The organism is Klebsiella sp. 141161, assembly GCF_050600815.1.
In the GTDB taxonomy this organism is placed as follows: Bacteria; Pseudomonadota; Gammaproteobacteria; order Enterobacterales; family Enterobacteriaceae; genus Klebsiella; species Klebsiella aerogenes.
The window spans coordinates 345239-402189 of sequence record NZ_JAQIRN010000005.1 but is presented as its reverse complement, the minus strand read 5'-3'; the positions used below and the strand labels follow the sequence as shown (position 1 = coordinate 402189).

Below are 56951 nucleotides of genomic sequence, written 5' to 3'. Positions count from 1 at the left end.
AATAGAGTTGGTCGGCTGGAATAGTCATACAACGGTGCTGTAAAAGGCTGTCGGCATCTTTGCCAAGCAACTGCGTAATATCAGTCATAGCTATCTCCCGTAAGTGCTGGCCGCAGCCAGCATGTTTTATCCCAACCCAAAAATTATGGGCAGGTTAAGCCTGGTACCGAGTTAGCATATTTTCCAGCCGGGAGCGCGTTTTTTCAGTAGATTCTGCTGTCTCGTTTCACTGCCATTTACCACCAGGCGTGGAAATGATGCACCGGGCCGATACCGTGCCCCACTTCCAGCGAATCGGCCTGCGCCAGCGCCGCCGACAGCCAGCCCTTCGCTTCGGCGACCGTTTGTCCCCAATCGGCATAGCGCGGACGCAGCGCCGCCAGCGCGGCAGATAACGTACAGCCGGTACCGTGGGTGTTTTTGGTCAGCACGCGCGGCGCGGTAAAGCGCTGTTCCCCTTCACGGGTGAACAACCAGTCCGGGCTTTCGGCGTCGTCCAGATGTCCGCCTTTCATTAATACCGCCCCGCAGCCTAACGCCAATAGCGCTCTGCCTTGCTCCAACATCTCGCGCTCGCTTTGCGCGTGCGGCGCATCGAGCAGCGCCGCGGCCTCCGGCAAATTCGGGGTGATCAGTGAAACGTGGGGCAGCAGGCGCTGACGCAGCGTCGCAATGGCTGAATGGGATAACAGCGGATCGCCGCTTTTCGCCAGCATCACGGTATCCAGCACCACGTTGGCAATCTGGTAGCGAGCAAGACGCTCCGCCACCGCTTCAACGATATCGGTTTCCGCCAGCATGCCGATTTTCGTGGTATCGATTCGCACGTCGCTAAACACCGAATCCAGCTGCGCCGCCACGAAGTCAGGTTCGATACGATACACCGACTGCACGCCGCGAGTATTCTGCGCCACCAGCGCGGTGATGACCGAGCAGCCGTAAGCGCCGAGCGCGGAAAATGTTTTGAGGTCGGCCTGGATCCCGGCGCCGCCGCTGGGGTCGGTGCCGGCGATGGTTAAGGCGTTAATCCGCTTCATGCCGACACCCCCGCGTATAACGCGTCGAGGAATGCCGGGATAAAACTGCCGGGGCCGCCGTGTCGCGCCGCTTCACCTCCCGCCATTTTCAGCAGGCCGCAGGCGGCAGCCACGTTTTGCAGCCGATCGCCGGGCATCGCGGCGCTTGCCGCCACAACTGCGGATAACGCGCAGCCGGTCCCGACCACCCGCGTCATCAAGACATCACCGCCGCTCACGGTAAGCGTGCGCTCGCCGTCGCTGATGTAATCCACCTCGCCCGTCACCGCGACCACGGTATTAAGCTTACGGGCCAGCGCCTGGGCGGCGGGTAACGCGGCGGCCGCGCTGTCGGTGGTATCAACGCCGCGCCCGCCGCCGCTGCTCCCCGCCAGCGCCATGATTTCCGAGGCGTTGCCGCGAATCGCCGCAGGCCGCAGTTCCAGTAGCTCATGGCAAAAATCGGTACGCAGCGTCAGCGCGCCGACGGCAACCGGATCCAGCGTCCAGGGTTTTCCAGCCTGCCGGGCGCTCTGCGCCGCCGCGCGCATCGCGTTGGCGCGCTCAACGGTTAAGGTCCCGACGTTAATCAATAGCGCATCGGCGATGGCGGCAAACTGCGCGGCTTCCGTAGGGTCAATCACCATCGCCGGCGAAGCGCCGATAGCCAGCAGCACGTTGGCGGTGAAAGTCTGAACCACATCATTGGTCATACAGTGAACGAGCGGCGAAGAGGTGCGGAAAAGCTGTTGTAGGTGCGCGATATGCGCCGGGTTTAGCGGTTGATGCATGGTTTGCTCCCGCCAGATGAGGAAGCAGCGCAGACCATGCGGTCTCTGACTTCCCTACGCTGGCATTATCCAGATCAGGTGGTACGGGTATTTCTCAGCCTTCACAAAGAAGGGCACCCCGAGTCATTTGGTACAAAAAATGGCGACTAACGTTCCGTTAATCTCTAATCAGGATAGTAATGCCAGCGGTAAGGCTTGTAAACGGCAAAAGCGGTATGTCTCCCGGCGATATGTCCCTTAATCGTACAGCCATCTCCCGGCTTTGGCAGACTGGATAAACATATCAATGGTGAACTCTGGAACATCTACTGGTTCAGGCTTTTTAAATGGATTCCATGAAAAATTGACTTCGGGATAGTATGTTTCAAGATGGAAATTCGACATGTCGACGTTGAACTCTTTTGCATAGTCTTCAACTAACTCTTCAACGTCATCTTGATCTAACTGGACATCAAAATGAATGCTCGAGTCTGCCGTGTATGTAGCGTATTTCTTGTTCCTGAGGATATAGGTCCCACTACGAATAGTGAACAACTTGATGACGCGTTTTTCGATATCTTCTACCATAGCTTATCGTTGCCCCGCGCGATGGTATTGTATTCAATAATCGTGTTGTAAATGATCTGCGATACATCAGCCACAATGATCACTTCACCCATGAGGGGAATAGTCCGTCCCACCCACGTTCCAATTTTCCTCACCATCCTCCTTTTTACAGTCCATGGAGTATAACCGCCAATCCATGTAGGCATTTTTAACCCAAATGGGAACATTCTATTGCCAAATACTCGTCTGGCACCTTTCGATAGTCTGGATGTTCCAGGAATTGCCGATCCGGGTTTAGCCCGTGTCGCCTGATCATTTATACCCGCATACAGTGCATATACAGAGGCAACATCTTTGATACCAAATTGATCAGCAGTATTGAAGACAAAGACCATGAAAAATAGTTCTGAGGCGGTAAGGTTTGAACGCCCCGCAAAAAAGTATGTTCCATTTATTTCCTCAACAGTATCCACTTCATAATCCCTTATGATCCTTGTAGAAAGCGCCATCATAAGGGCTGATTTGCATACCGTCATTACGCGTCGTTGTATCATCCTTGTACGTTTGCCACAGAGACGCCTCTTTTTCCTGCGCCATGTAAGCGATTACACAAAATTTTAGCTATCCGTGCGGAGGTTGATTTAGATCACAATTCACTTAATAACCATACGACATAGTTACTACGCGTTACGAACTAAGCGGACACAGTAACCGCAGCAGTCGCCGCTGCCGTTAGTTTGTTGCATAACATGTTAAAAATAATTTCGACACTAAGGTCGTTAATGATGAAAGTGAAACACGTTTCTATGCTGCTGCTGGTACTCAGCGCAGCCATCGCGACCGGTTGCAGTTCACCGGCGCAGCGTATGGCCGAGTGCGAAGCACAGGGGATCAGTAAAGATGCCTGTTATATTGCGGAACAAAACAAACAGGCTGCGGTGAACGCCGCAGCGGAGAAACAGGCGCTGGAAAATGCGCAGGCTTTATATCCCGTGCAGAAAGCGCAGTCCAGCAAAAAAGTGAAGATCTTCAATGGCATGAAGCTGGTCACAAACTCAACCGGTCTGACAGTTGATGGCAAACCCGCAGCCTTAGACGAAAGCAATGCTGACGCGAAAACCTATTCGCAGGGTTTATACGTTTTTATTGTCTACCAATCCGGAAAAATTGCCGTCATGCAGGACGGTAAATTTTTAGGCTACGCCAAATAGCGTCTCTTCCTTGTTAATTTAAAAGCGGCCTAAGGGCTGCTTTTTCCCCTTCCCCGCAGTAGCCGACACGTCAAACGCCGCGCTAAATAAGCGGCATTAATCCCATTGGATAAATCTCATTTTACCTACGAGAGAGTAGTTTTTTAACTAATGTATTTTTTTTGTAATCATTAACTTGCTCAATGTAAACAATTGGTTATAGTTCAAAGAAGCGTTACAAGTTGTAACACCATGTCAGATCGGAATTAACGAGTGAATCGCCATTAAGGTAAGAGGATTCCAATGAAATTGACCCCTATAGTGAAAGGATTAGCCATTGCCGGCTTGCTATCATCGATTAGCTTGTCAGCATGGGCGGAAGTCGCGGCAAAAGAAGCGACCGCCGCCACCAAACAAGCCAACGACGCCCTCTATAACCAACTCCCCTTCTCCGACAACACCGATTTTACCAATGCTCATAAAGGTTTTATTGCCGCACTACCGACCGAAGTGATTAAAGGCGAACAGGGTAATGTCGTGTGGGACCCGCAGCAGTACTCTTTCATTAAAGAAGGTGAAAAAGCCCCGGATACCGTCAACCCGAGCCTGTGGCGCCAGTCGCAGCTGATTAACATCAGCGGTCTGTTTGAGGTGACCGACGGCGTCTACCAGATCCGAAATCTGGACCTTTCCAACATGACCATCATCGAAGGTAAAGAAGGCATTACCGTCGTTGACCCGCTGGTATCAGCGGAAACCGCAAAAGTGGGCATGGATCTGTATTACAAAAACCGCGGTAAGAAACCGGTTGTCGCCGTTATCTACACCCACAGCCACGTTGACCACTACGGCGGCGTGCGCGGCGTGGTTGATGAAGCGGATGTGAAATCCGGCAAAGTAAAAATTTACGCACCGTCCGGCTTTATGGAAGCGGCCGTGGCAGAAAACATCATGGCTGGTAATGTCATGAGCCGCCGCGCCAGCTACATGTACGGCAACCTGCTGAAACCATCGGCCACCGGACAGGTGGGCGCCGGCCTTGGCACCACCACCTCGGCGGGTACCGTGACCCTGGTTGCCCCAACCAATATCATTGAAAAAGACGGGCAGAAAGAAGTCATTGACGGTCTGACCTATGACTTCATGCTGGCGCCAGGTTCGGAAGCGCCGTCGGAAATGCTGTGGTTCATCGAAGAGAAAAAACTGATTGAATCCGCGGAAGACGTGACACACACCCTGCACAATACCTATTCGCTACGCGGCGCGAAAATCCGCGAACCGCTACCGTGGTCGAAGTACATCAACGAAGCGATCGTACGCTGGGGCGACAAGGCCGAGATTATTATGGCTCAGCACCACTGGCCGACCTGGGGCAACGAAAACGTAGTCAACCTGCTGAAGAGCCAGCGTGACCTGTATCGTTACATTAACGACCAGACTCTGCGTATGGCTAACGAAGGGCTGACTCGCGATGAAATCGCCGCTAAATTCAAACTACCGGATAGCCTTGCCAACACCTGGGCTAACCGCGGTTATTACGGCTCTGTTAGCCACGACGTGAAAGCCACCTACGTGCTGTATCTCGGCTGGTTCGACGGCAACCCGGCCACCCTCGACGAACTGCCGCCGGAAGAAGCGGCGAAGAAATTCGTCGATTACATGGGCGGCGCCGATGCCATTATGAAGAAAGCGAAAGAGGATTACGACCAGGGTAACTACCGCTGGGTAGCCCAGGTCGTCAGCAAAATCGTCTTCGCCGATCCGAAAAACCAGGATGCGCGTAATCTGGAAGCTGATGCCCTTGAACAGTTAGGCTACCAGGCGGAATCCGGCCCGTGGCGTAACTTCTACCTCACCGGCGCGCAGGAACTGCGTAACGGCGTGGTGAAAGGGCCAACCCCGAACACCGCCAGCCCGGATACCGTGCGCGCGATGACCCCGGAAATGTTCTTCGACTATCTGGCGGTGCATATCAATGGCGAGAAAGCGGGTAACGCGAAATCGGTCTTTAATATCGATCTCGGCAGCGACGGCGGCAAGTATAAGCTGGAGCTGGAAAACGGCGTACTGAACCATACCGCCAACGCGGAAGCGAAAGATGCCGATACCACTGTTGCCCTCAACCGCGCCACCCTGAATAAGATCATCCTCAAAGAGGAGACGCTGAAGCAGGCCGTCGATAACGGCGACGCGAAAATCACCGGTAACGCCGATAAGCTCAATGAAATGCTGGGCTATATGGACAAGTTCGAATTCTGGTTCGACATCGTTACGCCATAATACCCTGCTCCCGCGGCGCTCGGTCGCGGGAGTTTTCCCTCTTTGCTAGTAAGCTTCCGGCAATGGTCGGTCGATGGAAACCAGTTTGCCGCGCTTCATCGTGATATAGCCCCCGGCTTTCAGATCCGCCAGCACCCGAAAAACATGCGTGCGCGACAGATTAGTGCGCTTAATAATAAACAGCGCCAGGCCTTCGTTTTCCCCCTGATGGGTACTCTGGCGATAGAGATAGCGAAACAGCATCGGTCTGATAGTCTGGTAGCTGGTCATCTGCCGGCGTTCGTTATGAAGATCGATAGTAAAAATCGACATATAGGTAAGAATGGTCGCCAGCTCCTGCACGCGTTCAGGACCGCCGTGTAAAAAGATTTGGTCAAAGATCTCATAAGTGACTTTAACCAGCTTCACCGCCGCGCTGCCGATATATTCAAACTTCGCCAGCGGGCAATATCTTTCCATAAGCCCAATCGGCATATACTCAATGGAATTACCAATATGAAGGCCGTTCTCCGGCATTAATATTGATAGCGAACCTTCAGCGCAAAAATAAATATATCCAGGCTGAATTGCTAATTTTTTATTTGCCGCAACCGTCAGGGTCTCCCCTTGTGCCATTATTTGCGGAAAAAAGGCATCAATGTTGAGTTGTTGATAATAGCTATGGATATCCTGAAAATTCACGCTATGCCCCTTGCTGCGCCGTCTGCCGTGGTATCGAGTATAGCAGCGAAGTGATGGCGGATTCGAGATGATTATTTTCTCACTAATGACCAGTCCCATATGGGACTATCAACGCAAAGTATTCGCTTTAAAATGGCCAGTAATTAGTCCGCATTTGAATTATCCGCTGATATTAAACATTGATAGCGGAACAAATAATCTAAGAGGCCATGCAATGAAATTAAATCAGATCGCTAAACATCTGGCTCTGGCCGGTGTTTTAACTTCGCTGTCGCTTTCCGCCTTCGCAGCTGCTCAGCAGCAGGACGCCACTCCGGCAACTCAGCAGGCAAATAACGCGCTGTACAATAAACTGCCGTTTGCCGATAAAACTGATTTCGATAACGCGCATAAAGGCTTTATCGCCGCGCTACCGCAGACCATGATTAAAGGCGAGCAAGGCAACGTTATCTGGGACCCGGCAAAATATGACTTCGTCAAAGAAGGTGAAAAAGCCCCGGATACCGTTAACCCAAGCCTGTGGCGCCAGTCGCAGCTGATTAATATCGGCGGCCTGTTCAAAGTCACCGACGGGGTTTATCAGATCCGTAATCTCGATCTCTCCAACATGACCATCATCGAAGGTGAAAAAGGGATCACCGTTATCGACCCGCTGCTGAGCGCCGAGCCGGCGAAAGAAGCGATGGATCTCTACTACGCCAACCGTGGTAAAAAGCCGGTTGTCGCCGTCCTGTTCACCCACAGCCATGTTGACCACTACGGCGGCATTCGTGGCGTGGTTGATGAAGCCGACGTGAAGGCCGGCAAAGTAAAAATCTACGCCCCGGCAGGATTCATGGAAGAAGCGGTTTCCGAGAACATTATGGCCGGTACCGCGATGAGCCGTCGCGCCAGCTATATGTACGGCAACCTGCTGAAGCCTGACGCCAAAGGCCAGGTCGGCGCCGGTCTTGGCACCACCACCTCGGCGGGTACCGTGACGCTGCTCCAGCCGACCAACTACATCACCAAAACCGGCCAGCAGGAAGTGATTGATGGCCTGACCTACGACTTCATGATGGCGCCGGGTTCCGAAGCGCCGTCGGAAATGCTGTGGTATGTCAAAGAGAAGAAAATGATTGAAGCGGCAGAGGATGTTACCCATACCCTGCACAACACTTACTCGCTACGCGGCGCGAAGATCCGCGATCCGCTGGCGTGGTCAAAATATATTAACGCCGCGATCGACCGCTGGGGCAACGATGCTGAAGTCATTATCGCTCAGCACCACTGGCCAACCTGGGGTAATGACAACATCATCAAGCTGATGAAAGGTCAGCGCGACATGTATCGCTACATCAACGACCAGACCCTGCGTATGGCCAACGAGGGCCTGACCCGCGATGAAATCGCCGCTAACTTCAAGCTACCGGAATCGCTGGAAAAACAGTGGTCGAGCCGCGGTTATTACGGCTCCGTCAGCCACGACGTGAAAGCGACCTACGTTTACTACCTCGGCTGGTTCGATGGCAACCCGGCAACCCTCGACGAGCTGCCGCCGCAACAGGCTGCGAAGAAGTTCGTTGAATACATGGGCGGCGCCGATACCATCATGCAGAAAGCCAAAGCCGACTATCAGCAGGGGAATTACCGCTGGGTCGCGCAGGTGACCAGTAAAATCGTCTTCGCCGACCCGCAGAATGCCGATGCGCGTAACCTCGAAGCGGATGCCCTGGAGCAGTTAGGTTACCAGGCGGAAGCCGGTACCTGGCGCAACTTCTACCTGACCGGCGCGCAGGAACTGCGTAACGGCGTACAGAAACTCCCGACGCCTAACACCGCCAGCCCGGATACCGTGCGCGCGATGACCCCAGAAATGTTCTTCGACTACCTGGGCGTACATATCAACGGCCAGAAAGCCGGCGCGGCAAAAGCGGTCTTCAACATCGATCTCGGTAAAGACGGCGGTAAGTACAAGCTGGAACTGGAAAATGGCGTACTTAACCACACCGCGAATGCGGTAGCGGACGATGCCGACGCCAGCATTACCCTGAATCGCGATACCCTGAACAAGATCATTTTGAAACAGGAAACGCTGAAGCAGGCTGAAGATAAGGGCGACGTCAAGATTAGCGGCAATGGCGCTAAGCTCGATGAAATGCTGAGCTACATGGACAAATTTGAATTCTGGTTCAACATTGTCACCCCGTAAGCGATAATCGCTGAATCTCCCTCGCGCCCTGGTAGGCCGCGGGGGATTTTTTTATCCATTCGCCTCGCATGTTCTGATTTGCGTTCCCCTCGCCGCAGGCCCAAAATGAGTTCAGGACTGTTTTATTGCGCGGAGGTATATATGACCGTTTATCACCATGCGCTGGTACTGATTAATAGCAGCCTTGATGGTGTTCCGTTGCTACAACACGCCGCCAGGATGGCGCAGGAAAACGGGATGCGGATTACCATCGCCCACATCAGCACCGACTACCGGGCGCTTAATTACGTATCCGACAGCCTGCAGAATGATGAAGTATCGCAAGAGGTCATTCAGGCCAAAGCCCTGCTCAACGAGCTAGCGACGACCGTCGCCCTGCCGGTACAGACGCTATCGCTGGTGACAACCCGCCGTTTTGCTGATGTCGAAGAGTGCGTACGACAACGCCATATCGATTTAATTATCGCCGGACACCATAACCGGCTGCTGGGGATGCTGTCCTCGCACTCGCTGGAGTACATCAACCATTTGACAGTGGACGTACTCATAAAACACCTACCCTAGCGCAATGCGGACTGTAACAGAGAAAAACACTCTTCGATTGATGGCGGTAGCGCCTGCGGCCCACGCATCAGAGCCACCGTCCGCGTCAGCGCCGGCTGCTGCAGTTGCGCCACCTTTAACGCCGGATCGTGCAGATAGGTCGTATACAGCGCCGGGAGAATAGCCACCGCCAGCCGCGAACGCACCAGTCCATAAAGGGTTTCGATATAGTCTACCTGGTAACGCGTCGTTAAGGTCAAACGCTGGCTTTCCACCAGCGCCGACACCAGCCGCTGGATATTCCCCTTTGAAAAAACGGCAATATCACGGCCCACCAACTGTTTCCACGGTAAATTTGGCTGCGCAGCCAGCGGATCGTCGCTGTGCAGCACCGCCACGAAAGGATCCTCGCGCAGCGGATAAACCAGTAGCTCAACTGGTAGCGAACTGTCGATCGCGCCGATACCAAAATCAATCTCACCGCTTTGCAGCGCCTGCATTAACGCATCGTTGGTCTGGTCATGAAATTCGATGCGCAGACGCGGAAAGGCCTGCGCCAGGGTCTGCGGTAGCAGCGGAAACAGCAGCGAGCTCACCGACGGTACCAGCCCGATACGCACCGTGCCATCGCCGCCTGCTTCCACGATCTGTTGCATATCAAAAAAAGATGCCTGGGCCACGCTCAGTATCCGCTGGGCATGGGGTAAAATCGCCGCCCCCAGTTCCGTCAGAGTGACCGCCGAGGCGGTACGATTGACCAGCTTGCCGCCGATCACGGTTTCAATCTGCCGCAGCGCGCTGCTGAGCGCCGGTTGGCTAATCGCCAGCCGATTGGCGGTATCGGTAAAATGGCGCAACTGAGCCAGGGTCACAAAATACTGCAGTTGCTTCAGCGAGAGCGCGGGCAGACGTTGCCAGGGTTCGTTCATTGTCAGGTTCGCTACCGGTGGTCATACAGAATAACCCGAGCTTATCGGGCGATAAATTTATTCATCTGGGCAAACGTTTGCTGTGCCCCTAGAGTATCCGCATTATCCTTGTGGTGGAGTTGTTATGTCCAGCAATGCAGAAGCACGTCGTCGCGCCGTACAGGCCGCGCGCGGCGAATCCCCGTTTGATCTGTTGCTTATCGATACGCAGATCGTCGATATGGCCACTGGCGAAATCCGCGACGCTGACGTCGGTATCGTTGGTGAAATGATTGCCAGCGTACATCCGCGCGGCAGCCGCGCCGACGCCCATGAAGTGCGCTCGCTGCAAGGCGGCTATCTGTCGCCCGGCTTGATGGACACCCACGTACATCTTGAAAGTTCGCATCTGCCGCCCGAGCGTTATGCCGAAATCGTCCTGACGCAGGGTACCACCGCGGTGTTCTGGGATCCGCATGAGCTGGCCAACGTGCTCGGCGTCGATGGCGTGCGCTACGCGGTTGATGCCAGCCGCCACCTGCCGCTACAGGTGATGGTGGCCGCGCCATCCAGCGTCCCCTCTACGCCAGGTCTCGAAATGTCCGGCGCTGATTTCGCCGGCGCTGAAATGGAAACCATGCTCGGCTGGCCGGAAGTTCGCGGCGTGGCGGAAGTGATGGATATGCATGGCGTGCTGAACGGTAGCGAACGGATGCAGGAGATTGTCCAGGCCGGGCTTAACAGCGGCAAACTGATTGAGGGCCATGCCCGTGGGCTCAGCGGCGCCGATTTACAGGCATATCTCGCCGCCGGCGTCACCTCCGATCACGAACTGACTTCAGCGGCCGATGCGCTGGAAAAACTGCGCGCCGGGTTGACTATCGAAATTCGCGGCTCGCACCCCTACCTATTGCCCGAGATCGTTACGGCGTTAAAAACGCTGCCGCATCTCTCCTCGCAAATCACCGTCTGCACCGATGACGTACCGCCGGATATGCTGCTGGAGAAAGGCGGCATTATCGCCCTGCTCAACCTGTTGATTGAACACGGTTTGCCAACGGTCGATGTGCTACGTTTCGCCACCCTTAATGCCGCTATTCGCCTGCAGCGCAACGATCTTGGGCTAATTGCCGCGGGACGACGCGCGGATCTGGTGGTGTTTGATTCGCTGGAGAAACTCGAGGCTCAGGAGGTCTATGTCGGCGGCAAACTTATCGCTCATAACGGTCACCTGCTAACACCGCTTGCCGCCGCGCCCGGCGTGACGCCGCCGCGTGATACTTTGCAGTTAGCGCCCCTCGCCGCTGAAGACTTTATTCTGCGAATTAAGGGCATTCGCCATGGCGTCGCCCGCCTGCGCCACATCAGCGGCGCGCGCTTCACGAAATGGGGGGAAGTGGAAGTACAGATCCGCGACGGAGAAGTACAACTGCCCGCGGGCTTTAGCCTGATTTGGGTTAAGCACCGCCACGGCCGCCATCAGGCAACGCCGCAAATCGCCCTGCTTGAAGGTTGGGGGGAGCTGCGCGGCGCCATTGCCACCAGCTACTCGCATGACTCACATAACCTGGTCGTGCTCGGGCGCGATGCTCATGATATGGCCTTAGCGGCAAATCAGCTGATCGCTTCCGGCGGCGGAATGGCGCTGGCGCAACAGGGCGAGATCCTGGCCCATGTGGCGATGCCGATTGCCGGTATGCTCTCCGATCTTCCCGCCGCCGAGCTGGCGCGGCAGTTCCGCGAGCTGCGAGATTTAAGCAGTAAAGTCGCCGACTGGGAGCCGCCATACCGGGTATTTAAGGCGATTGAAGGCACCTGCCTCGCCTGTAATGCCGGGCCGCATCTAACCGATTTGGGTCTCACCGACGGCGGCAGTCGCCAGATAGTTGACCCGTTGATAGCCTGCCGGGAGACTCCGGCGCCAACTCATCACAACAATAATCCTCAGGGAGCCTGAGCATGGCCGATAACACACTTCATACTTCTGCCCGTAGCCACTGGCTGGAGCGCCGCTTTGCGCTTCGCGCACGGGGCGGTTCGCTACGCACCGAATGCCTGGCCGGGATCACCGGCTTTCTCGCCGCCGCCTATTTACTGGTGGTCATTCCAGGACTGCTGGCGATTGGCGGAATGGATAAAGGCGCCGCCACCACGGGCACCATCCTGGTCTTTGTCGCCGGTTCGTTATTAATGGCGTTTTATGCCAACCTGCCGTTTATCGTCGGTCCGGGCATTGGCGGCTCGGTACTGGTGGGGGTGACGCTGGCGGGCAGCGAAGGTATTGGCTGGCAGATTGGCCTCGGGATTGCCTGCTGGTCGGGGATCCTCTTCTTCCTGTTGACCCAATTCGGCCTGCGCGAAGTGGTCACCCGCTCGGTACCGCAGTCAATTAAGCTGGGGCTCACGGCTTCGATCGGGTTATTCGTTGCCGTTCTTGGCTTTCGCAATGCCGGGCTGGTGTTGGCGAATGCCAAAACCAACGCCCTGATGCTCGGTGATTTTCTTGCCCCCGGCGCGCTGGTGGCGCTGTGCGGCCTGTTTCTGGCGATAGCGCTACAGGCGCGTAAAGTACCAGGCGCGATACTGTGGGCCATTCTGTTCGCCACCCTGGTGGGTATTCCGTTCGGCGTGACAAAGCTACCTGGCAGCTTTATTGACGTTCCGCACTCGCTGGCTCCGGTGTTCGGGCAAATCGATCTGTTGGGGGCATTAAATATCGCCTTCCTGCCGTTCCTGTTCGTCTTTTTTGCGTCCGAGTTTTTCTCGACCATGGGTACGACCCTGGCGGTCGGCGGCGAGGCGGGCTTGCTGGATGAAGAAGGCAACATGCCGCAGATTAATCGCCCGTTTATGGTCGATTCGATTGCCGCCGCGCTGGGCCCGTGGGTCGGTATTCCGGCGGCCACGGCGCTGATTGAATCATCCGCGGCGGCGGAAGCCGGCGGCAAGACCGGCCTTACTGCGCTGGCGGCGGCGGTGATGTTCCTGTTGATGCTGCTGTTTACGCCGGTGGCGCTCATGATCCCTAAAGAGGCCACCGCGCCGGCGTTAATTCTGATTGGCCTGAATATGTTCAGCGGCCTGCGCAAAGTCGATCTGGGAAACTTCACCGACGGTCTGCCGGTGTTAATGATGGTGATGATTACGCTCATCGCCAACAGCTTCGGCACCGGTATCGCCGGCGGGCTGCTGTTTTACATTGTCATCAAAGCGATCGCCGGCAAGTGGCGTGAAATTCCGATTGGCCTGTGGGTGCTGGCGATCCCGCTAATCTATTACTTCGCGACCTTAGTTAAGCACTAAGCGCTTCACAATGTGATTTCACCTCTTGATATAACAAACGCACCGCGGCAGAGAGCTGCTTGCGGTGCGGACAAATCATATTCAGCGGCGTTAAATCGCCCTGATAGTCCGGCAGCAGCCGCACCAGACGCCCTTCTCGCAGATCGTCGCTGACATCGAGAAACGATTTATAAGCGATTCCCTCACCGGCTACCGCCAGCCGACGGATCACCTCCGCATCATCACTCATAATCGCGCCGTTCATCTCCACGGTATGCACTTCATTACCTGAAATCAGCGGCCAGCGATCAAAAGGTCGGCCACGTAATACGTACAACAGCGCGCTGTGCCGGGATAATTCCTCGAGGCTACTGATTTGACCGTGGCGGGCAATCCACTGCGGTGAAGCAACCAACACCCGACGGTTTTCCGGCGCGACGGGCAGCGAGATAAACGAAGCGTCTTCGTGGTAGCCGTAGCGAAAAGCGACATCCACCGGATCTTTAAACACGTCGGTCAGATGATCGGAAAAGTGCAGCCGCAGGCGCAGCGCCGGATGACGTTCGCGAAAAGCGCAAAATACCTTGAGCAGCAGGTTACGCCCTAGATCGGATGGCACGGCGATTTGCAGCGTGCCGCGTACTTCATCCCCTGGCGTCTGAATTTTCTGTAGCCCGGCCTGAAGGGTATCGAGCATCTGGGTGGCATAGGGGAGCCAGGTTTCGCCCTCCGGGGTCAGGCGCAGGCTACGGGTCGAACGAGCAAAAAGGCGAATATTAAGCGTCGTTTCCAGGCGTTTGATCGCTGCGCTTACCTGCGCAGGCTGCTGCCCCGCTTCTCGTGCCGCCTCGCTAAAACTACCTAACGCCGCCGCGCGGACAAATAAGGTCAGATCTTCCAGCCTGAACATGCCAATTCTCCAAAGCTTCAGAATGCTCCCAAAATAGCGATTTACCGCGCAACAACGCAAGCGGCACAAGACTTCAGCCGTGTTTTGCTTACACTTTTTAAAAAACCAGTGCTTGCCATTTCAGCAGCGCTTCAGGAATGATACGAGGCTGCTATTTTGAGTCCAGGTAATATTGAGGAAAATATGCGTAAAACAAAAATGATGCTTCTGGGCGTACTTCTTGCCAGCGCCAGCGCAAGCTGGGCGGCGCCGGCCTCCGGGATTGAACAGTATGCGATGAAAGAATTCACCGCTGATTTTACCCAATTTCATATTGGCGATACCGTGCCGGCGATGTACCTCACTCCTGAGTACAACATCAAGCAGTGGCAACAGCGTAACCTGCCTGCGCCGGATGCCGGCAGCCACTGGACCTACATGGGCGGCAACTACGTCCTGATCACCGACACCGAAGGCAAGATCCTGAAGGTGTATGACGGCGAGATTTTCTATCATCGCTAAGTCATCGACGCAGCCGCAACTGCGCATTCGCCCCGGTCACGACAGCGACTATCCTCGCCTGCGCCAGCTATTCCTTGACGCGCGTATGGCCTCGTGGACATGGCTTAACAGCGATCAATGGCGGCTGGAAGATTTTGATGCGGTGGTACAAGACGAGCAGCTATGGGTCGCCGAATGCGGCGATACGCTGGCAGGATTCGCCTCGGTGTGGGTTATCGACAACTTCCTGCATAACCTGTTCGTGGATCCGCAGTGGCAGGGAAAAGGCGTCGGTAGTCTGCTGCTGGAACAGGTTCAGCGCTCATTTAAGCACAGCGGTACGCTGAAATGTCTGTCGCGAAATGAAAACGCCCTGCGCTTCTACCAGCATCACGGCTGGAAACTCGAAGCCCAGGGCGCGTCTCCTGACGGAGATTATTGGCTGATGCGTTACACCCAGCCTTAAACGGCGCGGAAGGCTATTTCGCTCGGGATAACTTCGCCCTGCCAGTACATCTGCGCCGCCACGCGTCCCGCCAGCTGGCGGTAGATATCGGTAAACTCGCTTTCCGGACGAGCAATGACCGTCGGCGTGCCTTTATCCAGATCTTCACGCAGCGTGATATGTAATGGTAACTGGCCTAGCAACTGAGTGTGGTACTTCGCCGCCAGCTTCTCGGCGCCGCCGGTGCCGAAGATAGGTTCGTGGTGCCCGCAGTTGCTGCAAATATGCATGCTCATGTTTTCCACGATGCCTACGACCGGCACTTCTACTTTCTCAAACATCACGATGCCTTTTTTGGCGTCGATCAGCGCAATGTCCTGCGGCGTCGTCACCACCACCGCGCCGGTTACCGGAATGTTCTGCGCCAGGGTCAGCTGGATGTCTCCGGTTCCCGGCGGCATGTCCAGTACCAGGTAATCCAGATCCGGCCACAGCGTCTCCTGCAGCATCTGCATCAGCGCCTTACTGGCCATCGGGCCGCGCCACACCATGGCGTTGTCGTCGGTTACCAGATACCCAATGGAGTTAGTCGCCAGGCCATACTTCATGATCGGCGCCATATGGGTGCCGTCCGGGGATGTCGGGCGGCTGTCTTCCGCGCCAAGCATGGTCGGAATCGACGGGCCATAGATGTCGGCATCGAGGATACCCACTTTGGCCCCTTCCGCCGCCAGCGCCAGCGCGAGGTTCACGGCGGTAGAGGATTTGCCCACCCCGCCTTTACCGGAACTCACGGCGATGATGTTTTTCACGCCATTAATGCCCGGCTGGTTTTTCACCCGTTTCAGGGTGGCGATACTGTGAGAGAGCTTCCAGTCGATGGCTTTCGCGCCGGTGATACGCAGCAGCTCGGCGCTGCATTGCTCCTTCAACGCCTCAAACGCGCGGGTCCAGACGAACGGCATTTGGATCTCGATATGCACGGTATCGTCAAGCCAGGCGACATGGTGCAGCGCCTTTAGCGTGGTGAGGTTATGTTTCAGGGTTGGGTGCTGGAAATTAGCCAGAGTCCCGGCGACCATCGCACGTAGACGTTCGGGGGATTTGGCCTGGGATTGCGAACTCATCCCGACTCCTTTGTTATTGTGAGTTGATTCTTGTCCGTTAAGTTTACCTGAAAGGGAATAATTCCCCCACAATAAGCTTTGGGCTTACCAAATTATTGCCTTTCAGGTAACATCAAAAGCCCTTTTTACAACAGAAGATGTAATGCCCACTATGACTCAAGTCGCGAAAAAAATTCTGGTAACGTGCGCGCTGCCGTACGCCAACGGCTCTATCCACCTCGGCCACATGCTGGAGCACATCCAGGCTGATGTCTGGGTCCGTTACCAGCGAATGCGCGGCCACGAAGTCAACTTCATCTGCGCCGACGACGCCCACGGCACCCCGATTATGCTGAAAGCGCAGCAGCTTGGCATCACCCCGGAGCAGATGATTGGCGAGATGAGTCAGGAGCATCAGACCGATTTTGCCGGTTTCGATATCAGCTACGACAACTACCACTCGACGCACAGCGACGAGAACCGCGAGCTGTCGGAGCTTATCTATACCCGTCTGAAAGAAAACGGCTTTATTAAAAACCGCACCATCTCTCAGCTCTACGACCCGGAAAAAGGCATGTTCCTGCCGGACCGTTTCGTCAAAGGTACCTGTCCGAAGTGTAAATCCCCGGACCAGTACGGCGATAACTGCGAAGTCTGCGGCGCGACCTACAGCCCGACGGAGCTTATCGACCCGAAATCCGTGGTGTCCGGCGCGACGCCGGTGATGCGTGAATCTGAGCACTTCTTCTTCGACCTGCCGTCCTTTAGCGAAATGCTGCAGGCGTGGACCCGCAGCGGCGCGCTGCAGGAGCAGGTGGCGAACAAAATGCAGGAGTGGTTCGAATCCGGTCTGCAACAGTGGGATATTTCCCGTGATGCGCCGTACTTTGGTTTTGAAATTCCGAATGCGCCGGGCAAATACTTCTACGTCTGGCTGGATGCGCCGATCGGTTACATGGGTTCCTTTAAGAATCTGTGCGATAAACGCGGCGACACGACCAGCTTCGATGAATACTGGAAGAAAGATTCCAGCGCCGAGCTGTATCACTTCATCGGTAAAGACATTGTTTACTTCCACAGCCTGTTCTGGCCGGCCATGCTGGAAGGCAGCAACTTTCGTAAGCCGACCAATCTGTTCGTTCACGGCTATGTCACGGTAAACGGCGCCAAGATGTCCAAATCTCGCGGCACCTTTATCAAAGCCAGCACCTGGCTGAACCATTTTGATGCCGACAGTCTGCGCTATTACTACACCGCTAAGCTCTCTTCGCGCATCGATGATATCGACCTGAACCTGGAAGACTTTATCCAGCGCGTTAACGCCGATATCGTTAATAAAGTGGTCAACCTGGCCTCACGTAACGCCGGCTTTATCAATAAACGCTTTGACGGCATGCTCTCCGCTGAGCTGGCTGACCCGGCGCTGTATAAAACCTTCACCGATGCGGCTGCCGCTATCGGCGAAGCGTGGGAAAGCCGCGAGTTCGGTAAAGCAATCCGCGAAATTATGGCGCTGGCCGATGTCGCTAACCGCTATGTCGACGAGCAGGCGCCGTGGGTGGTGGCAAAACAGGAAGGCCGCGACGCCGACCTGCAGGCAATCTGCACCATGGGGCTGAACATGTTCCGCGTGCTGATGACCTGGCTGAAGCCGGTTCTGCCGGGGCTGAGCGCGCGCGCTGAAGCGTTCCTCAACACCGAACTGAGCTGGGACGCCATCCAGCAGCCGCTGCTGGCGCACAAGGTTAACGCCTTTAAGGCACTGTACAATCGCATTGAAATGAAACAGGTCGAAGCGCTGGTGGAAGCCTCTAAAGAAGAAGTTAAAGCCGCCGCCGCGCCGGTCACCGGTCCGCTGGCCGATGATCCGATCCAGGAAACTATCTCCTTTGACGATTTCGCCAAAGTGGATATGCGTATCGCGCTGATTGAAAACGCCGAGTTCGTCGACGGTTCCGATAAGCTGCTGCGCCTGACGCTGGATCTTGGTGGCGAGAAGCGTAACGTCTTCTCCGGCATCCGCTCCGCCTACCCGGATCCGCAGGCGCTGATTGGCCGCCTGACGGTGATGGTCGCTAACCTGGCGCCGCGTAAAATGCGTTTCGGCATCTCCGAAGGGATGGTGATGGCCGCCGGCCCCGGCGGGAAAGATATCTTCCTGTTAAGCCCTGACAGCGGCGCACAGCCGGGTCAGCAGGTTAAATAAACCTCGCAAAAGCGCTGCTCCGGCAGCGCTTTTTTTATTCCCTTCACGCCTTCTGTTGCGACAATGCGTAATCGCCATAATAATCATTACTGTCTGTTCCTCTCTGGACGCGCAATACCACTCAACATAGGGAATCGTGATGAAATTTAACCGCAAGATGGCTGGCGTGCTGGCCGTATCCGTTCTGCTGGCGGCGCTCGCCGGCTGCGATAATAAAAAAGAAGAGAGTAAAACCTTTGCGCTGAATACTAACGGCGTCGAACTCAGCTTTACCTACCACTATGACGGCGACAAAGTACTGCGTCAGGATGCCGACAACACCATTCCCTATAAATCGATCGGCGCCGAAAATAAAGAACAGGCGCGGGCCATTATTGAGCCGATTAGCAGCGTGTATCGTAATCTACAGGGCGTTGAGCAGACCATCGACTATAAAGATTCCTACGCGCTTGAGCATCTGACCGTGGATTTCAGCAAAGCGAAAATCAGCGAGCTGTGCAAACTGCCGGGCTCGATGTTCACCGACTGCTCACAGCAGTTTGTTTCGCTATCCGTGTCAACTAAGCTGCTGGAATCGCAGGGTTTTAAAGAAGTGAAGAAGTAAAGAGAGACAGGGCCCGGGCGCAGACCCGGGTCACTTCTGGCGCTTAGCCTTTGGCGTGCTCGCGCTCGGTAAGACCGCGCAGGAAATAGCGCAAAAACTGATCGCCGCATTCGCGGTAGTTTTTGTGGTCCGGCGCGCGCATCATGGCGGTAATTTCCGGCATCGACACGCGGAATTTTTGCTGAGTCAGGATCGCCAGAATGTCGTCAGTCTTCAGCGAAAAGGCGATACGCAATTTTTTCAGTACGATATTGTTATTCACCCGGCGCTCAACCGCCAGCGGCGGCGCCGACTCGTCTTTGCCGCGCTTGTCGTAAATCAGACCGTTGAGGAAATTCGACAGTACGACATCCGGGCAGCGCGCAAACCCTTCTTCGTCTTCTTTTTTCAGCCAGGGTACCAGTTGTTCCGCACTCACCGGCGCATCCGCCAGCGTAAAGATGCGTACCAGACCGTTATTATTCGTTTTCAGGGTGTAGCGCAGGCTACGTAAAATATCGTTACTGATCATAATGCCTTCATGATGAAAAATGCTGGCGCTAAGTCTACCATGATTCCGCTTTTTTACAGACCAATCGCCTCTTTCAGGCTTTTCAGATAGCGGCGGCTGACCGGCACCGTTTGTCCGGCGCGCATTAACAATTCCGCCTGCCCATTCTCCTCAAGGCGGATCTCCTTCAAATGCGCCATGTTAACGAGATATTGACGGTGGCAGCGCAGCAGCGGCGTACGGCTTTCCAGCGTACGCAAAGTCAGTTCGGTAAAGCCTTCTTTACCTTCACTATCGGTGACGTAAATCCCGCTCATTCGGCTGCTCACAAAAGCCACATCCTCCATTTGCAGTAGCCAGATGCGGCTGTGGCCGGTACAGGGAATATACTTCAGCGCCTGCTGGGCATCATCCAATAGTGATACATCCTGCAGGCTGCGCTCGTGGCGCAGGCGACTCAGGGTTTTCTCCAGCCGGGCGTTTTCGATAGGCTTGAGCAGATAATCGAAGGCGTGCTCTTCAAAGGCCTTCACCGCATACTCATCGAAGGCCGTTAAAAAGACGATATAGGGGCGATGTTCTGGATCGAGCATACCAACCATCTCCAGCCCACTGATACGCGGCATTTGAATATCCAGAAACAGCACGTCCGGGCGCAGCTTATGCACTGCGCCAATCGCCTCGACGGCGTTGCCGCATCCGCCGACGATATCAATATCGCTTTGCGCCTCCAGCAGGATGCGCAGATTTTCCCGCGCCAGCGGCTCATCATCGACGATTAAAACTTTTAGCATGCATTCTCCTCCACAGGCAGTCTCAGCGTGATGCGGGTATATTGTTCCGCTTCGCAAGTGACGCTAATTCCGCAGTCGGCGCCGAAGCGCGTGCGCAGTCGTCTGTCCACCAGACTCATCCCAAGCCCGCTGGCATTAGGGTTATCCCGGTAAAGCCCGGCATTGTCTTCCACGTCCAGCTGTAGCCAACGCTCATGCTGACTGGCGCGAATGGTAATTTCGCCTACGCCAAGATGCTGAGAAGTGCCGTGCTTGATTGCGTTTTCAACTATCGGCTGTAACGTAAATGCCGGTAGTTGCAGGTGCTCAAGCGACGCAGGCACCTGCATGCGTATCTGCAAATTATCCTGGAATCGCGCCTTCTCAATTTGCAGATAGGCATTCACATGTTCAATTTCATCCGCCAGGGTGACGATCTCCGTTGGTCGCTTCAGATTTTTGCGAAAGAAGGTCGATAGATACTGCACCAGCTGTCCGGCCTGATCGCTATCGCGGCGGATCACCGCCTTAAGGGTGTTAAGGGCGTTAAACAGAAAGTGCGGGTTGACCTGGGCGTGTAGCAACTTAATTTCCGACTGGGTCAGCAACGCTTTCTGCCGTTCATACTGGCCAGCGAGGATCTGCGCCGACAGCAGTTGCGCTATCCCCTCCCCCAACGTGCGGTTAATCGAGCTGAACAGGCGGTTTTTCGCTTCATACAGCTTGATGGTGCCAATGACCCGTTGATTCTCACCGCGCAGCGGAATGACCAGCGTCGAGCCCAGTTTACAGCCAGGATGAATTGAGCAGCGGTATGGCACCTCGTTGCCGTCGGCATAAACCACTTCGCCGGTATCAATCGCCTTTTGTGTATAGGACGAGGAGATAGGTTTACCTGGTAGATGATGATCGTCGCCGATACCGGTAAACGCCAGCAGCCTGTCACGGTCGGTAATCGCCACGGCGCCGATATCAAGTTCCTGAATCAGCACCTGAGCGACCTTCATACTGTTCTCTTCGTTGAATCCCTGGCGCAGGATCCCCTCGGTGGAGGCTGCCACCTTTAGCGCGGTGGCGGAAAAAGCCGAAGTGTATTTCTCAAACATCGCCCGTTTATCCAGCAGGATACGCATAAACAGCGCGGCGCCGACGGTATTGGTAACCATCATTGGCGCGGCAATACTCTGCACCAGGTGCAGCGCATCCTGGAATGGCCGCGCAATCAGCAGGATTATCAGCATCTGTACCAGTTCAGCGAAAAAGGTTATCGCCCCGGCGGTGAGCGGGCTGAAAACTTTATCCGGACGTCCGCGTTTAATCAGAATGCTGTGCACCAGGCCACCGAGCAGCCCTTCAACAATGGTCGACACCATACAGCTTAGCGCCGTCATTCCGCCCAGCGAATAGCGATGCAGGCCTCCGGTCAACCCCACCAGACCGCCGACCACCGGGCCGCCGAGAAGGCCGCCCATCACTGCGCCAATAGCGCGTGTATTAGCAATAGAGTCTTCGATATGTAGACCGAAATAGGTCCCCATAATGCAAAAAATCGAGAAGGTGACATAGCACAGCAACTTATGCGGCAGACGCACGGTGACCTGCATCAGGGGGATGAACAGCCGCGTTTTACTCATCAGCCAGGCGATGACCAGAAACACGCACATCTGCTGGAGCAGCAGCAATACCAGATCGAACTCGTACATACCCGCCAACCACACAACCTTTGAAAGCGCGTAACATACACTGACCGCTTATAACTTTCTTTGAAGCGATACAAGAAAATGATAAATCATGGTGACGATCACACTTCTCACCGTCTCGTCGTCGCCGTAAAGTGCAAAAAATGAACAATTGATAAACCCCTTCTACAGTTAAATGAGGAGAACACGGCGGGAGGGGAAAATGGCGCTGTATACGATAGGCGAAGTGGCTCAGCTTTGTGATATCAACCCCGTGACGCTGCGAGCCTGGCAGCGACGTTATGAACTTATCAAGCCGCAACGCACCGATGGCGGCCATCGTTTATTCAATGACAGTGAAATCGATCGCATCCGCGAAATTAAGCGCTGGATTGATGCCGGCGTTCAGGTCGGCAAGGTAAAAAATCTGCTGCCCGATCGCGAAGCGGATGTCGAAGACGGCTGGCGCGAACAGCAGGAAATTTTGCTCGGTTTTCTGCAGGAAGGTCATTACCAACGGGTGCGGCTATGGCTCAAAGAGCGCAGCCACAGCTATAGCGCACAGATGCTGGTGCATCATCTGCTTAATCCGCTTCGTCACCGCCTGCTAAGCCCTCAGCCGACTTTACTGGCGCTGCGTAGCCTGCTCGATGGTATCTTAATCAACCACATCGCCCAATGTCTCGCCCACGCCTGGAAGCGCCCCGGTCATCACGCGGTGGTGGTGGGTTGGAATACCGATGACACCACTCAATTGTGGCTGGAAGGGTGGATCGCCTGCGAGCAGGGCTGGCGGGTGGATATTGTCGCGCATTCGCTTAGTCAGATCCGCCCGCAGCTATTTCCCGACAGTACCCTGCTGGTGTGGTGCCCCGCGCCGCCGGGTAGCCCGCAGGCAGCGCAGCTCCGCGAATGGGAACAGCGGGAAAATCTGATCTGGCTAAATAGCAATTAATGTTTCATTAACACCTGCGCTTCACCGTATAATCCCACCGTTAACAAAAGGAGCCTATCATGAAGCCTGCGAAAATCGCGGTCATTACCCTCTTCTTATGCATGGCCATCGGCGGGATCGGCGGCGTCATGCTGGCGGGTTACTCGTTTATTGTTCGCGGTGGTGTCGGCTGATCCACTGGTTCAGCCGTTCAAAAAAGCGGTCGATAATGATCGCGGCGAGCGCCACCAGCAGCGCCCCCTGCAGCACATAAGCGGTATTAAAACCGCTGAGGCCGATAATTATCGGCGTGCCGAGCGTGTTGGCGCCCACCGTTGAGGCAATGGTTGCCGTACCAATATTGACGATGGTCGAGGTGCGGATCCCGGCCAGCATTACCGGCGCCGCCAGCGGCAGCTCCACCTTACACAACCGCTGCCAACCGCTCATCCCCATCCCCTCGGCAATATTCAATACCCCAGGCGATATCGAACTTAATCCAGCCAGCGTTCCCTGCAGCACGGGCAATATTCCGTATAGCGCCAGCGCAATAAGCGCTGGCTGCCAGCCGAACCCCATCACCGGCACCGCGATCGCCAGTACCGCTACCGGCGGAAATGTCTGTCCCATGGCGGCGATGGTTTCCACCAGTGGGCGAAACTCTCGTCCGGCGGGTCGGGTGACGAGAACCCCCGCCCCCACGCCGATAACCGTCGCGGCAATACTGGAGAGCGCCACCAGCCAAAAGTGGGCCAGCGTCAGCGCCAGAAAACTCTCCTGCTGATACACCGGGCGCGGCAGCTCCGGAAACAGCCAGCTAAACAGCGGCGCACTGTGGGGCAATGCCAGCAGCAGCGCGATAAACAGCGCCACCAGCCACAGCAGCGGATCGCGAAGCGCCTTCACGTCGTGCCCCTATCGTGTAGCAGGTCTGCAAAGTGCAACGTACCACACGCTTCGCCCTGTTCATCGACCACCGGCAAAACGTCGCGGCGGTGGGCCACAAATTGCGACAGCGCCTCGCGCAACGTCATAGAGACGTTCAGCGCATCGCCCGTCAGCCGTTCATCCCGGCGCAGGTAATCCCCAACGCCGCGTAGCGAGAGCAACCGAACGCCCAGTTCGCTACGGCCAAAAAAGGTTTCAACAAAAGCGTTTTTCGGCTGCAGCAGCATTTGTAACGGCTCCCCCTGCTGCACCACTTCGCCGCCGTCCATCAGCACCAGATGATCCGCCAGGCGTAGCGCTTCGTCGATATCATGGGTGACGAGCACGATCGTGCGCCCAAACAGACGATGAATGCGCAGCATCTCCTGCTGCAACGCTTCGCGGGTGACCGGATCCAGCGCGCCAAATGGCTCATCCATTAACAGCACCTCCGGGTTGGCCGCCAGCGCCCGCGCCACACCAACGCGCTGCTGCTGGCCGCCGGAAAGCTGATGCGGGTAGCGATCGCGCAGCAGAGGTTCCAGGCCAAGTAACGCCATGAGTTCATCAATCCGCTCGTTAATTTTTCCGCGCGGCCACTTTTGCAGCTGCGGCACGGTGGCGATATTCTGCGCCACCGTCCAGTGTGGAAACAGGCCGATAGACTGAATGGCGTACCCCATACGGCGACGTAGCGTCAGCAGCGGCTGTCGGCGGATATCCTCGCCGGCGAAGCGTATCACTCCGCTATCCTGTTCCACGAGTTGATTAATCATCTTCAGAGTGGTCGATTTTCCGGAGCCGGACGTCCCTATCAACACCGAAAACGCCCCCTCGCGCAGATGCAGGTTGAGATCCTTTACCGCCGACTGCCCGGCAAAGGCTTTATTCACCCCGTCGAACTCAATCATGCGCCTCTCCTTTTAGCAACGCGCCCCATAGCGCAAACACGGCGTCCACTACCACCGCCAGCGCAATCGTCGGAATGACCCCCAGCAGCACCAAATCCAGCGCGCTGCTGAGGAGCCCCTGAAACACCAAAGCGCCGAAGCCGCCCGCGCCTATCAGCGCCGCCACCACCGCCATACCGACGGTCTGCACGCTGACCACCCGCAAGCTGCGCAGCAGAATTGGTAGCGCCAACGGCATTTGGACCTGGCGGAAACGCTGTCCGCCGCTCATTCCCATCGCGGTCGCGCTTTCCAGCGCCTCGCGCGGTACCTGTTGCAGCCCGGTCACCACCCCACGCACCAGCGGCAATAGCGCGTACAGCACCAGCGCGATCAGCGCCGGCGCCAGACCGGTTCCGGAAATGCCAATATCCCCCAGCCACGGAAAATGGCGCGTCAACCCGGCCAACGGCGCAATCAACAAACCGAATAGCGCCACCGAGGGAATAGTTTGAATCACATTAAGGAAGGTGAATACCGGCGCCTGCCAGTGCGGTCGCCGCCAGAGGGCGAAGCCTATCGATAGACCCAATAATAATCCGGGCAGCAACGTCCCGAACAACAACCACAGGTGCTGACGCAGCGCGTCATTAAAGACATCCTCACGGTTAGCATATTCTTTCAGCAAAGAGAGTTGATCGAGCGACCCATGCCACAGCAGCAGGCACGGTAGCAGCCAAAGCTGCGCATTCAGCAACCAACGCCACAGCGCTCGCGGCGTCAAACGGCGAATAATATCGCTGGCAATCAGCAGGCATAGCGCGAGAGCAAGCCATAATCCGCTACCGGGAGAAGTACGCGCCAGCGGGGAGCCCTGTTGCACCAGCTGTAGCGCGATTTCTCCGGCGCCCCACATTAGTAAAGGCAGGAGTAAATCGGCAATAAGCAGACTACCGAGCAACGCCAGACGACCGGGGAGCCAACACATTAGCAATAACAGCAGCCCCCCCGCCAGCTGCGCCGCCGCCAGCCACGGCATCTGCGTCCAAAGCCAACGCGCTTCCCCGGAGAGCAGACGGTTAGGGGCATAAGTGACAAACGGCAGCGCCGCCACGGCCAACAGCAGTAGCGTGAGCAGCAGCGCCACGCGGTTATAACAACGAATAGTCACCAGTCCTTACTTCAGCAGCCCTTTTTGTTGCAGGTAATCGGCGGCCACGCTCTTCGCGTCACGCCCTTCAACGGCAATGCTGGCGTTTAATTTCTGCAATGTTTTTTCATCGAGGCTGGCGAACACCGGCTCCAGCCACTGCGCCATCTGCGGATACGCCTTCAGCACCGCGTCGCGCACAACCGGCGCCGGCGCGTAAATGGGCTGCACGCCTTTTGGATCGCTCAGGGTTTGTAACCCCAGCGCCGCCACCGGCCCATCGGTACCATAGGCCATCGCCGCGTTAACGCCGGAGGTTTGCTGTGCCGCCGCTTTGATCGTCACTGCGGTATCGCCGCCCGCCAGCGACAACAGCTGATTCTGATTAAGCTTAAATCCGTAAGCTTTTTCAAATGCCGGCAGGGCATCGGCGCGCTCAATAAACTCCGCGGAAGCCGCCAGTTTAAAATCGCCGCCCTTCTGCAGATAGGCGCTAAGATCGGCCAAAGAAGTAAGATGATTTTGCTCTGCCACCTCCTGTCGCACCGCGATAGTCCAGGTATTATTGGCGGGAGCCGGGGTCAGCCAGATCAGCTTGTTTTTTTCCGCGTCCAGCTTTTTAACTTTTTCATAGCCCTGTTTGGCGTTTTTCCACGCCGGATCATTTTCATCTTTAAAGAAGAAAGCCCCGTTGCCGGTGTATTCCGGATAGATATCCAGCTCACCGGCGGTAATCGCTCCGCGAACCACCGGCGTGGTGCCAAGCTGAACTTTATTGATCGTTTTCACACCGTGGCTTTCCAGCACCTGCAAAATGATATTGCCGAGCAGCGCCCCTTCTGTATCAATTTTCGAGCCCACCTTCACCGGTTCTGCCGCCAGTGAAGAGCAGCTGATGAGTACCAAGCCTGATACGATTGTCTTAATGTTTATTTTGCTCATCAATTTTCACCACTCCTCATATCTCAGTACTAAAGCTTAGGCGCTAAGCTAAAATTCATCAAAGAAAAGTAGCAAAACAATAAAATCATGAACCTTAAAAAACATTAAAAGAAAATCGTCACTTTACTTCATGCATTAAATGCCGAATATCGAACATTAAATATTGCATCCCTCGTCCAAAATCACGATACTTCAACAATTAAGATTTAACGAAAGATTCCCCTCTAGATAGAGCATGAATCAATGAATTAGAAAATAATAATTCAAATAACGAATTCATGATCACCCCACACCCATTTTAAATGGATAAGTAATGCTTAACTCATGCAGGTGAAACAATTTCCATCAGAACGGATTTATCTAATGAAATTTTTACTGAATGAACATATCGTTTTCGATTTCGACACCAGCACAATATTCACCGAAGAATCTCCTGACGATCCAATACAAATTTCGAACCCTGCCAAGAGACTTCTTTATTTATTACTCTCCCATTCCGGGGAGGTTGTTTGCCGGGAAGTATTATTCAAAAAAGTTTGGGATGACTTTGGTATGGTTTCCAGCAATAACAATCTTAATCAATGTATTAGTAAATTACGCCGAATACTACGCCATTTTAATCAGAGCGAAGAAATTATTATTACCGTCCCGAAAGTGGGATTTATGCTAAACAAGCAAATTGTTGTTGAAGAACTTGTTGAACATACCCCTCCGATTGCCAATACATCAGCAATCATATCCGATTGTCCAACAGTAAAACTATCACAGTATCATAGGCAACATTTTGCGCCGGGGTTGTGGACATGTATCTTCGCCGCATGTTGTGTATCCATATCGCTAATATTATTAATCACATTTCTATTTTTCAATAGCTCACATCACCAGGATGAATTATTAATAGGTTCAGCAAGAACCTGCGCAGTACGGATTGCAGAAAATGCAGCCGATCTGGCGACAATATCTAGTTTTAAAAAAGATGTCCTTCAGAGTCTGCAACAACTTAATTTACACTGTAACCATGATCAATATATTCTGCTGGTTCGTAATGAATCTCTCACGTCCAGAACGTTGGGGGTATCACGTTACTCCCCTCTTTTGTGCGAAAAAATAATATCAAACGAATCAGATATTTGCCTAAAAATACAAATATCAACAATTCTCAAGTAGCGCAATAATATCGCAAGCAAAATAGCCAAATGCTCCACTCGTTAGATGGCCACATAAATATTCACCTACTAAATTAATCAATAAAAATTAATAACCAAATAAAATAAGAAAATGAAAGTTAACCACCAAAATAAAAATATAAATAATAAGAAAGTGATATTTAATATTTACAATAAATTCATTCGACAATATTATTCAATCTACATGAATACCTGCCGCGAGAAACATGAAGGAAAGATCGAAAACATCAACCTTTATCTAGCTCCAGCTCTAGCAATTATTATGAGTCAGGCATCATGCAACAAGGGAATTATATACATTATTTTAATATAGGATAGATTTATATGTTTAAGAAAAATATTTTAGCAATCCTGACAGGTTCTTTGCTGCTTTCCGCAAACGCGATGGCAGCTTCAGATAATACCATTAGTTTCCAGGGCGAAGTGAGTGACGAAACCTGTTCCGTCGCTATCAATGGCAATCAAACTTCACCCGTTGTACTACTGCCTACCGTTAGCAGCACTGAACTGGCCGCCAGTGGCGATACCGCAGGCCAGGCGACTTTTGATATTGGCCTGACTGGCTGTACTGGCAACACCGCTGCAGAGACAAAAATCTCCACCGTATTCGTCGGCAACCAGGTCACCACTAACGGCAACCTTGGTAACACCGGAACCGCAGCAAATGTCGAAGTACAAATTCTGGATACCGCCGGTAAGGCAATTAACCTGACTGACAGCTTCAAAGGGGATGGTGACCTGACGCTGGCAGCAGGCGAAACCGAAGCCAGCGCAACGTATACCGCACAGTACTACGCCAACGGCAAGGCAGCTGCAGGTACTGTAGAAGCCACCATGCAGTACGCCGTGTCTTACCAGTAATCGTTTATATGTGGCCTACTGCGTTTATGTAGGCCACATTTTTAGCCTTCATGGAGCCGTTGAAATGGTAAAGGACTTTATCCGTTATGGCATTCGATATCTCACTGGCGTGGCGCTTATATTACTGCCACTGACCTTTTCATGGGCCAGCGTGACGCTATTAGGTAGCCGTATAATTTATCCTTCAGATGTCACATCCGTGGACGTCCAGTTAAAAAACAACGATACGTTCCCTTATGTTGTACAAACATGGTTTGATAATGGCGATATCGACGCCGACCCACAGGCTGTCGGCACTGTCCCTTTCCTGGCAACGCCGCCCGTTTTTCGTATTCAAGCGAAATCTGGCCAGGTTGTCCGTGTTGTATACAGTAAGACCAAAGCATTACCGCTGGATCGCGAATCGGTTTTTTGGTTTAACGCCCTACAGGTTCCGCCAGCTAACGTTAACGGCGATAAAAAGCAAAATAAAATGCTGGTGATGCTGCGTACGCGTATCAAATTATTTTATCGCCCAGCCAAATTAGGCGCACCAGGAAATCTGGTTAAAAAACTACAAATAAAAACGGTTTTCGACGCAAATAAAGGCACTGGTATTAACGTTATTAATCCACACCCCTGGTACGCCTCTATTAGCAATCTAACGGCGAGCGCCAGCGGCAAAACGTATACACTGAAAACCGATATGGTTGCCCCATTCAGTAACCAAATATTTTGGCTGCCGGAAAATAATAATGCCAAACGGACTACTGGTAGCGTAAATGTCACCCTGGTTAACGATCAGGGCGCAAGGATTAGCGAGCGATATAATGTTACTTATCCCTGAACTCCCCCCGCAAAAACTTGCAGTGCTAGTCGGCTTACTTTGCATTAATCCTGCTTTAGCCGAAGATTTCTATTTTGATCCTAACTTATTCCAGGGTTCGTCCTATGGTCAAAATATAGAGAAATTTAACCAACCGCACACCGCCTCTGGCCTTTATGTGGTGGACATTTTCGTCAATAATACACTAGTGAAATCTGGCGTACCGATTCAGTTCAAAGCCTTAGAGAATGAAAAGGATACTGAACCCTGCCTGCCGCTGGCAATCATGAAAACCGCGCAAGTAAAATCATTACCCGAAAAAGATGATGCATCATGCCGCTCCCTAACTCAGTGGGTGCCGCAGGCTAAGTGGGATTTTGAAGCAGCGATACTTCGTTTATCTCTGACTATTCCAATGACCGAACTCAATCGTGTTCCGCGCGGGTATATCCCACCAACGGAATGGGATAGCGGCGCCCTGGCGCTTTTTTTTCGCCACAATAGTAGCTATACCGTCACCGAGAATACCGACAATAACTCTCGCTATCAGTATTTATGGAGCGGGATTAATGCTGGAACCAATCTTGGATTATGGCAAGTGCGCCATCAGGGAAATATGCGTTATGCCGATAGCGACGAAAGTGGAAACGAATATCACTACGATAGCGTTCGTACCTGGATGCAGCGGCCTATCCAGCAAATCAATAGCGTCATCAGCGTGGGTGATAATTATACCGACTCAAGTCTATTTGGCAGTATTTCCTTTAACGGTGTCAAACTTGCCACTGATGAACGAATGTGGCCTCAGGGAAAACGCGGTTACGCGCCAGAAGTTCGTGGTGTAGCGGCAAGCAGCGCCCGGGTAGTGGTGAAACAGCTGGGTAAAACTATCTACGAAACCAATGTTCCGCCTGGGCCGTTTATCATTGACGATCTGTATAACACCCGTAATCAGGGGGATTTACAAGTCGAAGTGATTGAAGCCAGTGGTAAAACGTCTTCTTTCACCGTTCCCTATTCCGCGGTGCCTGATTCCGTTCGTCCAGGCAATTGGCATTATTCGCTCGCCTTAGGGCGCGTACGCCAATATTACAGCGTTGATAATGACTTTTTCGAGGGAACGCTGCAGCACGGGATCAATAACAATGTCACTATTAATCTCGGTTCCAGAATCGCCGAGGACTACCAGGCCTGGCTGGCCGGTGGAGTCTGGGCCACCTGGCTTGGCGCATTCGGCGTAAATGCCACCCGGTCTAATGCTATCGTGGAAGATAATAATCGCCATCAGGGCTGGCGCGCGGAATTGAGCTATAGCAAAACCTTCGAAACCGGCACCAATCTGGTACTGGCGGCATACCGATATTCAACAGATGGATTCCGCGATCTCCAGGATGTTTTAGGTGTTCGACGCCAGCAAGAAACTGGGACTGATTATTATTCGGATACCTTACAACAGCGTAATCGCCTCTCCGCTACCATTAGTCAGCCGTTAGCAGGCTTCGGTACCTTAAATTTAAGCGCCAGTACGGCGGATTATTATAGTAATCAGTCACGACTCACCGAACTACAGCTTGGTTACAGCAACCAGTGGAAACAAATAAGCTACGGCATCAACGTCGCCCGCCAGCGCAGCACCTGGGATTACGGCCATTACTATTACGGCGTTGACGACGAATCAGACAGCAGTACGCAGGAGAAATATACTGAAACCACCGTTTCGTTTAATGTTTCCATTCCATTGGATTGGGGCGAAAACCGCACTTCGATGGCCATGAACTATAACCAAACGCACGAAAGCCGCTCATCAACCATATCGATGACCGGCACCAGCGGCGATAACAGTAATTTGTCATGGTCGGTGTATGGCGGCTATGAACGCTACCGCAATGGCGATAGCGGGTCATCGTCAACCTTTGGCGGCAATGCCCAGCAAAATACGCGAATTGGCGCCCTACGGGCCAGCTACGATCAGGGCAATAACTATCGCCAGAGCGCGATTGGCGCGTCCGGAACAATTGTTGTGCACCCTGGGGGAATAACCGCAGGGCCATACGCCAGCGATACCTTCGCCCTAATTCACGCTGATGGCGCAGAGGGAGCTGAGGTACAAAACGGCCAGGGCGCAGTTATTGATCGTTTTGGTTATGCCATCTTACCGTCGCTTTCTCCTTACCGCGCCAACACCGTCGCTCTGAATACACAAAAAATGAACAGCAACGCTGAATTAACCGGCGGTAGCCAACGCGTCGTACCCTATGCTGGCGCCATTGCACGCGTTAATTTTGCCACCCTTTCCGGAAAAGCCGTGCTGATCAACGTAAAAACCCGCGATGGCCATCTGCCGCCGATGGGCGCCGACGTGATAAACGGTGAAGGAGCGGTAATTGGGATGGTCGGCCAGGGCGGGCAGATTTACGCCCGTATCGCCACGGCCTCGGGCTCGCTATTGGTGCGCTGGGGAGATAACAACGCCCTCTCCTGTCGGGTGAGCTACCAAATCGATTTAAAAACCAATGACGATCTTCAGTATCTGGATAAGATCTGTGAAAAGGATTAACGCTATGCGTTCGGCTATTCATTTATTATTACTCATTGCCGCGATGGCTACGGCGGGGATATCTTCGGCATCCTGCATCAGGGTGACCAGTTCGTCGTCATTATCCTCAGCCGCAAAAGCGGCAGGTTATACCGCCGCCAGCTGGAGCGGAGCCTGTGACACCTGCACCAGCAACATCGGTCTGCCCTCGGTCATAAGCGTCAACTCCGGGAAAAATTTTCAGCCGGCGGGGACGCTCCTCGCCAGCGCCGTCGGCAACTTCCTGACCGCGTCAACTAATCAGACCTATGGGAGTAATCAAGTCCTGTTTCGCTGTGCGCTGGCAGATGCGGGCAGTTTATACGAAATGTACTCAACCAACGGTGACAGTACCTATGCCGGCAAATATGCGGTATCCGATGTCGACGGCGCTTATTATGACGCGGAAAAAAATGTCGCCGTACGCATCACCAACTTGAGTACAGGGGAGTACTACAGCCGTTACTGGAAGGAGCGGCAGCTTACATCAGATAGCTGGTATCAGGATGATCAATACATTTATATCCCGGCAAGCGCCTTCAGCAACGTGCTATATGAAATGTATAAAACGGATGACACAGCCTACTATGTTTACTCCAACGCTACGAACAAAGACGTCTGGAGCCAACCTCGCGGTTATATTGCGTTCAAAGGACCTGGTTTAGCGACCAATGCGCTCTCTCCTGGAGAAGATCACAACACCCATTATGATGGCTGGTATAGCCTGTGGCCTGGCGGCTGGAGCACCTACAACAATGTCACCTACGTACGCGGCGCGCTTTGCCAGATAAAAGATTATCCCTCAGTGGTCACCTTGCCACCGATTGCGGTTGGCGCACTTGCGGCGGGCGGCAGCAGCCAACGCCCTTTCACCGTCAGCCTGGAGTGCGAGTCTGGAGCGAAGTCGAGCACATCAGCTTCCACCAGCAGTTCAGCCAACGTCGCGATGGTTTTTTTAGTTAACCAACCAACCGCGGTCGCCGCAGCACAATCATTAGGACTGGTCACCTCCGGCGGCGGGCTAACGTGGCTATTGGATACCCACTATGGAAGCGGCGGCATCGCCTCAGGTGTTGGGATCCGTATTTACAATCAGTCAGGAAATGCGATCAATTTATTGCCTGACAGACAAAGCACCGGCAGTGGAAATAGCCGCGGCTGGTATGCGTATCAGGATCTCACATCGCTCATCTCCTCTGGCAGTACCAATATCTACAGCGGCGATTTCACCGCCTCGCTGGAGGCGATAAGCGGTCAAACCATTACAGCAGGGACGGTGAATGCGCAGCTTCAGGCAGTGGTCAGCTTTCAGTAAAGCGCTGGCTTTCGCATTGCTGGCAGCGGCGGGAACGACCCGCCCTGCCCTGGCGATAGTCAACGTTGAAAAAACCCGCGTCATTTTCGCCGCCGGCGAAATGTCACAGGCAATTACGTTATCTAATGACGGCGAGACGCCTATGCTTTTGCAAACCTGGAGCGACAAGGGTGATATCGCCGCTTCGCCGGATAGCCGTGACACGCCTATTGTCGTACTGCCTCCGGTGTTCAAAATGCAGCCCGGCGAACTGCGTTCGCTGCGCTTAATGCTTACTTCACGGCAAATTTTAGCCGCGGACCGCGAAAGCCTGTTTTGGCTCAATCTCTATCAAATCCCCCCCAACACTAAAACCGCTGACACCGGATCACGTCAGGTTATCCTGCCGCTGCGGTTACGGTTAAAGGTTTTTGTTCGTCCGGCAAATTTGAAAGCGCCAACCCCCGATACGGAACAGCAACTGAGATTTAGCGTGGAGGGGAAAACCATCACCATCGATAATCCCACGCCGTGGTTTATGAGCATAAGCGTGCAGCCAGGTATGCAAAAATCGATTGATAACCTGCTTATCCCGCCAAAATCAGGTCAAAAGATAGAGTCTAGCCAACCGCTACAGCGCAGCGACGCCATACGTTACTCGGTAATCGGCGATGATGGAAACGCCAGGAATTACGCCGCAACACCGCAATTTATGCATTAAAAAACCCCTTCCGTTTCTACGGAAGGGGTTTGTACTCTCAAACATATTGCTGGTTACAGCAGCTCAAACTCGCTCTGCTTAACGCGGGCGGAATCCACCCCAATAAAGACGTTGAATTTGCCTGGTTCGGCAACGTATTTCATCTGCTGGTTCCAGAATTTCAGCGCTTCAACATCAATCGGGAAGCTAACGGTTTGCGTCTCGCCCGGCTTGAGATTCACCTTTTTAAAGCCGCGTAGCATTTTCACCGGCCGGCTCATCGACGCGGTCACGTCCTGCAAATAAAGCTGGATCACCGTCGCCCCTTCGCGCTTGCCGGTGTTGGTCACCTGCACGCTGGCGGTCACGCTGCCGTCGCGCGGCATCGTTGGCGCCGACATTTTGACATCAGAAACGCTAAAGGTGGTGTAGCTCAGGCCATAGCCAAATGGATACAGCGGGCCGTTCGCTTGATCGAAATAACGCGAGGTGTATTTATTGGGCTTTTCCGGATTATACGGACGGCCGGTATTCAGATGGCTGTAGTAGGTCGGGATCTGCCCCACCGAACGCGGGAAGGACATCGGCAGCTTACCGGAAGGGTTATAATCGCCAAACAGCACATCGGCGATTGCATGCCCGCCTTCAGTACCGGCAAACCAGGTCTCCAGCAGCGCATCAGCCTGCTGATCCTCTTTCACCAGCGCCAGCGGACGGCCGTTCATCAGCACCAGCACCAGCGGCTTACCGGTCGCTTTCAGCGCGCTAATCAGGTCGCGTTGGCTTTGCGGCAGGGTGATATCGGTACGGCTGGAAGCCTCATGCGCCATGCCCTGCGCTTCGCCCACTACCGCAACGACCACGTCGGACTGTTTCGCCGCCGCCACGGCTTCATCGATCATCTCCTGCGGCGAGCGCGGGTCGACTTGCACTGCTTTCTCATACAGGTTAAGGAAATCGACAATGCCTTTATCGTCGGTAACGTTAGCGCCTTTGGCATAAATCACTTTGCCTTTATCGCCCAGCGCTTCTTTGATGCCGGTCAGCACGGTGACCGACTGATCGGCCACGCCCGCCGCCGACCAACTGCCCATCATGTCGCGCTTGCTATCCGCCAGCGCGCCCACCACCGCGATGGTGCCGGATTTTTTCAGCGGCAGGGTATCGAGACGATTTTTCAGCAGCACCAGGCTTTCTCGCGCCACTTCACGCGCCTCTTTACGATGCAGACGGCTTTCGGCGTTGGTGTCCTGCGGGTCGGATGCTTTCGGCCCCAGGTGGCTGTACGGATCGTTGAACAGCCCCATATCATACTTGACGTTGAGCACGTGACGGGTAGCGTCATCCAACTCGGCCATCGTCACCTTGCCGGATTTCACCAGCCCCGGCAGATATTTGCTGTAGTACTCATCGCTCATGCTCATGTTGATACCGGACTTCAGCGCGACGCGCACCGCGTCTTCCGGGTCGGAGGCGACGCCGTGTTTAATCAGCTCTTTGATGGCGCCATGGTCGGAAACGGTGATGCCTTTGAAGCCCCACTGGTCGCGCAGGACGTCTTTCAGCAGCCAGGAATCGGCAGTGGCCGGAGTACCGTTGAGCGAGTTTAGCGCCACCATCACCGCGCCGCTGCCGGCATCGAGACCGGCTTTATACGGCGGCATATAGTCGTTGAACAGACGTTGCGGGCTCATATCGACGGTGTTGTACTCTTTGCCGCCTTCAACCGCGCCGTAGGCGGCGAAGTGTTTAACGCTGGTCATCACCGAATAGCGGTCTGCCGGGCTCTTGCCCTGCATCGACTCCACCATCGCTTTACCCATCATGGTGGTCAGGTAAGTATCCTCGCCAAAACCTTCGGAGGCGCGGCCCCAGCGCGGGTCGCGAGAGACGTCGACCATCGGCGCCCAGGTCATATTAAGACCATCGTCAGCCGCTTCGTAGGCCGAGATACGCCCGACGGTATTCACCGCGTCGAGATTAAAAGAGGAGGCCAGACCGAGGCTTATCGGGAAGACGGTACGCTGGCCGTGCAGCACATCGTAGGCGAAAAACAGCGGGATCTTCAGGCGGCTTAGCTGCATCACCTGATCCTGCATCACGCGGATATCAGGCCGGGTTACGGTATTAAAAATCGCCCCTACCTGACCGTCTTTGATCATTTCCCGGATCGCCTCTTTCGGGTTATCCGGGCCGACGCTGATTAAGCGCAGCTGACCGATTTTTTCATCGACCGTCATTTTTTTCAGCAGTTCGCTAACAAACGCATCTCGCGCCTCAGGCGTCAGCGGATGGTTACCAAACAGCTCATCGGCCAGCGCGGGTTGCAGCGCCAGGCTCACGGCGACGCCAACAGTACACAACCATTTCATTATTATGTATCCCTCTTTGATTCGGTGCTAATAGCCCAGCGAAAACGCAGCAAAAACCGCAGTTTGCCATATATATAAACAACGCGCCCGTAGAATGCTAAGGTTCTTATCTGATTTATAGAAACATTCATGCACCAAATTGTCATACAAAGCGGTATGCTAACAGCGATATAGCTTTCCTGTGCCCACAAGGAGTGAATCATGTCATCTGCAACAACAATAAATAACCCTCCCTTTTTGGCGGAACTGGCGCGGCTGGTTGGCTCCTCGCATCTGTTAACCGATCCGGCGAAAACCCAGCGTTACCGAAAAGGTTTCCGCTCCGGCCACGGCGATGCGCTGGCGGTGGTGTTCCCCGGTACCCTGCTTGAACTATGGCGAGTTCTCAGCGCCTGCGTCCAGGCTGACAAAATTATCCTGATGCAGGCGGCGAATACCGGCCTCACTGAAGGCTCCACCCCGAGCGGCAATGATTACGATCGTGAAATTGTCATTATCAGCACGCTGCGTCTGGACAAGCTGCACCTGCTGGATAAGGGCGAGCAGGTGCTGGCCTACCCTGGCACCACCCTCTATTCACTGGAAAAAGCGCTAAAACCGCTGGGCCGCGAACCGCACTCGGTGATCGGCTCTTCTTGCATCGGCGCATCGGTTATCGGCGGTATCTGTAACAATTCCGGCGGTTCACTGGTGCAGCGCGGGCCTGCCTATACCGAAATGTCGCTGTTTGCGCAGATTGACGCCGACGGCAAGCTGAAATTAGTCAACCATCTGGGAATCGATTTAGGCGCGACGCCGGAACAAATCCTGAGCCGCCTCGACGATGATCGTATCAACGATGCCGACGTGCAGCATGATGGCCGTCACGCCCACGATCACGATTACGTCACCCGCGTGCGCGATGTCAACGCCGATACCCCGGCTCGCTATAACGCCGACCCGGACCGCCTGTTCGAATCCTCCGGCTGCGCCGGTAAACTGGCGGTCTTCGCCGTTCGTCTCGATACTTTTCCGGCGGAAAAACGCCAGCAGGTGTTCTATATCGGCACCAATCAGCCGGAAGTGCTCACCGAAATCCGCCGTCACATCCTCGCTGAATTCAATAATCTGCCGGTGGCCGGCGAATATATGCACCGCGATATTTACGATATCGCCGAAAAATATGGCAAAGACACCTTCCTGATGATCGATAAGCTCGGCACCGACAAAATGCCGTTCTTCTTCACCATGAAGGGGCGCACCGACGCGATGCTGGAAAAAGTCTCCCTGTTCAAGCCGCACTTCACCGACCGCTTTATGCAGAAGCTCGGTCATGCCTTCCCGGCGCACCTGCCGGAGCGTATGAAAACCTGGCGCGATAAGTACGAACATCATCTGCTGCTGAAGATGGCCGGCGACGGCATCGAAGAAGCGCAGAAGTGGCTTACGGAGTATTTCCAGCAGGCTGAAGGCGATTTCTTTGCCTGTACCGCGGAAGAAGGCAGCAAGGCATTCCTGCACCGCTTCGCCGCCGCCGGCGCGGCGATCCGCTATCAGGCGGTACATGCCGACGAAGTGGAAGATATTCTGGCGCTGGACATCGCCCTGCGCCGCAATGACACCGAATGGTTCGAACATCTGCCTGCGGAAATCGATAGCCAGCTAGTCTACAAACTCTACTATGGCCACTTTATGTGTCACGTCTTCCACCAGGATTACATCGTGAAGAAAGGGGTCGATGCGCACGAACTGAAGGAAAAAATGCTGGATCTGTTGAAAGCGCGCGGCGCGCAGTACCCGGCGGAGCACAACGTCGGCCATCTGTATGAAGCGGCGGAGAGTTTAAAGCGCTTCTATCGCCAGAACGATCCCACCAACAGCATGAATCCGGGTATCGGCAAAACCAGCAAACAAAAATACTGGGGCGAGGCGCAGAAGCCGACGGAAGCACAATAATCGTCAACCAGGACTATTCAGCCGCCGGGCTTCTGTATTACGCTGCAGGCCGGAGAAAAAGACTCTCCGGCCAATTAGCTTGAGGAGCCCCCATGTCCGCCAAGGATAAGTTACAAGACGCCGACTTAGAGATCCGCGAAGCGCTGCCTGATGACGCGCATGCGATTGCCGCGCTGTACGTCTGGCACGTGCTTAACGGCCGCGCCTCATTTGAAGAGATCCCGCCTACCGTCGACGAAATGCGTAAGCGAATCAAAACTGTACGCGATAACGGGCTTCCCTGGCTGGTCGCGCTGTGGCGCGGCACCATCGTCGGCTACTGCTACGCCACCTTTTACCGCCCTCGCCCGGCGTACCGCTATACGCTGGAAGAGTCGATTTACGTTGAGTCCGGCATGGGCGGGCGCGGCATCGGCAGCGCGCTACTGACGCGGCTCATTGCGCAATGTGAACAGGGGCCGTGGCGGCAGATGCTGGCGATTATCGGCGACGGACATAACAACGCCGGCTCGATTGCCATTCATAAGAAATTTGGCTTTACCGTTGCCGGACAGCTGCGCAGCGTCGGCTATAAGATGGGAGACTGGCGCGATACCCTAATCATGCAGCGCCAGCTTGGCGACGGCGACTGGACGTTACCAGAGTGATATCAAAATTCCCGGATTACGGCGTAATCCGGGGAAGGACAAATTAATCGTTCTGCGCGGTCTGCGTGCCGCCTTTCAGCATCGCTTCCGCCATCTGCGCTTCACGCTGCTTTTTATAACTCAATGCGGATGCCGGAACCGGCATCACCTTGCCGGTTTCAATCCAGGTCCGTAAACGGCTGGCGTCGGCAAAGTGGGTATATTTGCCAAACGCGTCCATTACCACCAGCGCCACCGGGCGTTGGTTAATCACCGTGCGCATAATCAGGCAGTGGCCGGCGGCGTTGGTAAAGCCGGTTTTGGTCAACTGAATATTCCAGTTATCGCGATACACCAGGTGGTTGGTATTACGGAACGGCAAGGTATAAGCCGGATGCGCAAAAGTGGCGGTATCTTCTTTGGTGGTGCTTAGCTGGCCGATCAGCGGGTATTGTTCGCTGGCGATCAGCAGCTTAGTCAGATCGCGCGCCGTGGAGACGTTATGCACCGACAGGCCGGTCGGCTCAACATAGCGTGTATGGGTCATCCCCAGCGCCTGCGCTTTGGCGTTCATCGCGCGGATAAAAGCGTTATAACCGCCAGGATAGTGGTGCGCCAGGCTGGCGGCGGCGCGGTTCTCCGAGGACATCAGCGCCAGCAGCAGCATATTGCGGCGGCTAATTTGGCTGTTAAGACGCACGCGGGAATATATGCCTTTCATCTCCGGCGTCTGGCTGATATCAACGGTCAGCATTTCGTCCAGCGGTAAATGCGCATCCAGCACTACCATGGCGGTCATCACTTTGGTAATAGACGCCATCGGGCGCACCAAATCGGGCTGGCTGGCGTAAATGATTTTCTTGGTCGCCAGATCGACGATCATCGCGCTACCGGAAGCGATATCCGGCTGTGAAGCGGCGGTTACCGCACTGGTTTTTGCTATCGCCTGGGGCGCAAAAGGCACAGCCAGCAGCAAAGTCAGGCTGAGCAAAGAAATTCGAAAATTCGGCATCATGGGCATTCTGAAAAGTATTTTTGCACGCTATAGAACGTACGCCGCGGCGTAAAGTGAGCTACGCCGCTGGCAAACGCCATCATACCGCGTCATAACGCCCTGAGGCCAATAAGAATCGTGAGTAAATGCTGCATTGCCGACATAATTATTCATTTCTGCCGGCAATGCATTTGATTAGAAGAGTCGGTACCCGTAACCCCACAGCACGACGGTAATCGCCAGCAGCACTTCCAGCACCAGCACCCCGATAGCCAGTGTCGAGCTGGCGAAGCTGAGCCCCTCTTCCTTATTAATACTCAGGAAGGTCGGAATCCCCAGATACAACAGATAACCGGTGTAAAACAGCGCGATGGTGCCTATCAGCGCACACAGCCATACCAGCGGATAGAGCGCCACGATCCCGCTTAAAAAAAGCGGCGTCGCGACGTAGCCGGCAAAGACCATACAGCGTTTCAGCGACGGCTGTTGCGGATAGCTTCTGGCCATCCACCAGATCACCCGCCCCATCACCGCCACCCCGGCCAGCATCACGGCGTAAAACAGTACCGCTAATACCAACCCGGTCATCAGCGAGAGCTTAATCACCGTACCGTCGCCGAAGTTCCAGCCGAGCTGCGTCGTACCGATAAAGGCGCAGATAACCGGAACCGCCGCCATCACCAGCACATGGTGCGTGTAGTGATGCGAAACGGTCTCATTTTCACTCTTGATCACGCTCATCTCTTGATTAGGATGAGAGAAGAGTCCCCAGACATGGTTCATAGCGTCCCCCTTGTCACGGCTTCGTACAGCACTGATCCAAGTATAATTCACTCTGTAGATTATTTTGTGTACAGCGATAAAAATCCGCTTCAGCGCGTTTTAATGATCAAGGTGTATGATTAAGGGACTGGTAAGAGTAGGAGTTTATGTTTATATGGATATCAATCACCTGATTTCCCAATACGGCTACGCGGCGCTGGTTATCGGCAGCATCGCAGAAGGTGAAACCATCACCATCCTTGGCGGCGTGGCGGCGCATCAGGGTCTATTGAAGTTTTCGTTGGTGGTCATCGCCGTGGCCTTAGGCGGCATGATCGGCGATCAGCTGTTGTATTTCCTCGGACGCCAGTTCGGCGGTAAGCTACTGCGCCGCTTTTCGCGGCAGAAGGCGCGGATCCGTAAAGCGCAGCGCCTGATTCAACGCCATCCCTATCTGTTCGTTATCGGCACCCGCTTTATGTACGGCTTTAGGGTTATCGGCCCGGTTTTGATCGGCGCCAGCCGCTTGCCGCCGAAAATTTTTCTGCCGCTGAATATTTTCGGCGCCATCGTTTGGGCGCTGATTTTTACCACCCTGGGTTATCTCGGCGGCGAGGCGATCGGCCCGTGGCTGCATCATCTCGATCAGCACATCAAACACTGGATCTGGCTGATTCTCGTAGTGGCGCTGGTGGTCGGAGCCCATCTGTGGCTGAAACGCCGGGAAGCGAAAAGAAAAGCGGAAGATACAGAGGATGATAATCAATAGCGGCGGCGCGCGCCGCTATTGACGCCGTTATTTCGTCGTCTGGTGATAACCGCCGCCCAGCGCGGAAGTCAGCTGAATGCTGGCGTCCAGCCACTGGCCGTGCAGGCGCAGCGCGGTAATTCGCTCCTGTAGCGCAGGCAGCTTCGCCATACTCACGCGGGAGCCGGGTAAAATACCGGCGTTCATTCGCGCCTGGGCGAGATTGACCACCCGCTGCGCGTCTTTCTCCACCTGCTGCTGCTGCTGGTTTTTCTCCATCAGCGTCTCTACCTGGCTTGCGGTTTTCGCTACCTGGTTCACCGCATCGACTACGGCCTTGTTGTATTTAGCGATCGACAGGCCGTTCTGCGCGCTGGCGATATCAAGATTGGCATTCAGCCTGCCGCTATCAAAGATAGGCAGCGTCAGTCCGGCGGTGACGCCCATCTGCTGCGCCGAATGACGGAACAGATCGCTTAAATGCAGCGCATCCTGTTGCAGGAACGCCATCAGGTTGATATCCGGATAAAACGCCGCTTTCGCCGCATCAATTTCGCTTAGCGAGGATTCAATATACCAGTGGGCTTCCTGCAGATCCGGACGGCGGGCCAGCAGTTCATAGCCCAGTTGGCTCGGCATCTGCGCGCTGACCGCGGGCAGCGGCGCCGCACGCAGATTGAGCGACTGGCTCTGGCTATTGGTTAACGCCATCAGCCGCGCTTCAATCTCTTTCATATTACCCGCCACATCGGCCAGCTGCTGATCGGTTTTGCTGACGTTAATGTCGTTCTCCGCCCCTTCGGCGGAGTTAGTGATACCACGCTGATAGAGCGCGGTATCCACGCTCACAATATTATTCTGTTCGCTTTTGACCTGCTGCAGCACCGTTTTCACCGCCGCTTCGGTCTGCCACTGCCAGTACAGTCGCGCCACGCTGCTGGCCAGCAGCTCGCGGGTCTGCGCCTGCTCGGCGACCTGGGCTTTCACTTCGCCGATACGCGCTTTCACCAACGCACGGTTTTTCCCCCACAGATCCAGATCCCAACCGGCGGTCAGGCCAAAGGTACCGTTGGTGTACCAGGGGCCGGTGTTGCCGTCGGTATCGGTGGCGAACGGTCCCATCAGGCCTTCCGCGGACATTTTCTGCCGTTCGATATCGGCGGAAAAATCCATCTCCGGGCCGAGATTTGCCTGCGACATTCGTGCCTGCGCTTCGGCCAGTTTGATGCGCTGCGCGGCAATTTGCATATCCGGAGCATTGGCTAACGCGCGCTGAATCAGATTATCCAACTGGGCATCGTGGTAATCTTTCCACCAGTCGGTATGCGGCCAGCCATTTTTTACGGCGGCGGGCAGATCCATCGAAACATGAGATGCCGGAGTTTGCTGCTTTAAAGGGCCGCCAATGTCATGCGATGGCGCGCAGCCAGCCAGCGCGATGGCCAGTGGCAGTGCCGCCAGCACGCTTTTGCTCAATGTAAGGTTCATTCTTCAGGTCGGGTTACTTATAAAGGTTGGTCATCATAAATTAATTGAATGACGTTCGTTAAGTAAAGCGTGTGCATTGACAATGAGTCAGCTAAAAATAAACAAAGTTATTATTGGAGTTGCAATGAGTCAGAACATTTATGACGATCCCGGTTTCTTTGCCGGTTACGCTACCCTTGACCGTTCGGTGAAGGGGCTTGACGGCGCGCCGGAGTGGCCGGCAATTCAGCGCCTGCTGCCACAGTTAGACGGCCTGCGCGTGGTCGATCTCGGCTGCGGATACGGCTGGTTTTGTCGCTGGGCGCAGCAACAAGGAGCAAAACAGATAATCGGTTTCGATCTCTCCAGCCGGATGCTGGAGCGGGCGCGGGAGATGACCACCGGCGAGACTATCGAATATCGCTGCGCCGACCTGCAAACCCTGACGCTGCCCGCGAATAGCTGCGATCTGGTCTACAGTTCGCTGGCGCTGCACTATTTACCGGATGTCGCGCCGCTGTTCGCCACGCTCTATCAGGCGCTGGTTCCCGGCGGTACGCTGGTCTTCTCCGCCGAACATCCCATCTATACCGCGCCGCTGCAGCAAGGCTGGCAGGTGGATGAACAGGGGCGGAAACGCTGGCCGGTGAGCCACTATCAGCAGGAAGGCGAACGCATCAGCAACTGGTTTGCCGACGGGGTGATTAAACAGCATCGCAAACTCTCAAGCTGGATTAATGCGCTCATCGCGGCCGGTTTTGTGCTGGAGCAGCTTGATGAATGGGGCCCGAGCGCCGAACAAATCGCCGCCCAACCGGCGCTGGAGGAAGAGAAAGAGCGTCCGATGATCTTTTTACTGCGCGCCCGTAAACCGGCTTAAACGGCATGCGGCCCGGATCAACCGGGCCGCCGAATGGCTTATTCCTGCAGGCTACCGCCGTTGCTGGCAATCACCGCCTGATACCAGGCAAAACTTTTCTTCTTACGCCGTTCGAGCGTCCCCTGCCCGCGATCGTCACGATCGACATAGATAAAACCGTAGCGCTTGGACATCTCGGCCTTCGACGCGCTAACCAGATCGATTAGCCCCCAGCTGGTAAAGCCCATCAGTTCAACGCCGTCAGCAATGGCTTCGCGCGCCTGCACCAGGTGATCGTTGAGATAGCTGATGCGATAGTCATCGTTGATGCTGCCGTCGGCCTCGATTTTATCCTTCGCCCCCAGACCATTTTCAACGATAAACAACGGCTTCTGATAGCGGTCCCACAGTACATTCAACAACGTACGCAGCCCCAGCGGGTCTATCTGCCAGCCCCACTCCGAGCTTGCCAGATGCGGGTTCGGCACCATGCTGAGAATGTTGCCGCGCGCCTGCTGGTTCAGCGCTTCATCAGCGGTGACGCAGCCGGTCATATAGTAGCTAAAGGAGATAAAATCGACGGTCTCTTTCAGCGCTTCCCGGTCGCCGTCGGTGATGGTCAGCGTAATATCGTTTTCGCGGAAATAGCGCTGCATGTAGCCCGGATAGGCGCCACGGCACTGGACGTCGCCAAAGAACTGCCAGCTGCGGTTTTGCTGCAGCGTTTCAAAGACATCTTCCGGTTTGCAGCTCAGCGGATACATCAGCCCGCCGAGCAACATATTGCCAATCTTCCCCTGTGGTACCAGTTCGTGACAGGCTTTGACCGCCAGCGCGCTGGCCACCAGCTGATGGTGGATAGCCTGATAGACTTCGCCTTTGCTGCTACCGGCCGGCAGGCCGACGCCGGTCATTGGCGCGTGCAGCGACATATTAATTTCGTTAAAGGTGAGCCACAGTTTGACCTGATTTTTATAGCGGCTGAACACCGTCCTGGCATAGCGCTCGAAAAAGCCAATCACCTTGCGGCTGCTCCAACCGCCATAGTTTTTCACCAGCGCCCACGGCATCTCATAGTGCGATAGCGTCACCAGCGGAGTAATGTTGTGCGCGGCCATCTCGGCAAACAGTTTGTCGTAGAAGGCCAGCCCGGCTTCGTTCGGTTCGGCGTCATCGCCATGCGGGAAGATACGCGTCCAGGCGATCGAGACCCGCAGACAGTTGAAGCCCATCTCAGCAAACAGCGCGATATCCTGCGGATAACGATGGTAAAAATCGATCGCCACATCTTTAATACCGCTGTCGCCCGCGACGCGCTCCACGACGTCGCCGAATACCCCCTGCGGCTGCACGTCGGAGGTGGATAAACCTTTGCCATCTTCCAGATATGCGCCTTCGACCTGATTTGCCGCGGTGGCGCCGCCCCATAAAAAGCCCTGCGGGAATGTTTTCATCGCTCTCTCCTGTGATTAATGGCTGACGGACAACAGCGGCTGGCCGGCATCCACGACGCTCGCGGACACCATCTCAACGCTACGGTAATCATCGCTGTTGCTGATAATAATCGGGGTCGCCAGGTCGTAACCGGCGTCCAGAATGGCCTGACGATCGAACTCCAGCAGCAAATCGCCGGCCTGAACTTTATCCCCCTCTTTGACATGGGCGGTAAACGGTACGCCGTCGAGTTTGACGGTATCAATACCGACGTGAATCAGTAGTTCAATGCCGCTGTCGCTCAGCAGGCCGATGGCATGTTTAGTCTGAAACAGCGAGGCGACCTCGCCAGAAAACGGGGCAATGACCTTGCCCACCGCCGGAATAATAGCCACGCCTTTACCCAGCAGACCGCTGGCGAAGGTGCTATCCGGCACCTGATCGAGGGCCAGCACGCTGCCGGACATCGGCGCCAGAATATCGTTTTCCGCCGCAGGCGCGACGACGACGGCGCCTTCCGCCTGGCTGCGCGGTAAGCCGGCGAAGAAGGTCAATACGCAGGCGAGAATGAAAGCCACCCCGGTGCCGATTAATCCGCCCCACACGCTAAAATCAATACCGCCGGGTGGGATCATCTGCGCCGGAAAGAAAATGTTCGGCACCCCAAAGGAATAGGCGTAGCTATTACTGAAGGCGGTAATCGCGCCGCCAATCGCGCCGGCGATACAACCAAAAATAAACGGGCGACGTAACGGAAGGGTCAGGCCATAAATGGCAGGCTCAGTGATGCCAAACAGCCCGGCGGAAAACGCGGAACCAGCCAGCATCCGCTGACGCGAATCGCGCGTGGCCAGCAGTATCCCCAGCACGGCGCCTACCTGGGCTATCACCGCCGGCAGAATGATCGGCAGCATAGAATCATGCCCCAACACGGTCATGTTATTGATCATCAGCGGTATCAGCCCCCAGTGCAGGCCGAAGATAACGCATACCTGCCATAGCGCGCCCAGCACCGCGCCTGCCAGCCATGGGGCAAAAACGTAGATAACCTGATAGCCATTGGCAATCATGTGGCTCAGCCAGGTCGCCAGCGGGCCTATCACCAGAAAGGTCAGCGGCACAACCACCGCAAGACAGATTGCCGGAGTAAAAAAGTTCTTCATCGCCGACGGCAGCACCGCATTACTCTTACGTTCCAGCCAGCAGCAGACCCAGGAGGCGAGGATAATCGGGATCACCGAGGAGCTATAATTGATATAGGTCACCGGTATACCGAGGAAGTGTTCCATTGGTGCCCCCGTCTGACTGGCTTCAAAGGCCTGAATCATCAGCGGGTGGGTTAATGCGCCGCCGATCACCATTGAGATGAACGGGTTGCCGCCAAACTTTTTGCCAGCGGTGTAGCCAAGAAACAGCGGGAAGAAAAAGAACAGCGCATCACTGGCGGCAAACCAGATTTTATAGGTCCCCTGTTGCGGCGTGAGCCATCCGCAGGTTAGCGCCAGCGCCAGCAGTCCTTTCAGCAGACCCGTCGCCGCCATTACGCCAATAAAAGGGGTAAAGATGCCGGAAATGATATCGATGAGCTGACTTAATATCGAGCTTTTCGCCGCTTTCTCCTGTGTTACCGGTTCGCTGTCGTCGCTTAACCCCGCCTGCTGGCGCACTGCCAGCCAGACATCGTGAACATGGTTACCGATGACCACCTGAAACTGGCCGCCGCTTTCTACCACCATGATCACGCCGGGGTTCGCCTTCAGCCCTTCGGCATCGGCCTTAGCATTATCTTTCAATTTAAAACGCAGACGTGTCGCGCAGTGAACCAGACTCACAATATTCTCTTTGCCGCCGACGCGGTGAAGAATATCCTGCGCGAGTGCTTTATATTCCATGCTCTTTTCCTTACTGCCGCTGCCCACAGACAACCGGCGACTGAGTATTAAAAATAAAAAAACCCGAGAACCACGCCGGTTGGCGTCGCGCTCAGGTTTTGCCTGCATCATGCAGTAACAATCCAGTTTTGTGGGGGAATTAACGCCCCTCTTTTCTTACCCGCTCGATATGAATGGCAAGAAACATAATCTCTTCGGTGGTCAGCGCCCGTTGATAATTCTTTTGCAGGTGCTTCGCCACCGTTTCCGCGCACTTCCACGCTTTGGCGTAGTTATCTTTCACCGCACTGTGCAGCGTAACGTCGTCATCCTGCACTACCGTTCGCGTTAACATGCGCTGGGCGAAAAACTTCAGATGGGTCACAAAGCGCTGGTAGCTGAGCGACTCTTCATCGTAGTTAAGCTGCAGCTGGTACTTCACCAGTTGCAGGATCTCCTGCATCACCCGCGTCACGTGCATCACTTCCGGCATTTCGCTGTTGAGCTGCGCCGTCACCAGATGCAAAGCGATAAACCCGGCTTCATCCTCGGCAAGCTCGACGCCCAGCCGGCGGGCGATGATGGCCCTCGCCTCCTGCCCCAGTTCGAACTCCTTCGGATACAGCCGTTTAATCTCCCACAGCAGCACGTTGCGAATCGCGACGCCGTTTTTCTGCCGCTCGATGGCAAAGTGACAGTGGTCAGTTAAGGTGATGTACAAACTTTCCTGTAACTTTCCCAACCGCCCGCGGGCCAGCTCGATGATACGATCGCAGGTGGTCATCACTTCTAACGGTATCTGACTGAGTAATTCGCCTAAGCGGCCAACCAGTTCATCGCTTTGTAAGGCGAAGACTTTTTCAATTTTACTTTCGTCCAACGAGTCGCCCACGCGCTTTTGAAAGGCCAGCCCTCGCCCCATCACCACCTGTTCGCGCTGCTGCTCGTTGACCACTACCACCACGTTATTATTAAGTACTTTGGCGATTAGCATATGAACCCCAGAAACAAAAAAACCTGACCCCCGACAAATGCCAGGTAATCAGGTTTCGCCTGCCGAAGCAGTAGCAATCCAACGTTTGCACTGTATCAACTTCTTGCGGCGACTCAAGCGCGAGGGAATAAAAACGTGATACAGCTCGCGTCGCATCGTGCAGGAATGAGTGCTAATTAATAAAGTGCGTACGGATTAACACATCTTATCTAATAACGAGCAATGGCGTGCGCTATCTCTGCTGAGGTTTGCAAGGTGCGAATTTCATTAAAGACGCCAAGCGCTTCAGTATATTCCTTGCGTAAATAGCCCAGCCACTGCTTAATGCGCGCCACGTGATATAAACCGGTATCCCCCTGCTTTTCCAGCTGGGTATATTTTTTAAGTAACTCAACCACCTGCGGCCACGGCATACGCGGTTCATTGTATTTGATTACCCGACTGAGATTCGGCACGTTGAGCGCGCCGCGGCCAATCATCACCGAATCACAGCCGGTAGCCGCCATGCACTCCTGCGCGCTTTGCCAGTCCCAGATTTCGCCGTTAGCAACCACCGGAATAGTCAGGCGCTGGCGGATTTCGCCGATGGCCTGCCAGTTGATGCGTTCAGCTTTGTAACCATCCTCTTTGGTGCGGCCATGCACCACCAGCTCGCTGGCGCCCGCCTGCTGGACCGCGTCGGCGATTTCGAAGCGCCGTTCGCCGCTGTCCCAGCCGAGGCGAACTTTCACCGTCACCGGCAGGTGATCGGGAACCGCTTCGCGCATGGCTTTCGCCCCGCGATAGATAAGTTCGGGATCTTTCAGTAACGTTGCGCCACCGCCGCTGCCGTTCACCAGCTTCGATGGACAACCGCAGTTTAAATCCACGCCCCAAGAGCCAAGCTCCACCGCGCGGGCGGCGTTTTCCGCCAGCCATTGCGGGTATTGCCCCAACAATTGCACGCGCACGCGGGTGCCGGACGGAGTGCGACTTTGATGGTGCAGTTCCGGGCACAGTCTGTAGAACGATTTTACCGGCAGCAGTTGGTCCACCACGCGCAGAAATTCGGTGATGCACAGATCGTAATCATTAACCTCGGTCAGCAGCTCGCGCACCAGCGAATCGAGCACGCCTTCCATTGGCGCCAGTAATACACGCATATCGTTACCCGGAAAAAAAAGAGGCGCTATGGTAGCGCCTCTGTGCGTCGGTTTAAAGATCTCAATACCAGACCTTAGCGTGGTGCGAGGCAGTTATCCTCTTTCCAGCCGTAAAGCCACTCGATACCGCGGTAAAATTCATCCTGCGTTTTGCCCTTCCATAGCAGATTACGTACCTGCCGTTCGACCCCCGCCGCGTGATAAATCCGCCCCATTTCACGGGTTGACCAGACAATTCGCGCGGTACGCGGAATACGCACCGACTCGTACAGCGCGAAGGCGCGAGCGGCGTCGCCGTCGCACTGCTGCAGCGCTTTACCTATCGTTACCGCATCCTCCAGCGCCATGCAGGCGCCTTGCGCCATATACTGCGCCACCGGGTGGGCGGCATCGCCGACCAGGGTAATGCGATCGTTACCCCACTTTGCAACCGGCTCGCGGTCGGCGGTAGACCAGCGGCGCCAGGACGTTGGTTTGTCGAGCATCTGCCGCGGACGGGGATGAATCCCTTTAAAGTAAGAAAGCACCTCTTCTTTGCTACCGTCGCGCACGCCCCACTCTTCGCTTTCGCGGCTATGGAAAGTGACCACCAGGTTGTACTGTTTGCCGCCGCGCAGCGGATAATGCACCAGATGACAATGCGGCCCGGCCCACAGCACCGGCGCGTTAATCCGCAGGTCCTCCGGCATGTCGGCCGCCTCGATCACCGCGCGGTACACCACGTGGCCGGTGACCCGCGGCGCATCGCCGAGCAGACTCTGGCGCACCACTGACTTCACGCCGTCACAGCCCAGCAGAATATCGGCGGTCCAGCTATTGCCTTTGTCATCAAAGACCGTCACGTCGTCGGCGGTCTGGCGGATATCCACCACCTGAGTTGAAGTCCGGTATTCCACGCCGGGATGGGTCAGCGCGGCTTCCCAGACGGTGGCGTGAATGTCCACCCGATGGATCACCGCATACGGGCCGCCGAAATGGTCACGGAAGGCCTGCCCGGTCTCGATACGCACCACCTCTTCCCCATTCACCGCATCCATCATAGTGATATGGTCGGTAAACACCGCACGCTGGCGCGCCACTTCGCCGACGCCCAGACTATCCAGCGCTGAAAACGCATTCGGCCCCAGTTGAATACCGGCGCCGATTTCGCCGATTTCATGCGCCTTTTCCAGCAGCATCACTTTGATCCCCTGGCGCGCCAGAGAGAGCGCCGTCGCCGCGCCGCCAATGCCGCCGCCGACAATAATTGCTCGCGTCACTTTCGCCATTTTCCCTCCTCCCTAGGCCGGAATTTTGTCTTGTTGATTTTCCGGCGCGGCGGCAATAAACGCCGGTAGCCGGGTACAGGCATCGTAAACCGCCTGGCAGCGCGGATAATGGCTCAGATCGCACCCCATTCGCTGCGCGTTAGCCCACTGCGGCACCAGGCAACAGTCGGCGAGCGTTGGCCTATCGCCGACGCAGTAAGCGCCGGATTTCGCCTGCCGCAGCAGTTGCTCCAGCGCGCTGAGCCCCTGCTGGATCCAGTGGGCATACCAGCGTTTTTTGTCCGCTTCGCTGACCTTCAACTCATCGCTAAGGTAGCGTAAAACCCGCATGTTATTAATCGGATGAATATCGCAGGCGATGGCGTAGACCATCTCCAGCACCCGCATCCGCGCCGGATCCTCCTGCGGCAGCAGCGGCATTTGTGGGTAGTGGCGGTCAAGCCAGTCAACTATCGCCAGCGACTGGCCCAGCGATTCACCGTCATCGGTGATAAGCGTCGGCACCAGCCCCACCGGATTGAGCCGCCGGTAGTCCAGCGCATTCTGCGCCCCGATGCGGATATTCACCCCCACGCTCTGATAATCGATGCCCTTGAGGGCCAGTGCGATGCGCACCCGGTATGAGGCAGAGCTATTAAAAAAACTGTACAGCTTCATTGTTCACCTCACACCACGCGAACGGCGATAGGCGTCAGTCCGTCTACGTTGCCGGTAATCACATCGCCCTTCACCACCGCGCCGACGCCCTCCGGCGTGCCGGTGAAAATCAGATCGCCGGGCTGCAGTTCAAAAAAGCCCGAGAGATAGCTGATGGTTTCATTTACTGACCAGATGAGGTGGCGTATATCGCTACGCTGATGATCTTCACCGTTCACCTGCAGCCAGATCCCGGCCTGATTCACCTCGCGCGCCTCGGCGGCTTTATGCAGCGGCGCGACAGGAGCGGAAAGATCGAATGCTTTACCTATTTCCCACGGGCGCCCCATTTGGCGCATCTCCATCTGGCGGTCGCGGCGGGTCATATCGAGTCCGGTAGCATAGCCCCAGATATATTCCTGCGCCTGCTCAAGCGGGATGTCGCGTCCCGCTTTGCCGATGGCGACCACCAGCTCAATCTCGTAGTGATAGTTGTCGGTCTGCGCCGGGTACGGCAGATCCAGCGTTTCGCCAGCCGCCACCGGCACAACCGCATCCGCCGGTTTGCAAAAGAAGAACGGCGGTTCGCGATCCGGGTCGAAGCCCATTTCACGGGCGTGGGCGGCATAGTTACGGCCAACGCAGTAAACGCGGCGTACCGGGAATTGCTCATCGCTGCCAACAACCGGGATGCTAATCGGCGCCTGGGGGGCAAAAACGTATTGAGTCATCATTGTTTTCCTTCTTATTAATAACGCGCTTCGCGGAACAGGCCTAAGGCCTCCTGTACCGGACGGTCCGAGAAGCTAAATAACACGCACTCTTCGCAGGCGTTGAACGATACGCCGTGCCAGGTAGGCGCCACGAAGATGTCTTTCGCCTGGAATGCAAAGGTTTGTTCGCCAATCGTCACCTGGCCGCTACCTTCCACTACGTGGTAGATGGTGCTGTCGGTGGTTTTCGCCACCCGCGACCGGAACCCTTTCGGCAACAGTTGCAGGAAAGCGCCCATCGAGGGCATCGGATAGCCGCCGGTGACCGGGTTGACGTAGCGCATCTTGTAGCCGTCCCATTCGTCGGCCTCGCCAAGATGGGTCAGGTCATGCAGCGCCTCGCGGCTACGGTCGTAGCGGTAGTTAAAAATCGGCGAGGAATTTCCCACCTGATGGCGCAGCGGCAGCATGTTGGCAGCGTAGCGCGGCAGGTAATCGCCCTCTTTACGCGTCACTGGCTGTTGTTCCTGCGGATAATCTTCAGCAAAGCCGCAGCCAAGATAGTTGACCAGCGGTAAATCGAGACCATCGAGCCAGACCACCGGTTCATCGCCAGGATTGCCGTGATCGTGCCAGCGCCACTGCGGAGTCAGAATAAAATCGCCGGGGCGCATTGGCGTGCGCTCGCCGTCGACGGCGGTAAACGCGCCGTGGCCTTCCACGATAAAGCGCAGCGCCGACTGGTTGTGACGGTGGCTCGGCGCCACCTCGCCCGGCATGATGAGCTGCAGGCCGGCATACAGCGACGCGGTAATGGACGACTGGCCGCGCAGCTGCGGGTTCTCCAGCACCAGTACCCGACGCACCGCCTCTTTAGCGCCGATTAACTGCCCGCTTTCCAGCAGCAGCGGGCGAATTTCCTGATAGTTCCAGTACGCCGGGGCGCAGTTGGCATTCGGCGTTTGCGGCACCAGGTGGTGCAGCGATTCCCACAGCGGGGTCAGATTCTGCCCGGCAATATGCTGGTAGAACTGCTGGCGTTCGCGGTTCGATTGCGGAGTAGATAGGGTCATTATTGTTCTCCTTATTTATTCGCGACACCCGCAGAGGGCAGCGCGTCGGGTACAGTTCCAGGACGGCGAACCGCCAGCATCAGCATGATGAGCATCACCGCGCCGATCGCCGCCGGTACCGCTATAACGTAAAACAGCGTGTCGAAAGAGAGATTCATCGCCATCATCATGCCGCCGGAGAGCGAACCCACGATGGCGCCGCAGCGGCCTACGGCATTGGACCAGCTGACCCCGGTCGCGCGGCTCTGAGTAGGGTAAAGCGTGGCGGTCAGCGCATTCAGGCCTACCTGCGAACCACTCACGCCAATGCCGGTGCCGAAAATCGCCAGCGCCATCAGCCACAAACCGTTTTCGCTTAAACCGATCATCACGATGCACAACGCCCCCAGGCAGTAACTCAGCGCCAGCACAAGGAAGGGATTGAAACGATCCATCAGGATGCCGAGCAACAGTGCGCCAAGCGTGCCGCCCACCTGAAACGCGGCGGTCACCCACGAAGCGTGCTGCAAATCGATACCACGATGGTTAAGCAGCGTCGGCATCCAGCTGGAGAGTAAATAGATAATCAGCAGGCTCATAAAGAACACCACCCAGAGCATCAAGGTGATCGTCAACTGGCGGCCGACAAACAGCTGGCTAATGCTGCCTTTCGGCCCGGCTGCCGGTTCATCCAGCCAGAAATGGGTCTCGGGATAGCGCTCGCCGGTGATAGCGCTGACGGTTTTGGCGATAGTCGCCTGCGGCAGTCCGCGACGAACCTGCCAGCGCGGCGACTCCGGCAGCGCCCACAGCAGCGCGACGGCCAGCAGCAGCGGCAGGATCCCGCCTAAGGCCAGAATGCCGTGCCAGCCGATATGCGCCACCAGTTGGGCGCTCACCACGCCGCCCAGCGCCGAACCCAGCGTGAAGCCGCAGAACATCAGGGTAACTAACGCGCCGCGGCGGCGGGCGGGCAGATATTCCGAGGTCATGGTGATGGTGTTGGGCATCGCCCCGCCCAATCCCAGACCGGTGAGGAAACGCAGGATAACCAGCATCTCAAGATTCGTCGAGAATGCGGAGAGCAGGCTAAATAAGCCAAACAGCGCGACGCAGAACTCAATCACCCGTTTACGACCGAAGCGGTCGGAAAGCGGGCCGCAGAGCAGCGCCCCGGCGGTCAATCCCAATAGCCCGGCGCCAAACAGCGGCGCGAGGTCGCTGGCGCTCAATTGCCAGTGAACGCGGATATCGGGGGCGATAAAACCAATGGCAGCGGTGTCGAAACCATCAAGCATGACCACCAGAAAACAGCAGATAATCACACGCCACTGCAGGGCGCCAACCGGCGCTGCGTTAAGTAACGTCTGTAGTTCACGTCGTTGAGCCATAATGATGCCTCAGTGCAGGTCAGGGTAGATGTTGTATTTATTTCTTTTATGTTGCGATTTTGTAACCATGGCGATGAAATGTACAATGGCTTTTCGGGCATAGACATAACCTGGAGGTTATCGGCTGATGGCGAACTGGACGCAAAAGTTGAAGCTGCAGCATTTAAAAATGCTGGTGGCGCTGGGTGAGCAAGGCAATCTCACGCAGGTCGCGAAAATGATGAATATTACCCAGCCCGCACTCTCTAAGTGGCTGACGCAATTTGAAGAAGAAGTCGGCATGCCGCTCTTTGAGCGCCACAGTAAGGGCCTGCGCCCTTCGGAAGGCGGTAAACTGCTGCTTCAGCATGCCCAGCGGCTAATCAACGACATGTCGCGCTCGCAGTACGAGATCGAGCGCTTTAAACAAGGCGGGCTGGTCGGCAGCCTGATGATCGGCTGCTCGCCGGTGGCGACAGACTGCGTGGCGCAGGCGATCCTCGCCCTGCTTAAAGAGATGCCGACCCTGCATCTGAATATCGAAGAAAAAGTGATGACCCCGCTGCTGCACGACCTGCTCTCCGGCGTGGTCGATGTGGTCGTCGGACGTGTTGGCGGGCGCGCGCTGGAACTGCCGCTTAACTACCGAGTGCTCTATACCGAACCGGTGTGCTTCGTCGCCCGTCCGGACCATCCGCTGGCCAGCATGCCGCGTTTGAGCTGGGCGGATCTTGCCGCCTGGCGCTGGATAGTCTGGCCTACCGGCACGCCCATTCGTCAGAGTATTGATAACGCGCTGGTCGATAACGGCGTCATGCTGCCGGAGAATACTATCGAGTCGGCCTCGATGAATGTCACCAGCAATTTGCTGCAAAGCAGCGATATGATCTCTATTCTTTCTTTGCGGCTGGCGCAGCATTACGCCGAACATCGGCAGCTGACGATTCTGAATTTGCCGCGTATTGAACAAAAAGGTAGCGTTGGGGTGTTCTGGCGCAAAAGCGAAGTACCGTCGCTGGCGCTCACTCGTTTTCTGCACTACCTCGCAGAATAAGGCCGCTGTTCCCATTTTCTATGCTGACGATGCGTAGAATTCATGATGTGATCGGTAGCACATTTCAGGGTTTAATTGTATGATGAATGGCAGTTCATCAAGGGTTATTACCATGAGTAAGTCGCTGAATATTATCTGGCAGTATGTGCGAGCTTTCGTCCTGATTTACGCCTGCTTGTATGCAGGCATTTTTATCGCCGGGCTGCTGCCCATCACCATCCCCGGCAGCATTATCGGCATGCTGATTTTGTTCGTGCTGCTGGCGCTGCAAATTATGCCGCCGCAGTGGGTCAATCCCGGCTGCAACATTCTGATTCGCTACATGGCGCTGCTGTTCGTGCCTATCGGCGTTGGCGTAATGCAGTACTGGGATTTGCTGCGCGCGCAGCTGGGGCCGGTGGCGGTATCCTGCGCCGTCAGTACCTTATTAGTCTTTTTGGTGGTGAGCTGGAGCTCGCATCTGGTCCACGGTGAACGCAAAATCATCGGGCAAAAAGGAAGTAAAAAATGATCCATGAAATGTGGTGGTCGCTACCGTTAACGCTGATTGTCTTTTTCCTTGCCCGCAAGCTGGCGGCGCGGTTTAAATTTCCGCTGCTCAACCCACTGCTGGTCGCCATGGTGGTCATTATTCCTTTTCTGCTGGTCACCGGTATTTCTTATGAACGCTATTTTGCCGGCAGCAAAATCCTTAACGACCTGCTGCAGCCGGCGGTGGTTGCGCTGGCCTTTCCGCTGTATGAACAACTGCACCAGATCCGCGCGCGTTGGAAATCCATCATCACCATCTGCTTTATCGGTAGCTGCGTGGCGATGATCACCGGTACCACCGTCGCTCTGCTGATGGGCGCCACCCCGCAAATCGCCGCTTCCATCATGCCAAAATCCGTCACCACGCCAATTGCCATGGCGGTCAGCGGCAGTATTGGCGGTATTCCAGCGATTAGCGCCGTGTGCGTCATTTTCGTTGGGATCCTCGGCGCGGTGTTCGGCCATACGCTGCTTAACGCCATGCGTATTCATACTAAAGCATCCCGCGGCCTGTCGATGGGTACCGCCTCGCACGCCCTCGGCACCGCGCGTTGCGCCGAACTGGACTACCAGGAAGGGGCGTTTAGCTCGCTGGCGCTGGTACTGTGCGGAATTATTACCTCGCTGGTCGCGCCTTTTCTGTTCCCGGTGATCGTCGCTGTTGTTAGATAACTGTGATTTACATCACATTTATAAATGCAACAAATTAGCGTTGCATAAACAATGAGACCTATGTC

Annotated in this window: 54 protein-coding genes and 1 riboswitch (1 of these 55 cut by a window edge); of the genes, 25 read left to right on the top strand and 29 right to left on the bottom strand. The window is 55.2% G+C overall.

What is annotated here, in order from left to right:
• The 5 genes from fbaB to PGR79_RS15990 all read right to left on the bottom strand — a co-directional run.
• On the bottom strand, positions 1-88 hold the beginning of the coding sequence (fbaB, locus tag PGR79_RS16010) for a class I fructose-bisphosphate aldolase (RefSeq protein ID WP_015365768.1). 965 nt of this gene lie to the left of the window's left edge; the window shows 88 of its 1053 coding nt (coding positions 1-88); the start codon lies at positions 86-88; its stop codon lies beyond the left edge, outside the window.
• Positions 89-236: 148 nt separating this feature from the next.
• The gene (gene thiD, locus PGR79_RS16005; RefSeq protein ID WP_087860194.1) at positions 237-1037 is read right to left on the bottom strand and encodes a bifunctional hydroxymethylpyrimidine kinase/phosphomethylpyrimidine kinase; all 801 of its coding nucleotides are present in this window, start codon (positions 1035-1037) and stop codon (positions 237-239) included.
• Positions 1034-1807, bottom strand: coding sequence for a hydroxyethylthiazole kinase (thiM, locus tag PGR79_RS16000; RefSeq protein WP_087860193.1), 774 nt, complete (start codon positions 1805-1807; stop codon positions 1034-1036). Before thiM ends, thiD begins: the two co-directional genes overlap by 4 nt.
• Before the next feature lie 34 nt (positions 1808-1841).
• Positions 1842-1938: riboswitch (TPP riboswitch) on the bottom strand.
• Between the two features lie 106 nt (positions 1939-2044).
• Positions 2045-2374, bottom strand: a complete 330-nt coding sequence (locus PGR79_RS15995; RefSeq protein ID WP_032714951.1) for a DUF1493 family protein — start codon at positions 2372-2374, stop codon at positions 2045-2047.
• Positions 2368-2826, bottom strand: a complete 459-nt coding sequence (locus PGR79_RS15990; protein ID WP_113374388.1) for an STM2901 family protein — start codon at positions 2824-2826, stop codon at positions 2368-2370. The genes PGR79_RS15995 and PGR79_RS15990 overlap by 7 nt, the downstream gene beginning before the upstream one ends.
• 312 nt (positions 2827-3138) lie before the next feature.
• Here PGR79_RS15990 and PGR79_RS15985 point away from each other — a divergent pair, with 312 nt between their 5' ends.
• The gene (locus PGR79_RS15985; RefSeq protein ID WP_113374385.1) at positions 3139-3564 is read left to right on the top strand and encodes a hypothetical protein; all 426 of its coding nucleotides are present in this window, start codon (positions 3139-3141) and stop codon (positions 3562-3564) included.
• Between the two features lie 282 nt (positions 3565-3846).
• Positions 3847-5823, top strand: a complete 1977-nt coding sequence (locus PGR79_RS15980) for an alkyl/aryl-sulfatase (protein ID WP_430922021.1) — start codon at positions 3847-3849, stop codon at positions 5821-5823.
• 45 nt (positions 5824-5868) lie between these two features.
• Here the strand turns inward: PGR79_RS15980 and PGR79_RS15975 are convergent, their stop codons facing one another.
• A complete protein-coding gene (locus tag PGR79_RS15975) occupies positions 5869-6504 on the bottom strand; it encodes a helix-turn-helix domain-containing protein (protein WP_113374383.1) in 636 nt (211 codons plus the stop codon).
• A gap of 214 nt (positions 6505-6718) precedes the next feature.
• Between PGR79_RS15975 and PGR79_RS15970 the strand changes: the two genes are divergently transcribed.
• Together PGR79_RS15970 and PGR79_RS15965 are read left to right on the top strand one after the other, a co-directional pair.
• Positions 6719-8695, top strand: a complete 1977-nt coding sequence (locus PGR79_RS15970; protein ID WP_395226404.1) for an alkyl/aryl-sulfatase — start codon at positions 6719-6721, stop codon at positions 8693-8695.
• Positions 8696-8836: 141 nt separating this feature from the next.
• On the top strand, positions 8837-9259 hold the full coding sequence (locus tag PGR79_RS15965; protein ID WP_113374381.1) for a universal stress protein: 423 nt from the start codon (positions 8837-8839) through the stop codon (positions 9257-9259).
• On the opposite strand, the gene PGR79_RS15960 is transcribed toward PGR79_RS15965, so the two are convergent.
• Entirely contained in the window at positions 9256-10167 is a 912-nt protein-coding gene (locus PGR79_RS15960) for a LysR family transcriptional regulator (protein ID WP_271031693.1), read from the bottom strand. The two genes, PGR79_RS15965 and PGR79_RS15960, sit on opposite strands and share 4 nt — an antisense overlap.
• 124 nt (positions 10168-10291) lie before the next feature.
• On the opposite strand from PGR79_RS15960, the gene PGR79_RS15955 reads away from it, so the two are divergent.
• Together PGR79_RS15955 and PGR79_RS15950 are read left to right on the top strand one after the other, a co-directional pair.
• Positions 10292-12103 carry an adenine deaminase gene (locus tag PGR79_RS15955; RefSeq protein ID WP_213794403.1) on the top strand — a complete coding sequence of 604 codons (1812 nt, stop codon included), beginning with the start codon at positions 10292-10294 and terminating at the stop codon, positions 12101-12103.
• A 2-nt stretch (positions 12104-12105) separates the two neighbouring features.
• Positions 12106-13449, top strand: coding sequence for an NCS2 family permease (locus tag PGR79_RS15950; protein WP_045364254.1), 1344 nt, complete (start codon positions 12106-12108; stop codon positions 13447-13449).
• Here the strand turns inward: PGR79_RS15950 and PGR79_RS15945 are convergent.
• Positions 13439-14338, bottom strand: coding sequence for a LysR family transcriptional regulator (locus tag PGR79_RS15945; RefSeq protein ID WP_087860186.1), 900 nt, complete (start codon positions 14336-14338; stop codon positions 13439-13441). The genes PGR79_RS15950 and PGR79_RS15945 overlap by 11 nt on opposite strands.
• A gap of 183 nt (positions 14339-14521) precedes the next feature.
• On the opposite strand from PGR79_RS15945, the gene PGR79_RS15940 reads away from it, so the two are divergent.
• Together PGR79_RS15940 and PGR79_RS15935 are read left to right on the top strand one after the other, a co-directional pair.
• A complete protein-coding gene (locus PGR79_RS15940; protein WP_087860184.1) occupies positions 14522-14839 on the top strand; it encodes an RcnB family protein in 318 nt (105 codons plus the stop codon).
• Entirely contained in the window at positions 14832-15284 is a 453-nt protein-coding gene (locus PGR79_RS15935; RefSeq protein WP_316424342.1) for a GNAT family N-acetyltransferase, read from the top strand. The genes PGR79_RS15940 and PGR79_RS15935 overlap by 8 nt, the downstream gene beginning before the upstream one ends.
• Here PGR79_RS15935 and apbC read toward each other — a convergent pair.
• Complete coding sequence (gene apbC / locus PGR79_RS15930; protein WP_015365751.1) at positions 15281-16390, bottom strand: iron-sulfur cluster carrier protein ApbC; 1110 nt, start codon at positions 16388-16390, stop codon at positions 15281-15283. The genes PGR79_RS15935 and apbC overlap by 4 nt on opposite strands.
• 151 nt (positions 16391-16541) lie before the next feature.
• Between apbC and metG the strand changes: the two genes are divergently transcribed.
• Both metG and PGR79_RS15920 read left to right on the top strand, forming a co-directional pair.
• Positions 16542-18575, top strand: a complete 2034-nt coding sequence (gene metG / locus PGR79_RS15925; protein WP_045377042.1) for a methionine--tRNA ligase — start codon at positions 16542-16544, stop codon at positions 18573-18575.
• A gap of 139 nt (positions 18576-18714) precedes the next feature.
• Positions 18715-19179: a YehR family lipoprotein gene (locus PGR79_RS15920; protein ID WP_015365748.1), complete on the top strand. Its 465-nt coding sequence runs from the start codon at positions 18715-18717 to the stop codon at positions 19177-19179.
• 43 nt (positions 19180-19222) lie between these two features.
• Here the strand turns inward: PGR79_RS15920 and PGR79_RS15915 are convergent, their stop codons facing one another.
• The 3 genes from PGR79_RS15915 to PGR79_RS15905 are packed head-to-tail and all read right to left on the bottom strand — an operon-like array spanning position 19223 to position 22145.
• Entirely contained in the window at positions 19223-19690 is a 468-nt protein-coding gene (locus tag PGR79_RS15915; protein ID WP_064736829.1) for a DUF1456 family protein, read from the bottom strand.
• A gap of 53 nt (positions 19691-19743) precedes the next feature.
• The gene (gene btsR / locus PGR79_RS15910; RefSeq protein ID WP_430922017.1) at positions 19744-20463 is read right to left on the bottom strand and encodes a two-component system response regulator BtsR; all 720 of its coding nucleotides are present in this window, start codon (positions 20461-20463) and stop codon (positions 19744-19746) included.
• A complete protein-coding gene (locus PGR79_RS15905; protein WP_087860182.1) occupies positions 20457-22145 on the bottom strand; it encodes a sensor histidine kinase in 1689 nt (562 codons plus the stop codon). The genes btsR and PGR79_RS15905 overlap by 7 nt, the downstream gene beginning before the upstream one ends.
• A gap of 199 nt (positions 22146-22344) precedes the next feature.
• Here PGR79_RS15905 and PGR79_RS15900 point away from each other — a divergent pair, with 199 nt between their 5' ends.
• Both PGR79_RS15900 and PGR79_RS15895 read left to right on the top strand, forming a co-directional pair.
• The gene (locus PGR79_RS15900; protein WP_087860181.1) at positions 22345-23076 is read left to right on the top strand and encodes a MerR family transcriptional regulator; all 732 of its coding nucleotides are present in this window, start codon (positions 22345-22347) and stop codon (positions 23074-23076) included.
• A 59-nt stretch (positions 23077-23135) separates the two neighbouring features.
• Positions 23136-23249 (top strand): protein YohO, encoded by a 114-nt coding sequence (locus PGR79_RS15895; RefSeq protein ID WP_015365743.1) that lies wholly within the window; start codon positions 23136-23138, stop codon positions 23247-23249.
• On the opposite strand, the gene PGR79_RS15890 is transcribed toward PGR79_RS15895, so the two are convergent.
• From PGR79_RS15890 to osmF, 4 genes are read right to left on the bottom strand one after another with little or no spacing between them, the layout of a single operon-like run.
• On the bottom strand, positions 23224-23961 hold the full coding sequence (locus PGR79_RS15890) for an ABC transporter permease (RefSeq protein WP_087860180.1): 738 nt from the start codon (positions 23959-23961) through the stop codon (positions 23224-23226). The two genes, PGR79_RS15895 and PGR79_RS15890, sit on opposite strands and share 26 nt — an antisense overlap.
• Positions 23958-24893 carry an ABC transporter ATP-binding protein gene (locus tag PGR79_RS15885; protein WP_430922014.1) on the bottom strand — a complete coding sequence of 312 codons (936 nt, stop codon included), beginning with the start codon at positions 24891-24893 and terminating at the stop codon, positions 23958-23960. The genes PGR79_RS15890 and PGR79_RS15885 overlap by 4 nt, the downstream gene beginning before the upstream one ends.
• Positions 24886-26043, bottom strand: a complete 1158-nt coding sequence (locus PGR79_RS15880) for an ABC transporter permease (RefSeq protein WP_430922012.1) — start codon at positions 26041-26043, stop codon at positions 24886-24888. The genes PGR79_RS15885 and PGR79_RS15880 overlap by 8 nt, the downstream gene beginning before the upstream one ends.
• 6 nt (positions 26044-26049) lie before the next feature.
• Positions 26050-26964: a glycine betaine ABC transporter substrate-binding protein OsmF gene (gene osmF / locus PGR79_RS15875; protein ID WP_271031698.1), complete on the bottom strand. Its 915-nt coding sequence runs from the start codon at positions 26962-26964 to the stop codon at positions 26050-26052.
• A gap of 363 nt (positions 26965-27327) precedes the next feature.
• On the opposite strand from osmF, the gene PGR79_RS15870 reads away from it, so the two are divergent.
• The 6 genes from PGR79_RS15870 to PGR79_RS15845 all read left to right on the top strand — a co-directional run bounded on the left by PGR79_RS15870 (position 27328) and on the right by PGR79_RS15845 (position 34407).
• Entirely contained in the window at positions 27328-28131 is an 804-nt protein-coding gene (locus PGR79_RS15870) for a winged helix-turn-helix domain-containing protein (protein ID WP_430922009.1), read from the top strand.
• Between the two features lie 344 nt (positions 28132-28475).
• A complete protein-coding gene (locus PGR79_RS15865; protein WP_213316988.1) occupies positions 28476-29012 on the top strand; it encodes a fimbrial protein in 537 nt (178 codons plus the stop codon).
• Positions 29013-29076: 64 nt separating this feature from the next.
• A complete protein-coding gene (locus tag PGR79_RS15860) occupies positions 29077-29838 on the top strand; it encodes a fimbria/pilus periplasmic chaperone (protein ID WP_213316987.1) in 762 nt (253 codons plus the stop codon).
• Positions 29822-32374, top strand: a complete 2553-nt coding sequence (locus tag PGR79_RS15855) for a fimbrial outer membrane usher protein (RefSeq protein WP_430922007.1) — start codon at positions 29822-29824, stop codon at positions 32372-32374. The genes PGR79_RS15860 and PGR79_RS15855 overlap by 17 nt, the downstream gene beginning before the upstream one ends.
• Before the next feature lie 4 nt (positions 32375-32378).
• Positions 32379-33707: a fimbrial usher protein StbD gene (gene stbD / locus PGR79_RS15850; protein WP_430922005.1), complete on the top strand. Its 1329-nt coding sequence runs from the start codon at positions 32379-32381 to the stop codon at positions 33705-33707.
• On the top strand, positions 33673-34407 hold the full coding sequence (locus PGR79_RS15845) for a fimbrial assembly chaperone (RefSeq protein WP_430922003.1): 735 nt from the start codon (positions 33673-33675) through the stop codon (positions 34405-34407). Before stbD ends, PGR79_RS15845 begins: the two co-directional genes overlap by 35 nt.
• A gap of 53 nt (positions 34408-34460) precedes the next feature.
• Here the strand turns inward: PGR79_RS15845 and bglX are convergent, their stop codons facing one another.
• Positions 34461-36758, bottom strand: coding sequence for a beta-glucosidase BglX (bglX, locus tag PGR79_RS15840; RefSeq protein WP_213316984.1), 2298 nt, complete (start codon positions 36756-36758; stop codon positions 34461-34463).
• Positions 36759-36959: 201 nt separating this feature from the next.
• Here bglX and dld point away from each other — a divergent pair, with 201 nt between their 5' ends.
• Together dld and PGR79_RS15830 are read left to right on the top strand one after the other, a co-directional pair.
• On the top strand, positions 36960-38693 hold the full coding sequence (gene dld, locus PGR79_RS15835; protein WP_213316983.1) for a D-lactate dehydrogenase: 1734 nt from the start codon (positions 36960-36962) through the stop codon (positions 38691-38693).
• A 92-nt stretch (positions 38694-38785) separates the two neighbouring features.
• A complete protein-coding gene (locus tag PGR79_RS15830; RefSeq protein WP_015365736.1) occupies positions 38786-39340 on the top strand; it encodes a GNAT family N-acetyltransferase in 555 nt (184 codons plus the stop codon).
• 43 nt (positions 39341-39383) lie between these two features.
• Here the strand turns inward: PGR79_RS15830 and pbpG are convergent, their stop codons facing one another.
• Both pbpG and PGR79_RS15820 read right to left on the bottom strand, forming a co-directional pair.
• A complete protein-coding gene (pbpG, locus tag PGR79_RS15825; protein WP_161799877.1) occupies positions 39384-40334 on the bottom strand; it encodes a D-alanyl-D-alanine endopeptidase in 951 nt (316 codons plus the stop codon).
• Between the two features lie 174 nt (positions 40335-40508).
• Positions 40509-41096 carry a Yip1 family protein gene (locus PGR79_RS15820; RefSeq protein ID WP_087860174.1) on the bottom strand — a complete coding sequence of 196 codons (588 nt, stop codon included), beginning with the start codon at positions 41094-41096 and terminating at the stop codon, positions 40509-40511.
• A 154-nt stretch (positions 41097-41250) separates the two neighbouring features.
• On the opposite strand from PGR79_RS15820, the gene PGR79_RS15815 reads away from it, so the two are divergent.
• A complete protein-coding gene (locus tag PGR79_RS15815; RefSeq protein ID WP_087860173.1) occupies positions 41251-41844 on the top strand; it encodes a DedA family protein in 594 nt (197 codons plus the stop codon).
• Positions 41845-41871: 27 nt separating this feature from the next.
• Here the strand turns inward: PGR79_RS15815 and mdtQ are convergent, their stop codons facing one another.
• The gene (mdtQ, locus tag PGR79_RS15810; RefSeq protein ID WP_113374371.1) at positions 41872-43311 is read right to left on the bottom strand and encodes a multidrug resistance outer membrane protein MdtQ; all 1440 of its coding nucleotides are present in this window, start codon (positions 43309-43311) and stop codon (positions 41872-41874) included.
• A 124-nt stretch (positions 43312-43435) separates the two neighbouring features.
• On the opposite strand from mdtQ, the gene PGR79_RS15805 reads away from it, so the two are divergent.
• Positions 43436-44170 (top strand): class I SAM-dependent methyltransferase, encoded by a 735-nt coding sequence (locus PGR79_RS15805; RefSeq protein WP_411325866.1) that lies wholly within the window; start codon positions 43436-43438, stop codon positions 44168-44170.
• Between the two features lie 38 nt (positions 44171-44208).
• Here the strand turns inward: PGR79_RS15805 and PGR79_RS15800 are convergent, their stop codons facing one another.
• The 9 genes from PGR79_RS15800 to mhbT all read right to left on the bottom strand — a co-directional run bounded on the left by PGR79_RS15800 (position 44209) and on the right by mhbT (position 54650).
• Positions 44209-45603 (bottom strand): glycoside hydrolase family 1 protein, encoded by a 1395-nt coding sequence (locus PGR79_RS15800; protein WP_430922000.1) that lies wholly within the window; start codon positions 45601-45603, stop codon positions 44209-44211.
• 15 nt (positions 45604-45618) lie between these two features.
• A complete protein-coding gene (bglF, locus tag PGR79_RS15795; RefSeq protein WP_430921998.1) occupies positions 45619-47586 on the bottom strand; it encodes a PTS beta-glucoside transporter subunit IIABC in 1968 nt (655 codons plus the stop codon).
• Positions 47587-47614: 28 nt separating this feature from the next.
• Positions 47615-48448: a transcriptional antiterminator BglG gene (gene bglG, locus PGR79_RS15790; RefSeq protein ID WP_032712035.1), complete on the bottom strand. Its 834-nt coding sequence runs from the start codon at positions 48446-48448 to the stop codon at positions 47615-47617.
• A gap of 209 nt (positions 48449-48657) precedes the next feature.
• On the bottom strand, positions 48658-49590 hold the full coding sequence (dusC, locus tag PGR79_RS15785; protein ID WP_316424241.1) for a tRNA dihydrouridine(16) synthase DusC: 933 nt from the start codon (positions 49588-49590) through the stop codon (positions 48658-48660).
• Between the two features lie 74 nt (positions 49591-49664).
• Positions 49665-50858 (bottom strand): 3-hydroxybenzoate 6-monooxygenase, encoded by a 1194-nt coding sequence (locus tag PGR79_RS15780; RefSeq protein ID WP_047066113.1) that lies wholly within the window; start codon positions 50856-50858, stop codon positions 49665-49667.
• 12 nt (positions 50859-50870) lie between these two features.
• Positions 50871-51515, bottom strand: a complete 645-nt coding sequence (gene maiA, locus PGR79_RS15775) for a maleylacetoacetate isomerase (protein ID WP_113374367.1) — start codon at positions 51513-51515, stop codon at positions 50871-50873.
• Positions 51516-51523: 8 nt separating this feature from the next.
• Positions 51524-52225: a fumarylacetoacetate hydrolase family protein gene (locus tag PGR79_RS15770; protein ID WP_015365722.1), complete on the bottom strand. Its 702-nt coding sequence runs from the start codon at positions 52223-52225 to the stop codon at positions 51524-51526.
• 17 nt (positions 52226-52242) lie between these two features.
• Positions 52243-53280, bottom strand: coding sequence for a gentisate 1,2-dioxygenase (gene gtdA, locus PGR79_RS15765; RefSeq protein WP_108419046.1), 1038 nt, complete (start codon positions 53278-53280; stop codon positions 52243-52245).
• Positions 53281-53291: 11 nt separating this feature from the next.
• A complete protein-coding gene (mhbT, locus tag PGR79_RS15760; RefSeq protein WP_113374366.1) occupies positions 53292-54650 on the bottom strand; it encodes a 3-hydroxybenzoate transporter MhbT in 1359 nt (452 codons plus the stop codon).
• Between the two features lie 127 nt (positions 54651-54777).
• On the opposite strand from mhbT, the gene PGR79_RS15755 reads away from it, so the two are divergent.
• From PGR79_RS15755 to PGR79_RS15745, 3 genes are all read left to right on the top strand, one after another.
• The gene (locus tag PGR79_RS15755) at positions 54778-55683 is read left to right on the top strand and encodes a LysR substrate-binding domain-containing protein (RefSeq protein ID WP_047053404.1); all 906 of its coding nucleotides are present in this window, start codon (positions 54778-54780) and stop codon (positions 55681-55683) included.
• A gap of 112 nt (positions 55684-55795) precedes the next feature.
• Positions 55796-56194, top strand: a complete 399-nt coding sequence (locus PGR79_RS15750; RefSeq protein WP_020078292.1) for a CidA/LrgA family protein — start codon at positions 55796-55798, stop codon at positions 56192-56194.
• Positions 56191-56886, top strand: coding sequence for a CidB/LrgB family autolysis modulator (locus PGR79_RS15745; protein WP_113374365.1), 696 nt, complete (start codon positions 56191-56193; stop codon positions 56884-56886). The genes PGR79_RS15750 and PGR79_RS15745 overlap by 4 nt, the downstream gene beginning before the upstream one ends.
• Positions 56887-56951: the final 65 nt, after the last annotated feature.

What these genes read in the sequence shown, in the direction of transcription:
- PGR79_RS15855 (WP_430922007.1), top strand. Translation starts at nt 29,822, where the DNA reads ATGTTACTTATCCCTGAACTCCCCCCGCAAAAACTTGCAGTGCTAGTC.
- PGR79_RS15780 (WP_047066113.1), bottom strand. Translation starts at nt 50,858, where the DNA reads ATGGCGAAAGTGACGCGAGCAATTATTGTCGGCGGCGGCATTGGCGGC.
- PGR79_RS15805 (WP_411325866.1), top strand. Translation starts at nt 43,436, where the DNA reads ATGAGTCAGAACATTTATGACGATCCCGGTTTCTTTGCCGGTTACGCT.
- osmF (WP_271031698.1), bottom strand. Translation starts at nt 26,964, where the DNA reads ATGAGCAAAATAAACATTAAGACAATCGTATCAGGCTTGGTACTCATC.
- gtdA (WP_108419046.1), bottom strand. Translation starts at nt 53,280, where the DNA reads ATGACCCTATCTACTCCGCAATCGAACCGCGAACGCCAGCAGTTCTAC.
- PGR79_RS15845 (WP_430922003.1), top strand. Translation starts at nt 33,673, where the DNA reads ATGCGCAGCTTCAGGCAGTGGTCAGCTTTCAGTAAAGCGCTGGCTTTC.
- PGR79_RS15915 (WP_064736829.1), bottom strand. Translation starts at nt 19,690, where the DNA reads ATGATCAGTAACGATATTTTACGTAGCCTGCGCTACACCCTGAAAACG.
- PGR79_RS15945 (WP_087860186.1), bottom strand. Translation starts at nt 14,338, where the DNA reads ATGTTCAGGCTGGAAGATCTGACCTTATTTGTCCGCGCGGCGGCGTTA.
- PGR79_RS15955 (WP_213794403.1), top strand. Translation starts at nt 10,292, where the DNA reads ATGTCCAGCAATGCAGAAGCACGTCGTCGCGCCGTACAGGCCGCGCGC.
- dusC (WP_316424241.1), bottom strand. Translation starts at nt 49,590, where the DNA reads ATGCGTGTATTACTGGCGCCAATGGAAGGCGTGCTCGATTCGCTGGTG.
- PGR79_RS15905 (WP_087860182.1), bottom strand. Translation starts at nt 22,145, where the DNA reads ATGTACGAGTTCGATCTGGTATTGCTGCTGCTCCAGCAGATGTGCGTG.
- dld (WP_213316983.1), top strand. Translation starts at nt 36,960, where the DNA reads ATGTCATCTGCAACAACAATAAATAACCCTCCCTTTTTGGCGGAACTG.
- pbpG (WP_161799877.1), bottom strand. Translation starts at nt 40,334, where the DNA reads ATGATGCCGAATTTTCGAATTTCTTTGCTCAGCCTGACTTTGCTGCTG.
- thiM (WP_087860193.1), bottom strand. Translation starts at nt 1,807, where the DNA reads ATGCATCAACCGCTAAACCCGGCGCATATCGCGCACCTACAACAGCTT.
- PGR79_RS15965 (WP_113374381.1), top strand. Translation starts at nt 8,837, where the DNA reads ATGACCGTTTATCACCATGCGCTGGTACTGATTAATAGCAGCCTTGAT.
- PGR79_RS15830 (WP_015365736.1), top strand. Translation starts at nt 38,786, where the DNA reads ATGTCCGCCAAGGATAAGTTACAAGACGCCGACTTAGAGATCCGCGAA.
- PGR79_RS15770 (WP_015365722.1), bottom strand. Translation starts at nt 52,225, where the DNA reads ATGACTCAATACGTTTTTGCCCCCCAGGCGCCGATTAGCATCCCGGTT.
- PGR79_RS15960 (WP_271031693.1), bottom strand. Translation starts at nt 10,167, where the DNA reads ATGAACGAACCCTGGCAACGTCTGCCCGCGCTCTCGCTGAAGCAACTG.
- apbC (WP_015365751.1), bottom strand. Translation starts at nt 16,390, where the DNA reads ATGAGTTCGCAATCCCAGGCCAAATCCCCCGAACGTCTACGTGCGATG.
- PGR79_RS15750 (WP_020078292.1), top strand. Translation starts at nt 55,796, where the DNA reads ATGAGTAAGTCGCTGAATATTATCTGGCAGTATGTGCGAGCTTTCGTC.
- PGR79_RS15755 (WP_047053404.1), top strand. Translation starts at nt 54,778, where the DNA reads ATGGCGAACTGGACGCAAAAGTTGAAGCTGCAGCATTTAAAAATGCTG.
- PGR79_RS15860 (WP_213316987.1), top strand. Translation starts at nt 29,077, where the DNA reads ATGGTAAAGGACTTTATCCGTTATGGCATTCGATATCTCACTGGCGTG.
- PGR79_RS15815 (WP_087860173.1), top strand. Translation starts at nt 41,251, where the DNA reads ATGGATATCAATCACCTGATTTCCCAATACGGCTACGCGGCGCTGGTT.
- mdtQ (WP_113374371.1), bottom strand. Translation starts at nt 43,311, where the DNA reads ATGAACCTTACATTGAGCAAAAGCGTGCTGGCGGCACTGCCACTGGCC.
- maiA (WP_113374367.1), bottom strand. Translation starts at nt 51,515, where the DNA reads ATGAAGCTGTACAGTTTTTTTAATAGCTCTGCCTCATACCGGGTGCGC.
- mhbT (WP_113374366.1), bottom strand. Translation starts at nt 54,650, where the DNA reads ATGGCTCAACGACGTGAACTACAGACGTTACTTAACGCAGCGCCGGTT.
- PGR79_RS15995 (WP_032714951.1), bottom strand. Translation starts at nt 2,374, where the DNA reads ATGGTAGAAGATATCGAAAAACGCGTCATCAAGTTGTTCACTATTCGT.
- stbD (WP_430922005.1), top strand. Translation starts at nt 32,379, where the DNA reads ATGCGTTCGGCTATTCATTTATTATTACTCATTGCCGCGATGGCTACG.
- metG (WP_045377042.1), top strand. Translation starts at nt 16,542, where the DNA reads ATGACTCAAGTCGCGAAAAAAATTCTGGTAACGTGCGCGCTGCCGTAC.
- thiD (WP_087860194.1), bottom strand. Translation starts at nt 1,037, where the DNA reads ATGAAGCGGATTAACGCCTTAACCATCGCCGGCACCGACCCCAGCGGC.
- PGR79_RS15950 (WP_045364254.1), top strand. Translation starts at nt 12,106, where the DNA reads ATGGCCGATAACACACTTCATACTTCTGCCCGTAGCCACTGGCTGGAG.
- btsR (WP_430922017.1), bottom strand. Translation starts at nt 20,463, where the DNA reads ATGCTAAAAGTTTTAATCGTCGATGATGAGCCGCTGGCGCGGGAAAAT.
- PGR79_RS15980 (WP_430922021.1), top strand. Translation starts at nt 3,847, where the DNA reads ATGAAATTGACCCCTATAGTGAAAGGATTAGCCATTGCCGGCTTGCTA.
- bglF (WP_430921998.1), bottom strand. Translation starts at nt 47,586, where the DNA reads ATGATGCAGGCAAAACCTGAGCGCGACGCCAACCGGCGTGGTTCTCGG.
- PGR79_RS15940 (WP_087860184.1), top strand. Translation starts at nt 14,522, where the DNA reads ATGCGTAAAACAAAAATGATGCTTCTGGGCGTACTTCTTGCCAGCGCC.
- PGR79_RS15895 (WP_015365743.1), top strand. Translation starts at nt 23,136, where the DNA reads ATGAAGCCTGCGAAAATCGCGGTCATTACCCTCTTCTTATGCATGGCC.
- PGR79_RS15820 (WP_087860174.1), bottom strand. Translation starts at nt 41,096, where the DNA reads ATGAACCATGTCTGGGGACTCTTCTCTCATCCTAATCAAGAGATGAGC.
- PGR79_RS15800 (WP_430922000.1), bottom strand. Translation starts at nt 45,603, where the DNA reads ATGAAAACATTCCCGCAGGGCTTTTTATGGGGCGGCGCCACCGCGGCA.
- PGR79_RS15970 (WP_395226404.1), top strand. Translation starts at nt 6,719, where the DNA reads ATGAAATTAAATCAGATCGCTAAACATCTGGCTCTGGCCGGTGTTTTA.
- PGR79_RS15870 (WP_430922009.1), top strand. Translation starts at nt 27,328, where the DNA reads ATGAAATTTTTACTGAATGAACATATCGTTTTCGATTTCGACACCAGC.
- PGR79_RS15900 (WP_087860181.1), top strand. Translation starts at nt 22,345, where the DNA reads ATGGCGCTGTATACGATAGGCGAAGTGGCTCAGCTTTGTGATATCAAC.
- bglG (WP_032712035.1), bottom strand. Translation starts at nt 48,448, where the DNA reads ATGCTAATCGCCAAAGTACTTAATAATAACGTGGTGGTAGTGGTCAAC.
- bglX (WP_213316984.1), bottom strand. Translation starts at nt 36,758, where the DNA reads ATGAAATGGTTGTGTACTGTTGGCGTCGCCGTGAGCCTGGCGCTGCAA.
- PGR79_RS15985 (WP_113374385.1), top strand. Translation starts at nt 3,139, where the DNA reads ATGAAAGTGAAACACGTTTCTATGCTGCTGCTGGTACTCAGCGCAGCC.
- PGR79_RS15920 (WP_015365748.1), top strand. Translation starts at nt 18,715, where the DNA reads ATGAAATTTAACCGCAAGATGGCTGGCGTGCTGGCCGTATCCGTTCTG.
- PGR79_RS15745 (WP_113374365.1), top strand. Translation starts at nt 56,191, where the DNA reads ATGATCCATGAAATGTGGTGGTCGCTACCGTTAACGCTGATTGTCTTT.
- PGR79_RS15885 (WP_430922014.1), bottom strand. Translation starts at nt 24,893, where the DNA reads ATGATTGAGTTCGACGGGGTGAATAAAGCCTTTGCCGGGCAGTCGGCG.
- PGR79_RS15865 (WP_213316988.1), top strand. Translation starts at nt 28,476, where the DNA reads ATGTTTAAGAAAAATATTTTAGCAATCCTGACAGGTTCTTTGCTGCTT.